Below are 43,666 nucleotides of genomic sequence, written 5' to 3' on the forward strand. Positions count from 1 at the left end.
CCCGCACCTGCGGGCTGTTTGAAAAACGACGACGAACACAAATCGATGTCTCCAAACGCCGCGTGCGGCCTGCTCATGAAGCGGGCTGGGCGCGGCGTTTGTGCGTGCACGCTCTTGCCGTCCGCGGCGACTCACACCGACCGATGGTATGTTTTGGATCCTGACAAGGGTCGTCGGGCTTGAGGCTGAGCCTTGCCTGGCGTAGTTCAAGATGCGCACGCTAGAGTGGCCACCAGCAGCGATTCTGATTGGTGAGCGAGGGAGACAAAGCATGATGCATCGAAAAAAGAGGTTGCCAGTTATAACGGCTCTGATCTTCTCGCTGGGTATATTGCAGGCTTGCTCGGGGAGTTCCGCCGACAACGGGGAGAGCTTCCAGCCCTCCTCGCTCACCGTCAATCCCATGGCGCGGCCCGAAGGCGGGCCGGATGAGGCCTCTATTTTACGATTTCGAGTCACTCTGACCGAACCCCAACCCCGAGCGGTCACCGTGCGCTACGCCACGAGTGCGATCACGGCAATACCCGGCGAGGACTACCTCGACACCTCCGGCGAATTGATCATCCCTCCGGGCGCGTTGGACGGCTCCATCGAGGTCGAGTTGATCGGTGATACCGAGGAAGAACCGAACGAGAGCTTTCTCCTCTCCTTCGAGACCAGCAAGAATGCCACACCCACCGCGGAATCGGCCCGGGCGACTATCGGCAACGACGACAGCAGATGCGATGCAGCCTTCGACAAGCTCCCCAATCCATGGCTGGTCAACGGCGGCGATCCGCTGAACTTCGCTCACCGCGGCGGCGTGACGGACTTCCCCGAAAACACACTCTACGCCTACACAGAGGCTGCACTTGCCGGAGCCGATGTGCTCGAGATGGATGTCTTTCAGACAAGCGACAACCATTTGGTTGTCCTGCATGATGCCGCGGGCGTCGGGCGAACGACCAACGGAGACGGGGCGATCGTCGACATGACGCTTGCCGAGGTGCAGGCGCTCGACGCCGCCTATTGGTTTATCCCCGGCGAAGGCACCCGACGGGACCGGGATCCCGACGACTATATTTTCCGCGGGATCGCCACGGGCGAAAAGGCACCGCCACCGGGCTACAGCGCCACAGACTTTCGCATCCCGACGCTGCCGGAAGCCCTCTCCCGCTTTGCCGATCACCGGATCAATGTGGAACTGAAGGAAGACGATGGCGAGGGTGCCTACGAGCAACAGATGGCCGACCTGTTGCTGAGCTTCGGGCGGCGCACCGACCTGATCGTCGCCACCTTCGATGACGAAGTGAGTGCGAAGTTCAAGGCCGTAGCTCCTTGTATCTATACGTCCCTGCCCCTGGGCGTCGGCTTGGATATTTTCGCGGTCTTTCTCGGCACTGGCGTCCTCCCGGAGGTGCCGCAACATATCGCCGCCCAGATCCCCCCCGACGCCAATCAGATCGGTGACGAGATCCCCGGCGACGACTCCCTGCCCATCGTTACGCCGGAACTCGTAGCCGCAGCCCACGCCGTCAACATGCCCGTTCAGGTGTGGACCATCAATGCGTGCGAAGACATGCTGTGGCTGATCGAGCTCGGAGTGGATGGCATCATGACCGATCGGCCATTACTCCTGGAATCCCTGCTGCAACAACCGCCCGGCGAACGCCGTTGCGAGCAAGCCGCCACCTGAGACCCGCATGGCGAGACGTCAACGCAAGGAAGCGTTGATTTTCCGGAGTTGCTCGTTTCCCGGGCAGAGGTCGGCTTCGCCCAGCTGGTTGAGCGCGCGCTCGGAGGTCTCCAAAGTATCGTGAAGGTCTCTGGAGGATTCATCCATATAGATCAGACCGGTCAAAATATTTCCGGACTCCCGGTAATCCTCGATCGTGTTGATCGCCGACCGGCGATTCAGCGGATCATGGGTCTCTGCCAACTTATGCAACTGAAGCGAGGAGCCATCATGTAGCGTCACCTCGTGGCTGGAACCCGCCGCGTACTCCGCCGTGATCTCTTTGCCCATGGGGACAAAATCAATCGTACCCGTCGCCTCGGCATGGTCACGAACGAACTCGTAGCTCTTGGTCGAAGCCGGATTATTGTTGAACGTCACGCACGGAGACACGACATCGATAAAGGCGAAGCCCCGATGGCTGATGGCCGCCTTGATCAGCGGCACCAGTTGGTCCTTGTCACCCGAGAAGCTGCGCGCGACCAGAGTGGCACCCATCTGCAAAGCCGTGGCGCAGAGGTCGATCGAATTAAACGGATTCGGGTCGCCTTTCTTGCTCGCCGACCCCTCATCGGCCGTCGCCGAATCCTGCCCCTTCGTGAGTCCGTAGCAGCCGTTATTCATCACGATATAGACCATGTTCAGGTTGCGCCGAGCGATATGCGCGAACTGGCCCATTCCGATGGAAGCTGTATCGCCATCCCCGGAAACACCCATATAAAGGAGATCGCGATTGGCCAACGCCGCCCCGGTCACCACCGACGGCATCCGTCCGTGGACCGAGTTGAACCCGTGCGAATTCCCGAGAAAGTAGGTCGGAGTTTTCGACGAGCATCCAATCCCCGAGAGCTTCGCAATCTTGTGCGGTTCAATCGACAGCTCGTGCGCCGCACGCACGATCGAACCGGAAATCGAATCGTGCCCACAACCAGCGCATAAGGTCGAGAGGGCGCCCTCGTAGTCCGCCTTGGTGTACCCAAGATTATTGACCGGCAGGTCTGGGTGACGAAACGTAGGTGTCAGGTAACTCATGCGGAATCTCCGGCGCCACGGATAGCGATGTTCTCACGATGAAAAGGCGTAATATCCCCGCCCTCCTGGTATCTCCTGATTTGCTTGCGGATATTGCGAGCACTGATCGGGTTTCCATCAAAGCTCAGAACCGGCTTGAGTTGATCGGGGGCCAGTCCGAGCTCGGTCATCAGCAATGTCCGCAATTGTGCATCCCGATTTTGCTCGATCACATACACTCGCTCGTGCTTTTCGATGAACTCGCGCACAATATGACTGAACGGGAACGCGCGCACCCGCATGGCATCCAGGTAAATGCCGTCATCTGCGAGATAGTCGAGGGCCTCGCGGGAGGAAGCCTCGCTGGTGCCGTAATAGAGCACGGCCGCGTCGGTATCCTGATCGGATTCGATAATCTCCGGAGCCGGAAGATGCTCGGGAATCGTATCCCATTTGCGCATCAGGCGAAGCATATTCTTCTCGTACTCCTCGCCCTTTTCCGTGTAGATGGCGAACTCGTCGCGAGAGGTACCCCGGGTAAAGAAGGACCCTCGCGTCGCGTGCGTCCCGGGGTAGGTCCGATAGCAGATCCCGTCGCCGTCGACGTCGAGGTACCGGCCGAACTCCTTGCCCGCTTCGAGCTCCTCGGCCGTCATCACCTTGCCCCGGTCAAACTCGCGGGCATCATCCCATTCCAGAGGACTCGAGATATGATCGTTCATGCCGAGATCGAGATCCGTCATCAGAATAATCGGCGTCTGCAAGCGCTCCGCAAGATCGAGCGATTTCGCCCCGAGGTCAAAGCATTCGCGCGGCGTCGACGGAAAGAGCAGGACCTGCTTGGTATCGCCATGGGAAGCATAAGCACAGGACAGGACATCCGACTGTTGGGTCCGCGTCGGCATGCCCGTGGACGGCCCGGCACGTTGCACGTTGAAAAGCACCGTGGGAATCTCCGCGAAGTAGGCAAGCCCCAGAAATTCGCTCATCAATGAAATTCCGGGACCGGAGGTCGCGGTGAACGCGCGGGCGCCGTTCCAACTGGCGCCGATCACCATACCGATAGCGGCAAGTTCATCCTCTGCCTGAACAATGGCGTAGTTGCGACGGCCGGTTTCCGGATCGACGCGCAGACGCTTGCAATATTTCTCGAAGGCATCGACGACCGACGTCGACGGTGTGATCGGGTACCACGCGGCCACCGTAGCGCCACCATAAATAGCGCCCAGGCCCAGCGCCGTATTCCCATCGAGAAGAATGGAATCCCGGGGCCCTTCGCGGGCTTCAACGCGGACACCCAGAGGGCACTCGAGATGGTTACGCGCCCAATCATGACCCAATTCCAGTGCGTGAATATTCGGCTGGATCAGCCTGTCTTTTCCCTTGAACTGATCCTCGACCAGACCGGTGAGCACCTCGAAGTCCATATCCAGCAGCGCCGCGAGCGCACCGACATAGATGACGTTTTTGAACAGCTGGCGCTGGCGAGGGTCTTTATACTCCTCGTTGCAGATCCGCGTCAGAGGAATACCGATAATCGAGACATCATCGCGCAGCAGGCGGAGATCCAGTGGCTTCGTGTTGTCGTACACGAAGTAGCCACCCGGCTCGACCTCCTGGATGTCCTGCGCCATGCTCTGCGGATTCACGGAAAGCGCGATATCCACGCCGCCCCGCCGACCCAGATAGCCCTTCTCCGACACCCGGACTTCGTACCAGGTAGGCAGACCCTGAATATTGGATGGAAAGATATTCTTCGGAGCTACCGGCAGACCCATGCGGAACAGAGCCTTGGCAAACATATTGTTGGCGCTGGCAGAACCTGTTCCGTTCACATTGGCGAATTTGATGACGAGGTCATTCACCGAAGCAAGGGGCTTCATGCCGGCTGTCCTGCCTTGCTCACCTGGTAGAGGAATTTCTGCATATCCCACGCCGCCGTGGGGCAGCGCTCCGCGCATAGCCCACAGTGCAGACAGACGTCCTCGTCCTTCACCATGATCCGAGCCGTCGGCAGCAGCTCGGATACGTATAGATCCTGCGTTGCATTGGCCGCCGGCGCCGACAGGCGGGTGCGGAGGTCGTCTTCCTCACCGTCTCCGGTGAAGGTAATACAATCCGTAGGACAGACATCCACACAGGCATCGCATTCGATACAGAGAGGCGTATCGAAGACCGTCTGCACATCGCAGTTCAAGCAGCGCTGGGTTTCCTGATAACCCGTCGCCTGATCGAAGCCGAGTTCCACCTCCATCTTGCGATCAGCGAGGGTTTCCGCAAGCGGCGCCATCGGCACCACATAGCGATCGTCGTCTGCGATGCCGTTATCGTAGCTCCACTCGTGGACGCCCATTTTTTGGCTGACCAGGTTCACCATCGGGTGCAACCGATCGGTGACGCTCTTGCCATTGAGGAAAAGGTCGATGCTGACGGCAGCCTGATGCCCATGGGCCACCGCGGTGATCACATTTTCCGGGCCGAATGCCGCATCGCCGCCGAAGAAGACTTTTTCATTAGTCGACTGGAAGGTGACCTTGTCCACGACCGGCATATCCCATTTGCCAAACTCGATGCCGATATCTCGCTCGATCCAGGGGAACGAGTTTTCCTGACCAATGGCCATCAGCACCGCATCGGCTTCCATGAACACCAGGTCCTCATCGGTGGGAATCAGACGGCGTCTGCCGTCGGCGTCGTATTCGGCGCGGACCTTCTCGAAATGCATGCCCTTCAGACGGCCCTCTTCCACCACGAAATCCTTGGGGACGTGATTGTCGAAAATCGGGATCCCCTCATGCTGAGCATCTTCCTTTTCCCAAGGTGACGCCTTCATATCCGCATAGGGCGAGCGCACGACCACACGCACATCGTCGCCGCCGAGTCGCTTGGACGTCCGGCAGCAATCCATTGCAGTGTTCCCACCGCCCAGTACCAACACTCGCTTGCCAATCTCGTGAGTGTGCTCAAAGGCAACCGACGACAACCAGTCGATACCGAGATGAACATTCGCGGTCACGTCCTCGAGGCCCGGTAGTTCCAGTCCCTTGCCGCGCGGAGCACCCGTGCCGACGAATACCGCATCGTAGTCTTGGTCAAGAATTGACTTGAGGCTCTCCACTTCGACATCGAATGTCGCGTTGACCCCACGATCGAGGATATAATTCACTTCCTCGTCCAGAACCCCCACCGGCAATCTAAAAGCAGGGATCTGACTGCGCATCATCCCGCCACCGGCGAATTGGTTATCGAAGATATCGATAATATAGCCGAGCGGCGCCAGATCACGCGCCACCGTCAGGGAAGCAGGCCCGGCGCCGATCAGGGCGATGCGCTTCCCATTTTTCTTTTCCGGGATCACCGGGAGTCGGCTTTCGACCGTTGCCGCATCCTTGTTGTCGGCAGCGACACGTTTGAGCCGGCAAATGGCGACGGGCTCTTCTTCGATCCGACCACGCCGGCACGCTGGTTCGCAGGGGCGATCGCAGGTCCGACCCAATATCCCGGGAAATACATTCGACTCCCAATTCACCATATAAGCGTCGCTGTAGCGGCCCTCAGCAATGAGTCGAATATATTCGGGCACCGGCGTATGAGCCGGGCAGGCGTATTGGCAATCCACTACCTTGTGGAAGTACTCCGGGTTCTTCGTATCAGTTGCTTTCACGGTTACCGCTCGCTCGGATTCAGGGCCATGGACGACCCATCCGGGCCGACCAAAATCATACTGTCATAGTCAACCGGGTTTTTCATTACCCGCAGCGAGCAGTTCTGATTCTTTTCCGTAAAGGATGCTTATGCGCAAGATAAGCCAACCTTGCCGAGGGCCGGAAGGCCATGCCGCCGAATCAGCAACCCTTGCGTGACGATATGCACCGCAGGGGGCTGCGCGAATCAATCATCGGAGGTTTCGGGAGGCGGATCGGCGTAACCCAATGTCTCGAGACGCTCGAGATGAGACTCTCGCGTAATCGTGTACTTCGAAACCAGATAGGTCGAGATCGCGGGCAACGACACCCCAAGGATCAGGTGGAAGACGGCCAGACGGTGCATGGGTTCGCGCATCGATTCCACTGTGGGCTCGACAGCATCGAAACCGAAAACCGACAAGAGGATCCCGGTAATCCAGACTCCGCCTGCACTCATGGTCTTTTGAACCAGCGCCGGCCCGGCCGACAGCAGCCCTTCGCTGCGGCGCCCCGTGACTTCCTGGCTTTGCTCCACGATGTCGGCCACCATCGAGCCGATCAGAATGAAGCCCCCAACCGACAGTGCGCCCATCAAGCTCACGTGAGCCAGCAAAATCCACCAGAGGAGATCGGTACCGTTCGGAGGAAAGAAAAGCGTGCCGGTGGCTTCACTGAGAAGGCGCAGCGCCAGAGGGAGCGGGCCCAAAACGACCGTTGTCGAGAAGAGCCCGACCGCAAGGCGCTTCTTGTCGCGCCCCACCGCCAAACGTGATGTCAAAAGAGCCGCCGCAATCACGGCGAGCCCCTGCACGATCGGAATGGGCGTCAACTGCGCCGGAACCCACTGCCAGAAGTAGATATTATAATACTGATCGGTCCCCGACTGGAGACCGATGAAGAGTGCGAACACCAACCCCGCGAGAAAGATCACCACCCATGATCGATTGGCGAGGGTTTCCCGAGCCTCACGAAGAAAATCTCCGAAGCGGAGCCTCCCGGTTTCGGGGGGCACGTAGAGGTGGTCGATTTTTCCCTGCAGGCCGACGGTCGAGAACACGCAGGAAATGAAGACAGCTACGGCTGCCGCCAGCGCCATCGACTCATAACCTTCCGGATTGAGAAGCGCCTTCGAGCCGGTGTAGACACCGGTCTCGGGAAAGAAGAACGCGTAGATGCAGGCGACCATCCCGGCGCCCCCCAGCCACGCGAACGCCGTAGCCACTCCCACCAATGCTGTCCGCTGCTCGTAGTCTTTGGTCAATTCCGGGCCCAGAGCTTGCCTCGGCACTTCGTAGAACGTCATCGAGAGCCGCACCGCCATCGACATCAGGAGCAGATAGAGAAAGAGATCGTCCGACGCGACCCAAACCGGCGGTTGCAGAATGAAATAGATCGAGCACGAAAAGGGGAGGATGCTGGCATACATGAACGGATGCCGGCGGCCGAGCCGGGACTTCACCCGATCCGACCAGGCGCCGATCAGCGGGTCCGAGACCGCGTCGAGGACCAATGCAAGAGCGAGTGCCGAACTGGCCAGGAACGGATCCATTCCCAGAACCTGATTGTAGTAAAGCAGGACAAACGAAGCGAAAAGAATGTTTTTGATGCCGACCGCAACCGCACCCGAGCCGTAGTAGAACATCGTGGCGCCGGTGGCCTTCTGCATTTTGGTTGGTGTCGCCTCGGTTGTTTTCTTGAAGGAATCGGACATAAGCCTGCGTTCGAACGTTGCCTACTATGGCACGCGACGCATCGCTTGGGGAGGGGCCGAGCAACACCGCCCTCTCGACGGTGAAAGACACAGACCGCGGCAACGCTCATCCCGCCCACGCGACGCTGTGCCCTTCGCTTGCGTTCCCCGCACGTGCGCGACACCTATGGACCCATGGAACTCAGCGATAAAGTAGCAATCATAACCGGAGCGGCCCGCGGTGTCGGCGCCGCGATCGCGCACCGGATAGCAAAGGCAGGTGCCCAAGTGATCCTCGCCGACGTCCGGGATGACGAGGGCGCAAGGATCGCCGCCGAGATCGGCCCGAACGCGAGCTTCGCCCACCTCGACGTCACCGATGAGACCCAATGGAACCAACTGGTCGAGACGGTTGTCCGCGACAAAGGCCGACTCGACATCCTGGTGAACAATGCGGCCGTCCTCGACATTGGTCGGATCAGCAACACGTCGGCGGCAACTTTTCGGCGCGTCCTCGATGTAAATACGACCGGACCTTTTCTCGGTACCCAGGCGGCCTACGTCCCGATGGCGGCGCAGGGCAAGGGCGCGGTGATCAATATTGGCTCGATTGACGGGATGTTCGGCACCAATGGGCTGAGCGCCTACGTCACCTCCAAATTCGGCTTGCGGGGTCTCACCAAAGCCGCCGCCCTCGAATTCGGGCGCGACGGGATTCGCGTCAATTATATCGCCAGCGGCGGCGGCAACCCCCAGATGTACGAGCCCTGGATGGAGAAGATCCTGCCATTTCTCGACGACACGGTAGCCTTCCAGAACGACCGCGCCATTCCCGGAGGAGCCCCCGCCGAGGCGATCGCGGATGCCGTCGTCTTTCTGGCCTCGGACGCCGCCACCCACATCACCGGGGCCGAGTTACCGGTCGACAACGGAGCGACTGCCGGCCATTTCATTGCCGGGTTCAACAGTCTCTGAAGACGGGCCTGCATCCCGCGACACCTCGGCCGGAGCGCTGCCGGGGAGCAATTGGTCGGATTCCGCCCCCCGGAGCGATAAAAGATTTCCGTGCGTGAATCAGCGGTTTTTCTTGTATACAACAATGCCCCGCTGTATACATGGGCGACCCGAAGTCCCGGCCGGATCGAGCCCGCAGCACCGGGAAATGAGAATCCATGAGCACAGAACCCTCCCGCAGCGCCCGTCATCAGGGCGGCCATCTGACTCAGGCCGAAACTGTTCGGATCGGTCTGGAATCCGATATTCTGACCGGGCGACTCAGCCCCGGCAGCGTCATCGATGAAACCGAGACCTCCAAACAATTTGGTGTGTCCCGGACCCCGGTTCGCGAAGCCATCTTCCTGTTGGTTCAGGCGGGTCTGATTAAAAAAGAGGCCCGCAAGAGAGCCATTGTCGCCGAATTCAATGTCGACGACTTCTTCGGACTGTTTGAAACTCTGGCCGAACTCGAGGGCCTCTCCGCCAGGTTCGCGACATCGCGCATGAGTCGCGCCGAGCGTTTTGAATTATCGAAAATCCACTCGCTGGCCGCCGAAAAGCTGCTCGTTGGAGAAATCGACAATTACGCCGCCTTGGGTCGCGCTTTCCATTCCCTGATTCTGGAGGGAAGCAAAAACACGACTCTGGTGAAGATCACCTCCGAGCTCGCCGCCAGGCTGGTGCCCTACCGACGCTTTCAGGTGTCGCTGGAAGGCGGCCTGCAGCGCAACCAGGACGACCACGAAATCATCCTCGCCGCGATTCGAGCCAATGACGCTGATGCCGCCTATGAGGCAATGCGCAAACATACTCTGGAACAGAGCGAATCCGTGATTGAAAATATCCCGGCATTTTCCGAGCTGGCACCACCACAGGAGAATCGGGGAAATCTACTGCAATTGAAGGCCGGGAGTGACTTTTCATGACACCATCAATTCCGACAGACGAACAAAACGCCGGGCAAGACCTCGAAGGCGCTGAGGAACTGCGCGGTCTCGCCAAGCGCGCCCACCACCATTTCAAAAACAAGACAACCGATCAGGCCGGATCCCCGCTGCAACTTCCGGTAGGAGCCTATCTCGACGAAGAGCGATTCAAGCGAGAGTTCGAAAGAGTTTTCACGAAATTGCCGTTGGGACTCGCACTTTCGATCGAGCTTCCGGAACCCGGCACCTACCTGGCCAAGACCGTGTGCAGGAAACCGGTCCTGCTGACGCGGGACAAGCACGGCAAGGCCCGTGCGTTTCTGAATGTCTGCCGACACCGTGGGGCCACCGTCTGTGCCGAAGGCGCCGGCAAAAAGTCTCGCTTCGCCTGCCCGTATCACTCCTGGACGTATGCGGCCGATGGTGAACTCGTCTACCTCAATGCCGCAGATACTTTTGGCGAAGTGGACAAATCGACATTGGGACTGACCGAACTGCCGTCTGCCGAAAAGTCCGGGGTGATCTGGGTCGCGCTGGATCCGCTCGCGACGTTCAATGTCGATGACTGGCTTGGCGATTTCGCAGAGAAGCTGGACTCACTCGATCTCGGCAACTGGTATTTATACAAGCAACGTGACCTGCCCGGCCCGGGCTGGAAAGCTACCATCGATGGCTATCTCGAGGTGTATCACCACGACACCGTGCACGGAAAAACCGTCGGAAAACACACGGTCGGTAATCTCCTCGTTCACGATACCTACGGCCCTCACCAGCGGTTGACCTTTGGCCGAAAAAACCTCAACGAGCTGGATCAGATGGAAGATCCTGATTGGGATGGCAATCAGTATATCCGCATCATTCATTCCGCGTTTCCCAATTTATCGATTTCCGGAATCGTCGGGGGCCATTGCCTCGTCAGTCAGGTTTTCCCGGGCGACACGCCTTTCTCGACGACAACCAGGCAAACCCTGCTCTGCTCCCGCAAGCCCGATTCGGATGCCGAGGAATTGGCGGCCAAGGAATTCTCAGCGATGACGCTGCAGGCCGTGCAAGATGAGGATTACGTCGTCGTCGACAGCATCCAGCGCGCATTGCCCGCTGGCGCCAATAGCCATTTTCTTATCGGCAGAAACGAACCCGGCGTGCAGCACTACCACCAATGGGTGGCGCGCTTCATGCAAGAGACCGGCAACCAACAAAAGACATAGGATGAATCGATGACAGCAATTGAAAAACTGGAGGCTCGGGTTGATCGGCTCGAAACAAGAACAGCCATCGAGGAATTGGCCACGAACTATGCTGTGGCCTGCGACGAGCACGATATCTCCAAATTACAGAATCTCTTCACTGAGGATGCCGTCTTCAAATCTCCGAGCAGCTTCCTCCATTCCACGGGCCGGGAAGCGATCACCACGATGTTCATCGAGGTGCTGAAAACGCGCGGCCCCGGCTACCATTGGACGCATGACTTGATCGTGGAGTTCGACGACGATCCCGACACGGCCCGAGGAACCGTCTACAGCCACGCGGAAACAACGCCTGCCGGGGTCGTGAGCATCGCCGCGATGAAATACAAGGACAAGTACCGACGCGAATCGGGAGTCTGGTATTTCAGTGAGCGTGAACTCCACTTTTTCTACTACGTACCCATCAACGAGTACGTCGATACGCTCAATCAGGAAGATCGCCTCACCGTTGGCGGGGATAAACGCCCTGCGGATTTCCCGGAGTCCTCCCCAAGCTGGAAAGACTTCGACAAGACTTACAAATGAACCCTGCCGGGGTTGTTTTCCGGACAAACAAGGCGGCCTTCCGGATGCCGCGATCCATGACCCGCGACGCGGAAGCGCGCACCTGGAAAACGAACGCGAGAACAGGAACCTCATGACAAACACACCAAGCAACATTCGACTCAATCAGACCATGCTGCGGATCAAGGACCCGAAGCTCTCCCTGCCCTTTTATTGCGACGTGATCGGCATGGAACTTCTGGAGAGATTCGACTTCGAGAAAATGAATTTTTCCCTGTACTTTCTCGGCTTCAAGGGAGCACTCGAAGGCGAGCGCCCGGACGACCGGGGGGACCGCGTGGAATGGCTCTTTCGTCAGAACGCCTTGTTGGAACTCACTCATAATTGGGGAACCGAGAGCGACGCAGATTTCGCCGGCTACCATCATGGCAATGATGAACCGCAGGGGTTCGGCCATATCGGAATTACCGTTCCCGATGTCCATGCCATATGCGAGCGATTCGAGAAGCTGCAGGTACCGTTCGTCAAGCGGCCCAACGACGGCTCGATGAAAGGATTGGCCTTTATTCAGGACCCGGATGGCTACTGGATCGAAGTCCTCTCCCCACACGGCTTGCGAGATATTATCGCCGAGCATAGCTCCGAAGCCTCCGACGCTTCGTCCCGCGCTTAACAGGAGGGATCGATTATGGACCTGGGAATACAGGGAAAAACCGCTCTTGTAGCCGCGGCCAGCGATGGCCTCGGCAAAGCCGTGGCGCTACGCCTGGCCGCGGAGGGCGCCCATATCGTAATCTGTGCGCGGAATGCCGAACGCCTGCAATCCGCCACCGCCGAGATCCAATCCGCCAACCCCGAGGTGCGGGTCAACGGTTTCGAAACCGATCTGAGCCTCGCCGACGATATCGAACAACTCGGCACGCAGTTGGAGCATCATGATCTGAACATCGATATCCTCGTCAACAACGCGGGCGGCCCTCCTCCCGGGTCCTGCGACGACGTCGCGGATGAACAATGGCGGCAGGCTTTCGACCTGACCATGATGTCAACAGTGCGGTTGACCCGTTTGGCTTTGGGACAGATGCGCGCACAGCGGTGGGGACGGATCATCAACATCACGTCCTACTCCGTCAAGCAGCCGATGCCCCAGATGGTCCTCTCGAACAGCATCCGCATGGGCGTCATCGGTTGGGCCAAAACGCTCAGCAACGAGGTGGCCAGCGATGGCATCACCGTGAACAACGTTTGTCCCGGATGGACGCGGACGGGTCGCGTCGATCAACTACTACGCGCACGGTCAAAAGAGACGGGCATCGCGCCCGAGGAGATCCAGAAGGCCCTGATTGCCGATATTCCAAGCAAACGCATGGGCGAAGTAGCCGAATTCGCTGATGTCGTCGCCTTCCTCGCCTCGGCAAGAGCCTCCTACGTCACCGGGACGACGCTACCCGTGGATGGTGGTGCTGTGCGCGCGGCCATGTAGTCCCGATGAAGATGCAATCAGCTCGCTCTATTGATGTTCACGCGCACGCGGTCCTGCCCGGTACGATGGGTAGCGCCGGTCGCTATGGGCCGGAAATCGGCTCGGACGGTGCGGACCAACCATGGTTTCGTGTCGGAGAATATCGTCTCGAGGGAGTACGTTATCGCGGAAGTGCGTTTATGGACGTGGATGTCCGTCTGGCGAAGATGGCCGAGGCCGAGATCGAATTCCAGATCCTGTCTCCGAACCCGCTGACCTATTTTCACCATATCGAGCCCGACCTCGCGATCAGCTATTGCCGCCAGCACAACGACGAACTCGCGGCCGTCGTCGCCAAGCAACCGCAGCGACTGGCCGCGCTCGCGGCCCTGCCGATGCAGAGCCCTGATGCGGCGTGCGAAGAGCTGAAACGAGCCGTGCAAGAACTCGGCATGTTGGGGGCCTGCATCGGCTCGGAGCTTCCCCTGCCGCTGGACAGTGCCGAACTCGACGATTTTTATACAGCACTCTGCGACCTGGATGTGCCCTTGTTCATCCACCCCGCCCCGTCCGGCATCGATGGTCCATCGGGCGACCCGCGGCTGCAACGATTCGAACTGGAAATCATGCTCGGTTTCGCAGCACAGGAAGCATTGACGATCGCGACCCTGATCCTGGGCGGCGTCATGACGCGCCACCCCAAGCTCGACGTCTGCCTCAGCCACGGCGGCGGCGCGATCGCCGTCGTCGCAGAGCGACTGGCGGACGCGACCCGGCGCAGGCCCTGGAGCCCTGACGCCCTGCGCCCCGACGGGGCGTTTGAAGCACTGCTTTCGCGTTTTTGGCTGGACAACCATGTTCACGACGATAGTTTGTTGCCGCGTCTGGAAGGTTTCGTAGGCGCAGAGCATATCGTATTGGGAACGAACTTTTCGGGATGGGATCAACCTCAGAGAATTCAGCTCGATGCGCCCCGAACACAGCAAATGGCCGACAACGCGCGGCGTTTATTAAGAGCCACCTCATGAGCAGGCATCCGGGAGGAACCGTGGATGAGTGATTCCAAAGCCGATTTTCTACTCGACAATGGCCGTATCATCGATGGCCTCGGCAACGAGGCTTTCGACGGCAGCGTACGGATCGAGTCCGGCCATATCAGCCGCGTCCATACCGCGGCCGAAACCATTGAATTGCCGGAATCGACCCGCCGCATCGATGTGGGCGGCATGACGATCATGCCGGGCCTGATCGATGCCCATTGCCACATCAGCTTTGACGAGCCGAGCTCCAATGACGAGCTCTTTTTCCATCGGCGCGAAGGACTGTCAGCGATTATTGCGGCTCGAAACGTCCAGAAGTTGGTGCGCGCCGGCGTCACCGGTTTCATGGACCCGGACTCGTTATACGAGACCAGCATCGACCTCCGCGATGCCATCGAAGCGGGGATCATCTACGGCCCGCGCATGGCGGTCGGGGGCAACGCCTTGCTGACATCCGTCGGTGGGACAGCCGGACGCCTCCTCCCCGATGAGGGCCGCCGCGGTTACGGAAAAATCGTCGCGAGTCGCGACGAAATCGTTGCCGAGGTCCGGCGACAAGTGAAGATCGGGGTCGACTGGATCAAGGTACACGTCACCGGCCTCTCACCACGGATGCAATGTGAAGGTGAGTTGCAGGTTTGGAACTATAGCGAGTTGCAACTGGTCGCGGACACAGCTCACGAACTCGACACGCCCGTCGTCGGCCATTGCCGGGGTGCCAGCAGTATCCGGGACTCGGCCCGGGCCGGCTTTGACCTGATCCTGCACGCAACGCATATGGACGAAGAAGCCCTCGAAGCGGTCGTCGCGACGCGCACACCCATCGCGCCCACCTTCACCTTTCAGGCCAACCTCGCGGAATACGGCGCGGGTGTCGGCGCGTCCCCTTCCTTGCAGGAATTGTTCAAACGGGAGATATCGGCGAGTTCCGTCATGCTGAAGCGGGCCTTCGACGCGGGTGTCCCGCTTCTCTGTGGCACCGAGAGCGGGTTTTCGATCACACCCTACGGAGACTGGCACTACCGGGAGCTGGAAGTCTTCATCGAGAGCATCGGCTTGACCCCCCTCGAGACCATCAAGGCAGCTACCAGCGACAATGCCTTTGCCTTGCGCCTCGAAGGCAAGACCGGAGCGATCGAAGCCGGACGCCTTGCCGATGTGATTGTGGTGGACGGAGATCCGCTCGCCGACGTGACCGTCCTCGGCGAGCTTGAAAGAATCAAGCAGGTCTATATCGGCGGCGTGGCACAATCTACGGAGCCCCTCCGGCCCGTTCGCAAGGACCCCCCCGGTTGGCGGGTCGGTCATTATGGCAACCGAATCCTGAATTATGAGTTTGTACAGAACGAGAAAAAATAGTCTGCTTTCGCGAGGTTTGATCGCTTCTGACTGACCCCCGCGGCAACAACAGAAACCTTAGGAGTTCATATGCCTTCCATGATCGTGACCGGAGCCGCCCACGGCCTCGGCAAATGTATCGCAGAACATGCAGCGCGAGCAGGTTATCAGGTCGGCGTGCTCGACCTCGTCCTCGAAGAAGCACAGGAAGTTGCCCACGATATCGGCGGCACCGCCATGGTCGCCGACGTAAGCGATGCCACATCCGTGGAAGAAGCATTCGAGAAGTTTGGAGAAACGCCCGATGTGCTGATCAACAACGCCGGTATTTTGCGCACCGGGTCTCTGCTCGAGCATGGAGTCGAGGATTTCCGGCGGGTCATCGATGTGAATCTGACAAGCGTCTTCATCGCGTCTCAGGTCGCCGCCCGGCGGATGAAAGAAGCGGCCGGTGGTTGCATCATCAACATGTCCTCGGTCAACGGCATCAACCCGTCGACCAATTGTGGTGCCTATGCAACCGCAAAAACCGGCGTCATCGCCTTGACCAAACAAATGTCGATGGAATGGGGCGAGCACAATATCCGGGTCAATTCGATCGCACCCGGATTCATTGACGCGGGCATGCAAAGCCCGTTTTTCGAAAATCCGACCGTACGCCAGCTGCGCTCGAACGCCGTCCCGCTCAAGCGGCTCGGCCACGCCGATGATGTCGCCGAAGCCGCGCTGTTTCTCGCCTCGGACAAAGCAGGGTACATCAGTGGCGAGAACATCACGATTGATGGCGGCGTGATTCACAGTGTCTTGATGCAATTACCGCGCAGTTGAAGCAGTTATTTCAGATCGATCAGATAATCAGGGGGGAACCGACAGATGAACGCAGGCTATAATCCAGAATTTAACCCGACCGGGATCGAGGGTGGGATCGACACCAATGCCCTTCCCTGGATCGATTTGACCCAAGCCCCGGGCATGGCCATCAAACCTCTCCGCGCCAGTGTCGAAACCGGTATCTTCACAGTGGTCGTCAAACTCAACCGGGGCACCGAGTTGTCAGGATTGGTCTACCTTGGCGCGATGGATATGATGATGCTTTCGGGCACCTTGTCCTACCCGGAAGGCCCCATGAGTGGAGATCTGGAGCCCGGCACCTGGGGGTACGTACCGGCAAATGCCCGCATCGACCGCCTGGTCGCCGTCGAGGATGTCGAATTTCTGGCGAATTTCCATGGACCTGTCGCGTTTCTTGAGCAAGACGGCAAAGCCATCGCCGGCGTTCTGACGAGTCTCGATATCATTGCAGCCGCACGCGAGCGCGGCGTGACTCTCGTGCCCAATACCCTGGCGGAATGCATGAAGGAGCGGCCCCCGGCCTATGAGGGAATCGCTCAACCGTTGGCCATGAACACGGCCGGTGGCACGCCGCTGGTGGTTGCGGCCGAGGGCATTGCCGCCGATGTCGGGCGCTCCGTGCACCCACATTTTATCGATACGCGAGCGGTGCCCTGGGTCATCGACCCCAACGTCCCCGATGTAGGACTCAAGGTGCTCCGCGTGAGCGAGGAAACCGGAATCACATCGCTGATCGTCCAGCATAATGGCGTCGCAGGCCCGCATTACCATCTCGGAGCGTCTGACTTCATGGTGCTCAATGGCCGCATCGGCTACCGCGCCGGCCCCCCCGAAGGTTATGGGCCCGGAGTCTGGTTCTATGAGCCGGCGGGCGCCCGTCACGAATCAACCCAGCGAGTGGGTGACGAGAACCTGATTTATAGCGCGAACCTCTACGGCCCGATCCAGTTCGATGAAGGCGTCGGAACCCCGATCGCTGCCGTCATGTCATGGATGCAATACAAGGAGGTCGCGGACGCCGCAGGGATCGAGTTGGTCAAGAGCACATTTGCTGGTGACGCATCTCTGTTGGCATGGGCACCCATCGGCAATGCGGGTCCTGTCCTGGCGGCTCAGGAGTAGATCGGATTCAGCCGCCCCACCCCGCCGGCTTGAAGGCGACGATCTTCAAGTCCGAACAATGCATCTTCAGTGAGGGCTCGAATGCCCAGCTCTTGAGCAACCCACCAAAATAATCTTCCTCATCGTAAATGGTGATCGAATCCGTAGCCTCATCCCAAGGCGAGAAATTCATGGTTGCCGCAAAGGCCTGTCCGTAGCGCGTTTGCTTCGCCACAAACGTTGCTTTCGAGGGATGTTGGCGCGGGGTGATGCAGGTATCCTCACCCGTTCGTACATCAAGAGGAACCGTAATATGGCCCTCGACACTCTCCGGCCGCTTGATTTTGAGAGCGACCGCCTTGTGCCCCTGATGAGCGCCCTCGAAAACAACGGTCTCGTCATCCGGGTAGACAAATCGGAGCGTGGCGGGATCCGGGTGCTTGGGGAAGCCCCAAACCTCGCGGCCGCCGGCAATCGCCGCGATCGCGCCAAGCGCATAGCCATCGCTCGCCGGAGCGCATAACACCCGGTGACACCAAACCAGAGCTTCGGGCGCGTCTACGTTGTAGGAAAATGGACTTTCATAAGGCAGATCCAATGGCGCCGATTTAGGCGTGACCGGAAACGAGTACCATGTCTCGACGTAAGGATTTATTTGGTCGGCAGGTCCACAATCCGTGTCGACAAAATTATTGCACCACAACTGCACGGGGACATCGCCGCCGACGGTGACCGGTCGATGGTCCTCATGCTCGAACTCCTTGAGCACTTCCGATAATTTCGCCTTGCCATAAAGCACGACGTTGGTGCTGGCCAAACGCAATGGAATTCGATTGCTATGGCCGTCAGAGGCCATATAAGAATCCGTTTTCGCCCATTGCTCAAACCATTTATCGGACAGCTTTCTCTCTGGATGACTCATCGTTTTTCCTTGTCTCAAAAAATTATCAGGGAACCTTCATGTTCCGACCGCGTCATTGATTCCGTCCCTGCGAATATGGGCTAAACCGCATCCAATGCTCGCGAAGACGCCACCCCCCGAGGGTGCCTGCCTCGTTTATGACGGATTTTCGCAGGACAGTACACACGATACGAACGGGCTGGAAAGCCGAGCGCCCCCGCCGCAGAAAAGATCGATCACAAGATCATTTACCAGCGCGCAGCCAAGGGCCAATCAGTCGAAGATCCGTCCCCGGTTGAGAAGCCCCTTGGGATCGATGGCGGCTTTCAGGGTCTTCATCAGAGCGATTTCCGGGGCGCTTCGGCTGAGGGAGAGATAGTCGCGCTTGAGGACACCGACGCCATGCTCGGCGGTAATGGCGCCGGAGTAATCGCCGATCAGGTGCATGATATCGTGGCTGATCTTCGTCTTGTCCTCTTCCCGCCCGGTATAGGCGCAGACATGCATATTATTGTCCCCGATATGACCAAATAGCAGCACTTCGATATCCGGGTATTTCGCCTTCAATTGCTGATCGAGGTCAGTGGCAAAGACTCCGATATCCGCAATCGGCAGACTGACATCCTGGTTGGATACTGGACCGAGAACTCGAAATAGTTCACTGATCCCATCGCGTATCTCCCAAAACCGCTCCGCATCCTGATGCGATTTGGCGATCACGGCGTCCTTGAGAAGGCCACACTCGAGTTGTCGCGACAAAACCGAGGCAAAGCGATCCGCGCCCAACGCCTGATCGTTGTCGAGATATTCCACCAGCAGATAGAAAGGCGACGAATCACCCAGCGGGCTGGACAGTTTGGGGAGCACCTCGAGGACCTTGTCAAAATAGCTCGACCACATCAGCTCGAACCCGGTGAGTCCCGATCCGAGGCTGCGTTTCAGCTCGACCAACAACTCGACAATGGACCCATAGTCCTCCACCGCACAGAGCGCGGTATGCGTGCTGCGCGCCTTGGGCTGCAATTGCAGAACCACCCGCGTGATGATCCCGAGGGTTCCTTCCGATCCGATAAAGAGGTGCTTGAGATCATAGCCCGAATTGTTTTTGACCAGAGTGTTCAGGGCATTGACCACCGTTCCGTCCGCGAGAACGGCCTCCAGCCCCAAAACGAGCGCCCGAGTCATTCCATAGCGTATGACTTCCGTCCCCCCGGCATTGGTCGAAACATTGCCGCCGATCTGGCAGCTTCCACGCGCTCCCAAATCCAGAGGCAAGGACAGCTCATGATCGTCCGCTGCTTGCTGCAGCACCTGCAACGGGGTCCCCGCAAGAGCCGTCATCGTCATCCCGGAAGGATCGATGGATTCAATCCCCTGCATTCGTTCCAGCGAAATCGCCAATTCTCCAGAAAGTGGTGTCGCGCCGCCAGCAAGCCCGGTAAGTCCGCCCTGGATCACGACAGGCTGATCATGCGCGAAACATAGGGCCATGATGCCGGACAGGTCCGCGGTTGTTTTGGGTTTCAATAAAACCGGCGGAGCACAGGGATCGGCTCCACTCCAATCCGCGTGATATTTATCACTGATATCGGCACCCACACATAGCGTGGCGGCATCCAGAGTCGCCGAGAGCTTTTCAATGAGTTCACGCATCAGGCGTCCACCGAAAATGAATCGAAGATGGCGCAGAGCCCACTCGACTCACAAAACCGGAGAACTACAATACGATCGGGCATGCGATCGGTTCAGGACTCGTAATCCAGCGCCATCAGGTCCGCATTTTGGGCCAACTTGCCACCCACGACCTTATGCGCCGGGTGGCTGAGGTAACCCTGTAATGCGTCGGGGCCGGTGAGCGTGACAATGATCCCATGCGTAAAGCCATTGGCCCGATCGGTGATATTCGCCCCGCAACTGATGCTCTCGATCTCGGGAATCACATCCACCAAAGCGAGGAGTTCTTGGAGCAGGTTCTCGAGATCGGGATCGCTGCAATGATCTTTTTTCTTTAGCCAGACGATATGTTGAAGGGGCATAGTTTATCTCACAAATACTCGGTCACGGGTGACTCGAACTGCAATTGGTTTACCGAAAACTGCCGAAACTTTCGAGCCAAAAGCACCGTGCAAGTCATGGCCTGAGTTTGCGCTTGCGGAGAAGAGCCGAACCCTCAGTCCTCGAACTCGTAGATCATCGAGGCCCCCGGAAAGGCGTCGGCAATACCCGGCCCCAGACCAACGGGTTGCCGGTCGAGGCCAAAGGCATCGCGCATATGCGCGACAGTAAAATGACCCGTGATCCTCCAGAATTCTTCGGGGTCCAGATTTTCGGGCAAGCAACCATCGATGGCCAGAGACAAGAGGTTCTCGGGGATGGGGAATCCGGCCGCGACCAGGTCTTCGAGAAAATTATTGCCATTCCAGAGGATATCGCATTGATCGGTGAAACTATTATGGCCCGCGTTATCGACCGAGACAAAGCGCTTCGGGCCGGCAAGTTCCTCATAGGACTCCTCAAGCCTCGCGGCTCCTCGGTCCTCGGCGCCCACCAAAAGCAGGACGGGCTTGTCGGTAATCAAACCGCGCGCACTGCCAGTCGCAAACCCGATCATTGCTCGAACCTCCGGACGTTCGGGCAAGGCAAAAGCCGCGCGGCCTCCCGCCGAGTGGCCCGAGGTCACAACGAGTGTCGTATCGACGCCACCGAAAAGCGGTGATCCCGCATCAGCATCCGCATCCCCCAAGGCACCGATTGTTGCCAGAACGACATCTTCGGCGGTTCGGTCCGGTACCTCCCCGCGCAACCCTACCTGCTGAAGGAGTCCCCACTCCGTGTGGTCGATCGAGGCGACGACGATTCCGTGCGAAGCCACCTCCGTGAGGAGGGCCGAGTACGCGTAGCGAAAGCCGCCGGCACCGTGGCTGAAGGTGAGAATCGGGAACGGCCCATCCGCACTCGCGGCGAGATCGCGATAGGCATCGACCGAGATTTCGATATTGAGTTCCGGCGGAAGAATATCGACGATCGCCTGCGGCAGGACTTCAAAGGACACGTAACTTGTCGTGTCGTGACCTGCGGTGGCGTCCGGATCAACCGGATACCAGACCTCCACCTCGCGGTCACCGAGCCCCAGCGTCGTAATACCGACCGCATAAGAACCCTTCCCTGCATATTTTGGCGTACTGCTTTGGTCGGCGCTGCTACCGCTGCAACTGGCGAGCGCCAGCGCCGCCGTGAAACAGACCGATGCCATCAGACAGGTTTTCCCCAAGGTTCCGGTTCGCGTCATCTCGTTCTCCAATCCAACAGAGGTCCGTGGGCGGAGGATTCGCCCGCGCAGGCTGTTCGCTACTGATTTTCGTACACGGCCAAGCCACCGATCAGCACAAACATCTCATCATCGGTGGTGACACCGGGCGTAATGGCACAAGCATCACAAAACCCGTCCCCGGCCCCCGGTTCCGAATCACAGGTCGCATCATCCCCGACGCCACCGCAGGGTTCCGCGATACGCCCTTCGGCGCAATGTGTTGGCACGCAGGTTGTTCCGGCAGGCCTCTCGGATCGCCGTGTGACTGTATAGGGATCCGGACTACCGTCCCGCGCGACGCCATTATTATAGATCGCGCAGAACTCCAGAGTCCGCTCGGCCGAATCTTCAGAATCGAAGACCCAGGGCTCGTCGAAGGTGAGATAGAACGGATCATCATAGAACGGGCTTTCGTAGAACCTCTCGCCGCTCGGATCGTTCACCCAGAAAAGCTCGCCGCGCTTGTGGGTATGCGAAGAGAGCATCAACAGTCCCGCCCCCTGCTCGAACGTATGCTCGCGACATACGGTCTGACGCTCGAAGGCAGGCGTGCCAGCCCCGGCACCGATGTAACGGAAATCGTGCCACTGCCACATCGTGACCTCGCGCTCCTCGGCGAAAAGAAAGTTTCGCCACGCCCTGTGCATCGTATCCTTCTCGGTCAGGTTGTATGCGTGCGAGTTCCAATAGACCAGGCCGCGCAGGGGCACCTTGATATAGAACCCGGGAATCGAGGTCTCCGGAATCAGGAAGGTTTCGTTGAAATCCGTGCCGCCATTGGGGCGTCCCTCGTCCGGTCCGAAGCCGAAGCAGGCAACATTATCGCCGATACGACTACGGCAGATACTTTCGCCACAGCTATTCGTATCGAGAGGGTCGCAAGGTGCTCCCGCTTCTGTCCCGCTCGCGCATACCCAATCGCCATACGACGGATCGTCGATCAGGGAGATCGGCGTTGTCGGCTTCATCACGATCAGGTGGTGGGTATTCGCATCCTCACGACTCACCTCCTTGCGAGCGAAGAAATAATCGCCGCTCTCATCCAGATATCGGTCCGGCACCTGTCCGCTGAAGTCGTAGTAGGAAGCATAGCAAATTTCGATCTCCGACCCCGCCGCGATCCGATGCGCCGGCATGACCAACTGCACACCATCTCCCTCGGCCGGCGGCTGCAGGGCTATTGCCTGGACAGGATCGGCCGCGGGCAGACAGACTCCCAACTTCTCGGCGATGGTGTCGGAATTCCCCGACTCATTATCGCCAACGACTCCGGCGGCAGCCGCGCCCTTCTCGATCCAGACACGCACGACATCGAGCTGATCGTGCGTGAGCTGATTACCGCCAAACGGCATCGGGCTCCCGGCAACGGTCTGGCCTGCCATCAGGTCCGGCGCGGTGGCCGCCGCCAACTTCAAATAAAGAAGGCTCTTCAACGGCTCCCGTGGCAACACCAGCGCCATCGTCGAACCGAAAGATTCTCGGTCCACGAGATTTCCATGACTCAGCCCCTCCCGCAGATCGAGACCACCAATGGCGGCGTCGCCATGACAGGCAGAGTTCGTGCAATCCATGCCGTCCCAAAGCACCGTCTGGATGGCATCGTAGGTATTCTCGAACTCCACCTCGCAGTCCGGCTCCGCCGGGGGAGCTGGATCAGGCGTTGGTTCCGGCACCGGCAAAGGGGTCGGGTCCGCGGGATCCACTGGGGGCCCCGCGATCGGTTCCGGCGAGTTCGGCCCCGGTGCACTCGAACTACCGCAACCCGAAACCACCAACGCAGCAACCACAAATAACGCCCGACAAGAATTTCCCTTCGACAGCCTCACGCCTACCCCCCCCAAACGTAACCTCAAAATCTCTCCCGGAGGTATCATAGGCCGGCTAAGGTTGCGAAGCTTATTCCGGCAAGAGTGATCCCGAGCACCCGCCCTGACACCGCAGCGCACAGGTTGTCGCGCAGCTGAACGAGACCGAACGACGGGGCTCAACGCAGAGTTTTTTGGCGGAAAATTTGTTTTGTGCCCGAATGTGAGTCGACAAGCCGAAATGAACGAGATATCCCAAGCACTCACGACGATTCCCGAACGATGATTGCGCGAGAATAGAGTTCCCATGGCAACCAAACGCAGTCTCTACTTCGAAATCTTCCTGATCGCACTGGCCGTCATCGTTCTGGAGGTCAGCTACACGCGGGTCTTCTCCTACAAACTGGTTTATTACTTCACCTATCTGGTCATCGGCGTCTCCCTGCTGGGGCTCGGGGCCGGTGGCGTTTTCGTGACGCTGTTCGAGAGCCTGCGACAGATCCCGCCCCGGCGCCTGATTCTCGTGTGCTCGCTCGTCGCCTCGCTCAGCGTGACCATCGGGTATTTCATCACCGCGCTGCTGCCGATGAACCTCTTCCAGATGGTGATCCATCTCGGCCAGGGCCGGTGGGATACCGTCTTTCTGGAAGTAGTGAAACTCGGCGCTCTCCTGATCACGCTCTTCGTGCCTTTTGCTGCCGCCGGCATCGCTCTTGCGATTATCTTCGCGACACGAACCGAAAACATCAGCCGCCTCTATTTTGCCGACCTCAGCGGTGCGGCTCTGGGCTGCACCATGATCATTCCCATCATGGTCTACCTCTCGCCTCCCGGTGGTGTCCTTCTGGCAGGATTCTTTTTTGCGATCTCGGGCTGGAATCTGGCTCGCGACGAGGGCGGTCGGTGGCCGGCCGGCGTCATCATCAGTGCGGTTCTTTCGCTGATCTTCGTCATCTCCCCCGCGCTCCTGCCCGACCCCGTCAAGGATAATATCAAGGGCGAGGGAGAGTCCAAGGCGATCTTCACGCGGTGGAGTCCGGTGTTCCGGGTGGATGTTGTGCCAATTCCCCTGCCGGATGCAGAGCCTTCGAACTTTCTGGTCCATGACGGAACTCTGGGTTCCGTTCTCTACTCCTGGGACGGCGAGATGGACTCTCTGGCGCGGTACGACACGATGGATCGGCAATACCCGTTCCGCTTGCTCGGCCCTGGCGCCAACGTCGCCATCGTCGGTTCGGCCGGCGGCAACGAAATCATGGCCTCATTGCATTTCGAGGCCAATCACGTCACCGGCATCGAACTGAATCCGGTGACGGTCGACCTGCTCCACGAGGACTTTGCCGACTTCACCGGCAGATTGGCAGAGCACCCGAAAGTCCGGATCGTCAATGCCGAGGGGCGAGCCTTCCTGGAGGGCTCCGGCGACAACTTCGACCTGATCTGGCTGGTGGCCCCCGACAGCTATGCGGCCATGAACGCAGCTTCGTCGGGCGCTTTCGTACTCTCGGAAAGCTATCTCTACACGCGCGAGATGATCCAGACCTCGCTCACACACCTCACCCCGGATGGTATCCTCTGCGCCCAATTCGGCGAGATCGGCTTCGGCGAGAAGCCCAATCGCACGCTTCGCTACCTCGCGACCGCCCGGGAAGCTTTCCGGAAGCTGGGCATCGAGGATTTCCCGGCCCATGTAATGGTTACGGCCGCACCCGGATTTGCCGATATGGCAACCGTCACCATCCTGCTGAAGAAGTCGCCCTTTACCGAAAAAGAAATCGCAACCCTGAACACCACAGCCGCGAGCCTCGAGAAAAACGAGGTGATTTATACGCCGACCGGGATGGCCCAGGATCACCCGGCCTTCACCGTCATCACGGCCAACGGCGATGAACGCGAAGCCTTCTATGATCGCTACCCCTATCAGATCGGTCCGATCACGGATGATTCACCCTTTTTCTGGCATTTCGTTTCCTTCCCCGATGCGTTGACGGGCCGGACACAATCCAGCGAACTGAACATCGAAGAAGGAGTGGGCGAAAAAGCACAGATCGCACTCCTGTTCGCAGCCATTCTGCTCGCGGCTGTCTTCCTTCTGGCCCCTCTGGTTTTCCTGCGCGACGTCTGGCGCAAGATCGAATGGAAGGCGTCGGCAGGAACCTACTTCATGTGTCTCGGCCTCGGCTTCATGTTCATCGAAGTTTGTCTGATTCAGCAACTCACGCTCTTCCTCGGCTACCCGACGTACTCGCTTACGGTCACTCTCTTCTCCCTGCTGCTTTCCACAGGGGTCGGCAGCCTGCTCAGCGAACGCTTCCGAAACAAGCGGAATCAGGCCTTCGGGATTCTGGCGGTCAGCCTGATCGTGCTGGTGACGTTCTACCAGATGGCTCTCACGCCGATCATCGAGGCCGCCGTGGCATCACCTCTGGGCCTCCGGGTCCTGATTTCCGTTGCCCTGCTGGCACCCTTGGGGCTCTGCCTCGGAATGTTCATGCCGCTGGGTCTCGCAACGGTTTCCCGCCTGGGCGCACACGGTGAGGAATACGTCGCATGGTGCTGGGCGGTGAACGGGTTTTTCTCCGTGGTCGCATCGGTCCTCGCGACGATCCTGTCGATGACGATCGGTTTTCAAGCCGTGATGCTGGTGGGCCTCGTCATCTATCTCTTGGGCATCGGCGTCTTCTCCCGAGTGCCACAGCCCGGCGCCTGAGCACCGCAGCGATCGAGGAGGCGACCGAGAGCGGCGGCCCGGTTCCTCCTAGTGCTGCCGGAAACGAAGCCGCATATGCTTTTGCCGAGCGGCGATCTCGAGGCGTCGCGCGACGGGGTCGAACGACGGCACCGAATCGTCTCCAATAACCCCGAAGAGATCCGCGAACAGGACTTTTTCGGCACGAATCTTCGGAAAGTCGGCCGGCGATGGCTCCTCTCGGTACCAAAACCGAAACGTCATCTGTGCTGTCGCGAGACCCGTGGTATCGATCCAGTTGCGCACCCCGGGGTCCTCGTGAGCGACCACGAGGTAGCTGCTGCCATCGGCGTCAAAATCCAGCTGGCTCTGGTTCCGACTCGTGACGTAATTGGCCTGATCCAGCGACTGCATCCAGCTGTCGCTCAGCTGGAAGCCCAGATAATCCGGCGTCTTGGGAACGGTAACCCACAGGACGAGGGCCTCGTTCGGCTCCAGCGCAAACATGCCACTGGCATATAATTGATTCGACCCGGCGGTCCCCCCGGCCAGAAAGGGAGGTGATGCTTCATTCACCTCGTTCACCGGCAAGCGACGTTCTCCATCAAAGTTTCGATCGCCCCACGCTTCCAGACCAATCTGCATGACCCAGTTCCAGAAGTTGATCTGGTTGGGGAGCTTCTCCCCGATCGCCCGCATCTGCTCGGCCCGCGCAGCGGCATCCATCACCGGAGGAGGCAGCCCCTCATAGCCGAGACGAACGATATCCAGGTCCAGAGGGTGCTCGGTCTCCCAATCCACGAAAATCTCCCGCACAACGAAATTGCTCGCGACCTTGTCGGCATACGTCGTCTGGCCCTCCTGATCCTCGCAGGCCAGGTTTCCTCGCGTCGCCATCCAATTGCCGCTGTAGCCGTCGGGCTTCTCGCCGGATAACAGGATTTCAAAATGCCCGTCCGGATCGACCTGCAGGTTATGACTATTGAGATCCGCAAATGTCTGATTTCGACACGAGACCAACTCTTCGAGCGAACCCGTATCGCCGATCAACTCGGTAATTGTCTGAAACAGGACTAATCCGGGGGCCTCCGGAATCTCGGCCAGCGTGGTTGCACCCCGCTCCCGGTAGTAAGGGACCTGACCCGTCACAAGGTAGTCGAACTCGCCATCGATCGGCGCAATCAGGTAGGCGTTGTCGGGGTTGTCTCCCGTCCATTTGCTGAGAAAGGTAATCGCTCGCTCGAAATGCGGATTGTAGGGGTTGTTATCCAATTCACGGTTCGTGATCCGCACGAGGTGGCCGAGGAGGTAGACGTAGCCATCGGCCAAGGATCGCTCGCCTCGGGGCGGAGCCATCGCGAGCCATCCCGTCAGGTTCCCTTCAGCTTCCTCGATGCCCGAAACCAGATCACCGAAACCACTTTCCAGTTCCGATTCGTAGGCAGGCTCGAGCACTTCAGCCGCGATTGTCCAGAGAAGGAACGCTGCCAGAATCCCCAGAATCGATCGAAAGAAAAATTTCTTCATAGCCGGAGATCCGTTTTGTCACGAACCTCCAAAATCGCAAAAGAATCCTGCCTAGGCCGAAGGCTTGCAACTCGGGCGCAAACTCGACCTGAATTCTCCCCATCAAAGCCAGCCCCGGCGAAAGCCGAGAACCGCTGGAAACAAGGGAGTTGCCTGCAAACCACCGGCGAGTACCACCACCGCGAGCACCGCGTCCGAGAACGGGTCGACACCGCCGGCCGCCGCAGGAAATAGCGACGCCTTGAGAAGCAACGCCAGATTGGTATTGCGCAAAGTCGTTTCAATTCCGATAGCCATACGCTCGGGCCGAGCCAGCCGGGCCAACCAGGCGACCGCAAGGCTGATCCCCAACCCGAGGGTCGAGAAGAGCACCAGCCATGGAGGAAGGAACGCAAGTGAGGCGCCATCAATACGTCCGCTCCCGCTGGAGCCGACCACCATCAAAAAAACCAGTACCAGACTCAGGCGGATGCAGACCTTCGTAAAACGCTGATCCGCCGGTGGCGTCAGACGCGTCCGCACCAGCATCCCGAGAGCCAGGGGCAAAAGGAGGCCGAGGCCGATATCAAATAGAATCCCGGCCACCGGCATCGCAAATGCCGAGGGAAGCAGGTCCGCGGCAAAGAGCTGCAAAATCAGAGGCGTGGTCACCAGACAACCAATCGTCGAGAGTGCCGTCAGCGCGATGGAGAGCGCGTAATTCGCGCCGGTCAAATAACAGACCACGTTGGACAAGGTGCCGCCCGGGACAGCGGCGACCAGAATCAGACCGATCGTCTGCCCCGGAGAAAACCCGGCCCATGCAGCAACCGAGGCGCCCAAAACCGGCATCACCAGCAACTGGGCACCCATCCCCGCAAGCAAACCTCGAGGTGCCAGAAAGACCGCGGAGAGATCGCGAGGATGAAGGGTCGCCCCCATTCCCAACATCGCCAGAAACAGCTGCGAAAATGCCAACGGGTACTCGGCCTGCGTGTACCAATCCATCAACGACACCTCCCCCACCCGTAGCTCTGTTTATTCACTCCTCGGCCAGCAGCCTGACCACCCAACCTTGCACGACCGAATGGTCACGCGTTGCCACCGAGTCGCTTTGGGTCGATCGTTTTATGGCACGCGTCGGACTTGCAGGGAAAGCTCGGGGCGCTCCGGGGCTGGCCCGGTCCGCACCGGCACACCCACCCATACAAAGCCGATGATGGTTTCCTCTTTGGGGGATATGCCAAGGGCGTCGTAGGTCCGCGCATCCCGGATCACAGCCCCTGTCGACCATTTGCTGTGATAGCCGTCCGCAAAGACCGATAGCGTCAGATTCTGGATCGCCGAAGCGCAGGCCGCGTAATCCTCCTGCGATTGCATCGCATCCTCCGAAACAATCTGGCTCACGACCACCAGCGCCGGATGAAGCATTTTTCCGGCCATGCGCTCGCGCAGGGCCTCGCTGATCTCGGTTCCGGTCTTCGCGGCCTTGAGCTCGACTCCCAGTTCAAAAAGCGACTCGCGAGCTGTGGGACCGGGCAAGGTAAACCTCCAGGGCCAGGTCATCCGATGGCAAGGGGCCATCTGCGCAGCTTCCAACCCCTTCAGAATCACGTCCTCCGGGACAGGTGAATCCTGCCACAAATGAGCTGTCCTGCGAGAATGAATGGCTTCCTGAATGTGCATCACGTCCCTCGTTTCGTTTCTACCATAAGGGGAGAACGCCGGTCTCGTCCAGTCGGGTCGCCAAGTTGTGCCGAGGTGGTGCTGTCGGCTATTCAGTGGGGGCGCACCAGAGGAGTCAAGATGGCAGAGGGTTCGATTGGAGTACTGCTGGGTTCGGATCTCGACCTGAAGCTGCAACTGCGGTGGGCGATACAGCTGGCCCAATCTCGCCGGAAGGACCTTCTGGTCTACCAGCAGGTGGCCCGGCAGGACGGCGATCCCGTCGAGCGCAACCTGACAGAGGAAGCCGACGGCGAAGGCGCGGATTCCATTCGAGAGATTATCGATCTCATCGCCTCGTCAGAGTCCCTTTGCGCGGGCGATCGCGAAAACGATACGGACCAGGAAGACACCGCCAACCCCGACCCGGCGGCCGCGCACATCGTTCATCTCCGCCTCAAGCAACTCCCGCTCAAAAGCCTCACATCGTTTCGACAACTGCTGCTGGCGGATGTCAAAAAGGAAAAACTTTCGCTGGTCACGGCAGCACGCCAGGAACTGAACACCACCGACCCGGACTTCATCAAGGAGCGCCGGATTTTCCTGCGGTTCGCCCCATGCGAGGTGGTTTTCTGCTTCGGACTCGAAGAGGATAATCCGTTTTCCAGAATACTGGTTGGCACATCGACCGGCCCCCACGGCGTCTCTGCCTTGCGACTGGGAAAGGATCTCGCGGCGGACACCCCCCAACCCCTGACCGCTGTGCGGGTGAACCCCGGGATTGGCCCCGACTCCGAGCAGGTCGGCGAGCGACGACTCGACGCCCTCCTGAAAAAAGCGCTTGGCAAGGACCAGAAGGACGTCGACCGCCGGGTCGTCGTCGACGACCAGGCGGCACGGGGCATTCGTCAGGCATGGGAAAGTGGTTCCTTCGATCTGGTCATTCTGGGCGCATCGCGCCTCGGCCTTTTCGGCAGCCATATCGGAGGCGGGGTCGGCGCGCGCCTCTCTCGCGGGGAGACGCGCCCCACAGTCGCGATTGTCAGCTCCGGCTCACCGATTCGGAATCGTTTCCTCGGGATCACCGAAGGCTTTGTGGAGCGCATGGTCCCTCAAATCGACCGCGAAAATCGCGTCTCTCTGGTCGACCGGATCCAATCCTCTTCGCAATGGGATTTCGATTTTTTTGCCTTGATGTTCCTCTCGACGTTCATGGCGGCGATCGGACTGATTCAGGACTCCGCCGCGATTGTGATCGGCGCCATGCTGGTCGCGCCATTGATGACTCCGCTTCTCGGCCTGGGATTGGCATTGGTTCAGGGCAACCCGGTATTATCGCGCATTTCCCTGCGCTCGATCGGTTTTGGCGTCGTTGTCTCCTTGATCGTCGGCGTGCTTGTCGGCTTGGCCACGCCGGGATTCCAGGAACCAACGCGAGAGATGCTGGGGCGCGGCGGACCCGGGTTGCTGGATCTCTTTGTGGCGTTTGCCGCAGGCCTGGCGGCCGCCTACGCTTCTTCCCGGCCTGGCCTTGTCGCCGCGCTTCCGGGCGTCGCGATCGCGGCAGCTCTGGTGCCCCCCATTGCCACTTCCGGACTCGCTCTGTCGCTGGGCAATTTCGAGCTCGCTCTCAACTCCCTGCTGCTCTTCGCAATCAATATGTTCACCATCGTGCTGGCCTCCATGGCCAGCCTCTGGGCCGTCGGGCTGCGAAACATCAAGAAGGCCTCTCGCTGGCGGCTGCTGCTTGTCAATATTCTGATGCTCTCGGTTCTGGTCCTCGGAGCCTTTCTGAGCATCAAGCCCGATTCACGGGCGACCCCGAATCAACTTCCAACGGAACTGATCCCTGCCCTCCGAGAAACCCTGGGTTCCGACTACCAATTAGAGAGCATCGCCGTGGCCTACGACGAGATCGGCATTCAGCTCAACGTTCGCGTGACGGGCACCCAATTAGCACCCGCTGGACTCGCCGCGGCAATTCGCTCGACGGCTCGCAGCTATGTCGGAACACCCGTCCGGGTTCGACTCGTGACCCAACTGCTTACGGTACAGCCCCCTGCAAAAGCGGAAGTGCCACCAAACCCGGATGTCCCGCGCAACGAGGCGCCTTGAGGTCAGGGATCGCCCGGGCACCCGACCCCCAAAGGCCGACGAAAGACCGGAATCGCCATCGCCTTGTATCCCCGAGGGCTAAAGGACACTATAACTCTGTCCACTCGGACCCGGCTTCAAGCCTCTCTCACCGCAGCAAACGATGCTGCTCCAAACAGGGTTAAGAAAATTGAATTGGTACAGAATCAAGACCTCGTTCATCGGACTCAAACGGCTCGCGACCCTGCCCGAGGAGGACAAGCAGGCCTGCGTCGATGCCTATAAATTCTTCCAACGCATGCAGGCCGGGGAGGAAACTGAGACCGCAGACGAGACCAAAGCTGTCGCGGACTACTACAAAGTCCTCAACAATATGCTGTCGATCTTCGATCTGGAAAAACTCTATATCCCACCACAGCTCGATGAAAAGCTGGGGCTATACGGCAACCAGCTGCTGGTCGAAAAAGACATCCTTTCCGAGATGAACCTCAAAGACCCGACGAACTCTCACCTCCTCGATATGGGCTGTGGGCGCGGGCGAATTGCGCATCATTTTGCGACCATGACCGGGGGGCAGGTCTCCGGATACAATATTGATCCGAACCAGGTTGAAAACGGGATCGACTGGGCCGCCGAGTGCGATATGAGCGATCGCCTTCACTTCAAATTCGGCGATCACCACCAGCCGCTCGAATACGAGTCCGAAAGTTTTGACGGATGTTTTTCTTTTCAGGCGGTATGGCCCTTCTTCAAAAAAGAAGAACTCGATGCGCACGCTCGCGAGATGTACCGCGTCCTGAAACCGGGGTCCCGCTACGCATGCTCCGAGTATCTGCTCACCCCCTATTTCGACTGGGACAATCCCGAGCACGCGAGGCTTCATAAACTCTTCTTGCCGACGCTGGCGGCCACGCAGTCGATGTATCCCGCTCACGTTTGCGAGGCTCTCGAACGAGCCGGCTTCCGGGTAATCCTCTCCGCTCCCTCCAAAAGCGAAGCATGGCCCTTATGCGAACAGAAGCGCGACCTGATCATGATGGGCCGACGGTTGATCCGGGGCCTCGAAGCAATTCGCATACTCCCGCCATGGGTTGAAGAATCGCTGGACCTGCTGCAAACCGGAGGGCAAGCGTGGACCGACGCAGAGAAAGCCAAGATCGCCGACTTGAACTGGCGAATCGTGGCCGAGAAGCCCTGACCTACCAAATCTGCCCGCCAGACAAAGCCCGCCAGACAAAGCCCGCGACGAACCATGCCGCCGCGGGAGGGAGTCCTCGTCCTCCAGTCTTTCAGCCTGCAGGTGCTTGCCTCGCTTCCAACTCCATGCGCGCCGCCGCGATCGCCGCCGCGTAGCTCTTGCGAGCATCAGGGTCCCACGACCGCGTCACCAGAAGCATGTCGGACTCGGGAGCTGAACTCGAGCCGTCGGGACCTTCCTTCTTGCTCAGAACTCTGAAAAACCCATGGGGATCAATTGCTCCTGACTCGGGGGCAAAAACACCCCGTTGGACCAACGAGCCGTTGAGCAACAGTTCGAGCCCGCAGGCCAATGGCACTCCGGTCACAAAACCCATTCCGACCTCCCCGATATCCCCCATAGTGACGGCTGCCGATGCGGGCATCCCTTCCCTGGTTCCCACCGCAAGGCCAAAGACAGCGGGGAGTCGATCGGCGCTCAGCACGGGCTCAGCGCTCCCGCCACCTGCGAGGCCTTCCAGCCAGCCGAGCAGGGCTGCCCCTCGAGATATCGAGAGCCATCCGCGTTCCACAAGACCTCGCAGGCCCTTGAGGACCAACAAATGGCCCTCCACGCCATGGGTAAGGTTCAGTGAAGTTCGGATCTCCGGATAGTGATGGGGAAAAGTGACAGCCTCCGGGTGACCGAAAATATAGGCCACCCGGCGACCAATCCCGGGGTAATCGATCTCGACGGTATCCAACGGTCGCGCCATCTCTACCGCACCTTCGCGTTGCACGCGGACAACGCCAGTCAATTGCTGGATTCCGTGGACCATCGCGGCATTCACGCCATCCTGCGAACTTTCGTCCTCTGGTACCGCACCAGACATATCCCAACCGGTGTAAAGCTCCTCGACCGAATCCAGTTCGCGCATGGCAGCGAGGCCCAACAGGTTACTGAGTCCGGGGCTGGCGCCCAGACCGATCACGGCCGTAATCCCCGCTTCCCGAGCAGCGGCATCCAGCGCAAACATCTCGAGAGTTGGTTCCCAATCATCGCAAATATCCAGATAATGACAGCCCGATTCGATCGCGGCCTGCAGGATGGGAACAGCGAGCCTGAAAAAGGGGCCCGTCGTGTTGAGAACGACATCGACTTCGCGCATCGCCGCGCGCAGCGCACCCGGATCCATCACATCCAGACCAATCCCCGTGGCCTTCCCCGACAAGGTCGCCGCAAAAGCCTGCGCAGAAGATGCCTGCAGGTCAGCCACCACAATTGAATCAACACCCGGAATTGTAACTGCCGCGCGGACCGCGAAACGCCCCATCCCGCCGCTCCCGCCCAGTGCCAAAACTCTCATTTTCGAACCCTCCGGGGGTCAGCTAGCATGGGCGATGTTGCGGTTACAGCGCCCGGACGTCTGCAGGACGGATTTGCAGGAGAACCCGGACGATCAGAAGCCCGGCCGTGACGAGAGGCGCAAAAGTTGAAACAACCACGGGCCGCCGGCAGCCAGAAAGCTGCCGAGAATCGTCAGCTCGAGAGCAACGACCGGCATCCCCATCCAACCCTCGGGAATGCCCGCCTGGCCGACCAAAACGAGGAAGAGGAGAAGCACCGGAATCCCGATCAGAAAACGCGCGCCGCGCTGCCACACGGGACCGTCCCCGCGAAAGCCTAATAGATGCAGGCCGAGGACAGCGCCGAACCCACCACCCAGAACAAACCCCGCAGCTCCTGCCCCTAGAACATTAAGCTCCCGGGCCACGACCTGCGTTGCCAAAAAGGCCCCTGCACTCGCCAACGTCACCAAACCCAATTGCCGGCCTCGAGAAAGAGCACCCAGCCACGCCTCACCCTCCGCTCGGTAGAGTCGATAAAGCCAAAGAGTCACCCCGCCAAGGAACCAGCCTGCCAAGACATCGGTCGGAAAATGAACGCCCAGAACCAGACGCGACAATCCCATCAGGAACATCATCGCAAAAGCAAGGATCCAGAAGGACTTCCGGTCGATCCAATCGGCAAGCACACCCCAAAAAACGACCGCGAGTTGGGCATGGCCGCTGGGCAACCCGTAACCGATCTCTCCGGACGAAACGATTCGGGCATCCAACTCGAATGGACGAGGTGCCGCAAAGGCCTCTTTCAAAATAGAATTCAGAATCAGTGTTGCCGTGAGCAACAGCAAAAGACGCAGCCCCATCCGGTAGTCGACGCTCCAGAGCAACGCCGGCACCATATATAGGTAGTAAGATCCCCCGAAGTTCGTAAAGACGTCCCAGAAGAAATAAGATCTGTCCGTCTGGAACTGCTGCAACCAGAGAATATTCTCGATACCCGCTTCTAGAATTCCATTCAAAATCAGCGCCCTGCCTTTGTCGTTCGTAAATCAGAAACTGGGTCTGGCGGCAAAAGCCAACGGAGGCGGGGCCGAAACCAAAAGCCCGTAAAAAAGAAAAGCTCTGGATTGCCCCAAAAGAGTCTTTCGGACTATTCTCGTTTGCCCAACCCGGAAGCCTATGCGAAATAGCTGCCTCAAGATCCCCGCAACACTCACCTGCCTCGCACTCATCGAGATCGGGGCAGGGATGGCCCATGCGCAGCCGGGGCCCGACCAATGTTCGACGGCGCAAGAAGCCAAGGCCGCTGTTCACGCGGTCATCAATCACCTCAGCCACGCCACAACGCCCAAGCCGGCGATCGAGGATTCGCTCTCCGGTCTGGCCTGCGCGCAATCTCGGGGTGCGGAGCTACTGGCGCTGCTGGAACCCTTCCCGCCCGATGCGTCGCTGTCACCACAATTGCTTCGTTGCTCGGGGGAAACCAACCGAGCCGCAACCAGGTATCTAAAGGTGCGGCAAAGCGAGCGAGCCCGAGGCGTTCGACGCGCCCGCGGCGGGCGCTTGTTTCGGCGGCCAGCCCGGGCGTGCCAATCCGTGGCAGCTGACGACCCCGGCCTGCAACAGGGTTCTCCGTGGGGCGAGTGCCTGAACTTTCAGAACGACCGCTTGGACAGCATTTTTTTGGCCCGATGCCTGCGTGCACATACCGAGAGTTTTGTCGCTGACATCTGGCCCACGGCGCTGGCGCCCAACGTCGTCCTGGTGATCGCGGACGATATGCGCAAAGACTCGCTCCCCTGGATGCCCAAGACCCTGTCCGCAATCGCGCAAAATGGCGTTAATTTCACCAACGCATTTTCAACGCACCCGATCTGCGGCCCAGCTCGAGCCAGCATGCTCAGCGGTATGAGCAATCGACAAAGCGGGGTCATGGGGCACGGAACCGGGCACCTTCTGAAAGGGTCCGATGTCGTGGGGGCGTGGATGCAGGAGGGAGGCTACCGAACGGGTCTTTTCGGCAAATATCTGCACCAGTCCTCGGCACCTCCCGTGCCACCCGAGGGGTGGGACGAGTGGCAGGAGCTACTGACCTTCCGCTACCTGGGCTTCGATCTGAACATCAATGGCAAGGTGACGAAATTCCCCCAATCTGCCTATTCGACCGACGTCCTTGCAAAGTCTCTAAGTCGTTTTATCCGGAAAAACCGCAACGAGCCTTTTTTCGCTGTCTATGCGCCTTATGCCGGGCACGCCCCCTTCACACCGAGCCCGCGCCACGAGGACGCGCTCATGAATATCGACCCACCCAGAGGGCCCAACTTCCGCGAACCGGACCTGTCGGGCAAACCGTCATGGGTCCGCCTCTTCCGAAATGCCAGCGACGCAACAGACGCTGCCGTCATCGAGAATCATCGACAGCAATTGCGTTCCCTGCTCGCACTCGACGATGCCGTAGGGCATGTGGATCACCTGCTCGAGCGATTGGGGCTGACCGACAACACAGTGGTGATCTTCGTATCCGACCAGGGGATCCTTAGGGGCGAACATTGGTCCAACTTCAAGTTTGCGGCCTACGAAGAAGTGATTCGAATTCCCCTGAGCCTGCGATACCCTCGTCGATACCCATCCCCCCGCTCCTCGGATGCCATGGTGATTACGGCGGATATTGCAGCGACCATCGCCAGTCTCGCCGGAGTTACGATGCCTCAAGGGCGCCAGGGAGTGGACCTCGATGCGGTCCTGTCCGGGCGGACGACACCGCGCGACCATATCCTGATCGAAAGTCCGGGAGGTTATATCACTTACCCGAATCGGGCGATCCGCAACGATCGCTGGAAGCTGATCGCAAGCCACCCGCACCGCTCCTCCGAGAATCTGCATTACGAGCTCTACGATATGGAGGCCGACCGCTTCGAGTTGACCAACTTGTACGGGGATCCGACGCACGCCACGGTCGCTAATCAATTACGCGAAGCCCTCGACAGCGCACTGCCCCTGAACTGAGCGCGGACGAGCCTCGTGAAACGGACGCAGAGGACAGCCGAGTTCAAGTGCGCCCGCCTGAGCAGAACAAAAAAACCCGCTGGTGCCGTGAGGGCGCCAGCGGGTTTTTGCAAGACGGCTCTTCGCCGAACCGTCGACGTATCGCTTTTCGTTTTTTAGATACGAGTGTTGTAGTATTCGATGACTTGCTGGACATCGATCAGGAAAGGCACTGATTCCGCAGTCGGAGCCGAGGTCACGGAAGCCTGCTTTTTTTCCATGTCGAGGGTGATCCAATCCGGCAGATAGAGCGAGGGCTGCGCCAACGACTCCGTGAGAACGGCGAGATTGAAACTGCGTTGGCGCACCTGGATCGAATCGCCCGCCTTCACCTGCGCGGAAGGAACGTCGGTCTTGCGGCCGTTAAGCATGAAGTGACCGTGATTGACCAACTGACGCGCAGCCGGAATGGACGAAGCGAATCCGGCACGAAAAACGGCGTTGTCCAGCCGAGATTCCAGCAATTCGAGCACACGCACACCGGCTGCGATCTTGGACTTACGGGCTTGCTTCACGAGCCGACGCATCTGGCTCTCGGTCACACCGTAGTTCATCTTCAGCTTCTGCTTTTCTTTCAGCTGGACGCCATAGACAGAATCCGCTCGGCGACGCTTGGCTCCGTGCTCTCCCGGCGGGTACGGCTTCCGATACGGGGATTTGCGCGAGAGGCCCGGCAGCTCGACGTTGAGCGCTCGCATGACACGAAGTCTGGGTCCGGTATAGCGTGACATTCTAATCTTTCTCCTTGAATTCTGTAGAACAGAATTTTTACTGGTGCTGATTTGCAGGCTTTTGGTTCTGGTTAAATCCCGAGAGCAAGCCGCGACAGTCTGTCGACTTGGCATCACCAAGCCTCAATTCCCCCCCTACGAGAATACGCAATCGGGGAAAACAGCTTCCGAACCGCAAAGTCCGGTAAAGCCTTTAGATATTGCCAATTTGCAAGTCAACATGGGGCGATACCGGTCGTCCCCGGAGGATCGCGGCAGGAGCTACATCCATCCCCGCCAGAGACCACAGAAGACCACTCGAAACCTGAGTGAAATTAGTATCCTGTGCGGATTACCACGACGTCCGCGCAGTCTTCAGGCCTCGGCGGCAGCGATGCGGTCCTGCACGTCGGTCAACTTGGCCCGGTCCGCCTTCACCTTGGCCATCGAAACCTCCGGCAGGATATCTCCGGGCAATTTGGGTTGCCGAAAGCCGGTGTAGACCACCTTCCGCGGGCGCTTTTTCGGGCTATAGGCACGATGGAAAGTATCACTGCAATGCACCGTGACGTCACCGGTTTCGGTCGATAGTTTCCGAGACGGCAGGTCAAACGTCGGATCCAGCCCCGCGGCCTGCAAACTCGCGCGATGCGATCCGGGAAGCACGCCCAGAGCCCCACTCTCCTCATCTGCACCCGTGACTGAAATTCCGACCGTCATCGCATTGCACATATAGGAATGCGAGCCCTGCCCGCAGTCCTTATGCCAGGGAAGATCCGAGAGGCCCGTCTGAATATCGAGCGGCTTGATCAGCCCCTCGGCCCCGGATGGCGGCACGTGCTTGTCGCCGGTGATCTCGCCCAGCCACACCAATCGATCATCCCGAAGAAGCTCCTGCAGGATGTCCGACTTTTCATGGAACGAGAGCACGCGTACCGGGAGTTTCTCGCCCGTCGAGGTACCCGCCCACCACGACATACCGTCACCCGGTTCGGCGGCCTGCAATGCAACATCCAGATCCGCTGCGACAGCATCCATCTCTTCTTCCCGGAACACACCACCGATATGCAGAAAGCCCGCTTCTTGCAGGAAGTGAGCAATCTCGTCCCGGTCGTCCGCAAGGGTAAAACGCCGGCTCAGATCCAGAGGCTCTCCTCCGCGATCGCGCAACGTCAGCCCACCGGCCTCGTACACGGGTCGAGCATCCAGAAGTGCTCGGAAAACCGATTCCCAGCCAATAAAATCGGCAAAGTCGCCACGGGTCATCTTGACCTGCGCCATCATCGCCAGCCCCATGGTCGTGCGTTGGTCCTGCACCAATTCCGAGAGCGCGCCGGGTTGCAGGCTGGCGATCGAAGCGTCAGGCGAAGCACCTTCAATCAGGACCATATCGCCATTGCGCTCGGCCAACGACACGGTACGTCCCGCATCTTCGAGGGCGATCGACGGCAGTTTCTTGTGTCGCAGTCCACGACCGGCAAGGCCTGCGTTTTGCGCGAGAGACGAGGGCAATAATCCGTCAAAAATCTCATCCCGTTCAATCGCCCGAATATCTTTATATAGTCGCGTCCGCTGGTCGATGCTCATCGGCGTGCCTCCGTCCGTTCCGCCCTCTTCACTATCGTGTTTCCGACCCACCCATCAAGCTCAAACCATCCCCCGGGATATCGTGTTGCGAATCTGGTCGTCCTCCCCCCGAGCACGTTGCGAGCCCTGCCCCCCTTGCGCGCGGTACAGTTCCTTTGGTCTAAGAAGATTGACTCGCCCGTCGGCGTGGACGGAGACGCAGGAGGCGCCAAGACTCAATGAAAACCGATCATTATCTGGGCATGCGCCCGGGCGACCTCGACGGCAAGAGGTACGCCCCCTTTTGGAATCCCATGATGCGTCCCCTGCAGCCGCAGGTCGCACAGGCCGTGCAGCACGGGGGCGAGGCTGGGGCGCTGGGCTTTCCGATGAGCGATGCCGATCAGCTTCTCAATCCGGGCTATCTCCCTCTGGAAAACGGCTTCACGAAACTGCCCGGCGGCAAGATCTTTGTGGCCGTCCGCACCAATATGCCCGGCGTCACCGGCGCCATGTTCGAATGGTGGATGGGCTGGCATTATATGGAGCACCAGCGCTACAAGCTCTGGCACCCGCGCGCTCATATCGCGAACGGAACCAGCGCGATGCAGGGAGACAACCCGCAACTCAGCGACCGCGAAAAGTACATGACGACGCACTTGGTCACCGAGTACGTGGGCGACCGGCGCGAGGATCTCACCATCACCTTCAACGATCCGGGCACAGTATTCTCGCGGCCCGAAGAATTTACCGACTGCGGAACCACCGCAATGATCTGCGGCCGCGTCGGCCTGCAGCGCGCTCCGATCACCATCGGGCACCTCATCCATCAAATCCGCGCCACCGCCGACGGCTCCGAAATGCGTAGCCGCTTCTGGCTCGGCAAACCGCAGCTCGATGCTTTCGGACCCGGCAACCCGATCAACCGCGTCATCGGCTCGGATGCTGTGTCGACGCGGCTGGTCGGCGCGCACCTCGGACGCGATATGCTCGTCCACTGCGGCATGGAGATGCATCATCTGGCCGGGTTCCTTCCCGAGCTCTACGCCGAATACCATCAGGGCTGAGCGAGCGTGCCCCTTCTCTTGCCCTTGCCCCAAAGGAGACTTCCTTGAGCGACTACAAATTTCATCCCGATCTGGAACCAATGCTGCCCCTGCTGCCGGGGGTCACCGATTTCTCCACCCCCGAGAAAGTATCGGAGATTCGCAAACTCCACGCGCAGATGATCCCGGCGCTCGAAGATCGGACCGACGTGACGACCGAAGACCGACGGATCCCCGGCCCCGAGGGTGCACCCGAGGTACCCATCCGGATCTATCACCCTGGCGCTGCCGCCCCCGGCCTCGCGGGCACCAGCAGCAGCGCTTCCCTGCCCGGCATCCTGGAGATCCACGGCGGCGGATTCATGACCGGCAGCATCCAAATGATGGATGCCTGGTGCCAGAAGGCCGCTGCCGAGGTCGGTGCCGTGGTCGTCTCTGTCGACTACCGACTCGCTCCCGAAAACCCCTTCCCCGCCGGTGTCGAGGATTGCTACACCGCGCTTTGCTGGTTGGCGGCGAATGCAGGCAGCCTCGGCGTCGATCCGCTCCGAATCGCCGTCAGCGGTCAGAGCGCCGGCGGCGGATTGTCGGCAGGAACCGCACTGATGGCGCGCGATCGCGGTGGCCCCGCCCTTGCTCTGCAATTGCTCGAGATCCCCGAACTGGATGATCGGCTCGACACGCCCTCGATGGTGGCCTTCGAGGACACGCCGGTGTGGAACCGGCCCAATGCTGTCTGGAGCTGGAAGCATTATCTCGGCCCCGATCATCAGTCCGGCGACTCCGTCTCGCCCTACGCGGCACCGGCGCGTGCCGAGGACCTGAGCGGACTGCCGACGACCTATATCTCCACCATGCAATACGACCCCCTGCGCGACGAGGGCCTGCGCTACGGCATGCGCCTGATGGAAGCCGGGGTGACCGTCGAGATGCATTCCTATGCAGGCACCTTTCACGGCTCGGCCATGGTCACGGAGGCCGAGCCCTCCGTGCGGAACCTCGCCGAGGTGGTCACGATCCTGCGGCAAGTGCTGCGCGGCGCCTAGGCATCGCACGGCCAGCTGGTGCGATCGCCCCTCTCATCGGCTGCCCCCACAGCGCCAGGAACACCCATCCAGCCGAAATTTCGGGAAACGACCGGCAATCCTTTTTTGTATTCGATGCCATGATATCGTCCTGCACAGCTACCCCGATCGCGGTAGTGCAAGGAGATACCGAGATGCCTGAAGTACCGGAGACCAAATTCACATTCTGTCGTATTTGCGAGGCATCCTGCGGGCTCGAGGTGGACGTCGCCGACGACCGGATCGTCGATATCCGGCCCGACAAGGCACATGAGGCCACCGAGGGGTATGCCTGCATCAAGGGGCTCCACCAGCATCAGATGTATGATTCGCCCGATCGGCTCGAATACCCGATGAAGCGCACCGGCACCCGCTGGGATCGCATCTCCTGGGAACAGGCCATGTCCGAGATCGGTCAGAAGGTAGGCCGACTGGCGGCCGACGACCCTGACTCGATCGCCATGTATGTGGGTACGGCGGCCGGGTTCTCCGTCCTGCACCCGATCTTTGCGCAAGGCTTCATGCAGGGCATCGGCTCGCGCAGCATGTATGCCTCGGCCACTCAGGATTGCGCGAATAAATTCGCCATGGCCACCCAGGTCTACGGCTTTCCGTTCACCCAGCCCTTTGTCGATCTGGAAAACACCGAGTGTCTGATCCTGGTCGGCACCAATCCGGCGGTCTCCAAATGGACGTTCCTGCAGGTCCCAAATCCGGGGAAACGACTCAAGGAAATTCGGGCACGCGGTGGACACGTTTTCATCGTGGACCCGCGCCGCACCGAATCTGCCAAGGTCGCCGGCGAGCATGTCTTTGTCCGCCCAAACACCGATATCTTTTTCTATCTGGCGTTCCTGCGCGAGTTGATCGAGATCGGCGGCGTCGATGAAAGCCATGTCCGTCAATATATGTCCGGCTTCGACGAGCTTCGCGCCGTCGTGCAACCCTGGACGGCCGAGCGCGCCGCCGAAGTCACCAAGATCCCCGCCGACGTTCTGCGTCGCATGGTGCGCGCCTACCACGAGGCCGACGGGGCGTGTCTGGCCAGCGGGACCGGGATCGGCCAGGGCACCGAAGGGACTCTATGTGTCTGGCTGCAGGAGGCCATCAACGCCGTCTCGGGCAATCTCGATCGCAAGGGCGGTTCGCTGGTCGGCGAAGGCGTCTTCGATTTCGCAAAGTTCGGCGTGCGCACGGGCATGTTCGTCAAGAAAAACTACTCGCGCGTCGGAGAATTCGAGTCGGTAAACGATGCTCTTCCGGGGGGTGTGCTGGCCGATGAGATCCTCACGCCGGGCGAGCGCCAGGTGCGCGCCCTCTTTGTCACCGGCGGCAACCCGCTACTGACCATGGCCAATGCCGGGCGCCTGCGCGATGCGTTCGCGAAGCTCGAACTACTGGTCACGCTGGACATCTACCGCAACGAAACAGGCGCGCTCGCCCATTACGTGCTGCCCGCGACGTCCCCCATGCAACGCCCCGACCTGCCCTTTGCCTTCCCGCTTTTTCTCGGCATGCAGACGCGTCCCTACATCGCAGCGACCGAAGCCGTCGTGCCGCCCACCGGCGAACAACGTGACGAGGCGAGCATCTACGTCGACCTCTGCCGGGCCTCCGGCATTCCGATGTTCGGCTCGCGTATCGCGCAGAGATCGCTGGAGATGGCGATGGCCTTCCATTCCCGTCGCCACCCCGACCAACTTCCGGCCCTGCCCCAGCGTGGCCTTCTCTCGATGCTGCTGCGCATTACCGGCCAAGGTGGCTTCGATGCTCTGGCGCGGGAACCTCAGGGCCGCCTGCGGCCTGCCGGACAAGGCGGCGATTTCCTCGGCAAACGGGTGGTTACCGCAGACGGGTTGGTGCATCTGGCGCCCGAACGCTTTCTGGCCGCCGCAGAGCGGCTGGAAGGAAAATGGCAGGCCGAGCGCGAGGCCAAGCCGACTTTCCGCCTGATCTCGAAACGCGATCACAAGACACACAACTCATGGACGCATAATATCGAGTCGTTTATCACCGAGGGCTTCCAGACCAACTACCTGCATATGCACCCCCAGGATGCAGCGCAGGTCGGAATCGCCGAGGGGGCCCTCGCCGATGTCATTTCGCCAGTCGCCACCGTGCGCGTGCCCGTGCGTATCATCGAGGATCTGATGCCCGGATCGGTTGCCCTGCCGC

At 59.6% G+C, this 43,666-nt stretch carries 34 protein-coding genes; 18 read left to right on the forward strand and 16 right to left on the reverse strand.

The window, feature by feature from the left end:
• Positions 1 to 271: 271 nt before the first annotated feature.
• Positions 272 to 1,675, forward strand: coding sequence for a glycerophosphodiester phosphodiesterase family protein (locus P8K07_05440; GenBank protein ID MDG1957967.1), 1,404 nt, complete (start codon positions 272 to 274; stop codon positions 1,673 to 1,675).
• A gap of 18 nt (positions 1,676 to 1,693) precedes the next feature.
• Here the strand turns inward: P8K07_05440 and P8K07_05445 are convergent, their stop codons facing one another.
• From P8K07_05445 to P8K07_05460, 4 genes are all read right to left on the reverse strand, one after another.
• The gene (locus tag P8K07_05445) at positions 1,694 to 2,746 is read right to left on the reverse strand and encodes a 2-oxoacid:ferredoxin oxidoreductase subunit beta (GenBank protein MDG1957968.1); all 1,053 of its coding nucleotides are present in this window, start codon (positions 2,744 to 2,746) and stop codon (positions 1,694 to 1,696) included.
• The gene (locus P8K07_05450) at positions 2,743 to 4,608 is read right to left on the reverse strand and encodes a 2-oxoacid:acceptor oxidoreductase subunit alpha (GenBank protein MDG1957969.1); all 1,866 of its coding nucleotides are present in this window, start codon (positions 4,606 to 4,608) and stop codon (positions 2,743 to 2,745) included. The genes P8K07_05445 and P8K07_05450 overlap by 4 nt, the downstream gene beginning before the upstream one ends.
• Complete coding sequence (locus tag P8K07_05455; protein ID MDG1957970.1) at positions 4,605 to 6,389, reverse strand: FAD-dependent oxidoreductase; 1,785 nt, start codon at positions 6,387 to 6,389, stop codon at positions 4,605 to 4,607. Before P8K07_05455 ends, P8K07_05450 begins: the two co-directional genes overlap by 4 nt.
• 227 nt (positions 6,390 to 6,616) lie before the next feature.
• Positions 6,617 to 8,077 (reverse strand): MFS transporter, encoded by a 1,461-nt coding sequence (locus P8K07_05460; protein ID MDG1957971.1) that lies wholly within the window; start codon positions 8,075 to 8,077, stop codon positions 6,617 to 6,619.
• Between the two features lie 219 nt (positions 8,078 to 8,296).
• Here P8K07_05460 and P8K07_05465 point away from each other — a divergent pair, with 219 nt between their 5' ends.
• The 10 genes from P8K07_05465 to P8K07_05510 all read left to right on the forward strand — a co-directional run bounded on the left by P8K07_05465 (position 8,297) and on the right by P8K07_05510 (position 17,588).
• Positions 8,297 to 9,076, forward strand: coding sequence for an SDR family oxidoreductase (locus P8K07_05465; GenBank protein MDG1957972.1), 780 nt, complete (start codon positions 8,297 to 8,299; stop codon positions 9,074 to 9,076).
• A gap of 197 nt (positions 9,077 to 9,273) precedes the next feature.
• Positions 9,274 to 10,023 carry a GntR family transcriptional regulator gene (locus P8K07_05470; GenBank protein ID MDG1957973.1) on the forward strand — a complete coding sequence of 250 codons (750 nt, stop codon included), beginning with the start codon at positions 9,274 to 9,276 and terminating at the stop codon, positions 10,021 to 10,023.
• The gene (locus tag P8K07_05475; protein ID MDG1957974.1) at positions 10,020 to 11,231 is read left to right on the forward strand and encodes an aromatic ring-hydroxylating dioxygenase subunit alpha; all 1,212 of its coding nucleotides are present in this window, start codon (positions 10,020 to 10,022) and stop codon (positions 11,229 to 11,231) included. Before P8K07_05470 ends, P8K07_05475 begins: the two co-directional genes overlap by 4 nt.
• Positions 11,232 to 11,240: 9 nt before the next feature.
• Positions 11,241 to 11,795: a nuclear transport factor 2 family protein gene (locus P8K07_05480; protein ID MDG1957975.1), complete on the forward strand. Its 555-nt coding sequence runs from the start codon at positions 11,241 to 11,243 to the stop codon at positions 11,793 to 11,795.
• Positions 11,796 to 11,907: 112 nt separating this feature from the next.
• Complete coding sequence (gene gloA / locus P8K07_05485; protein ID MDG1957976.1) at positions 11,908 to 12,447, forward strand: lactoylglutathione lyase; 540 nt, start codon at positions 11,908 to 11,910, stop codon at positions 12,445 to 12,447.
• Between the two features lie 15 nt (positions 12,448 to 12,462).
• Positions 12,463 to 13,257 carry an SDR family oxidoreductase gene (locus P8K07_05490; protein MDG1957977.1) on the forward strand — a complete coding sequence of 265 codons (795 nt, stop codon included), beginning with the start codon at positions 12,463 to 12,465 and terminating at the stop codon, positions 13,255 to 13,257.
• Positions 13,258 to 13,262: 5 nt separating this feature from the next.
• Positions 13,263 to 14,264: an amidohydrolase family protein gene (locus P8K07_05495; protein MDG1957978.1), complete on the forward strand. Its 1,002-nt coding sequence runs from the start codon at positions 13,263 to 13,265 to the stop codon at positions 14,262 to 14,264.
• Between the two features lie 24 nt (positions 14,265 to 14,288).
• A complete protein-coding gene (locus P8K07_05500; GenBank protein MDG1957979.1) occupies positions 14,289 to 15,635 on the forward strand; it encodes an amidohydrolase family protein in 1,347 nt (448 codons plus the stop codon).
• Positions 15,636 to 15,704: 69 nt separating this feature from the next.
• On the forward strand, positions 15,705 to 16,442 hold the full coding sequence (locus P8K07_05505) for an SDR family NAD(P)-dependent oxidoreductase (protein MDG1957980.1): 738 nt from the start codon (positions 15,705 to 15,707) through the stop codon (positions 16,440 to 16,442).
• A gap of 45 nt (positions 16,443 to 16,487) precedes the next feature.
• Positions 16,488 to 17,588 (forward strand): hypothetical protein, encoded by a 1,101-nt coding sequence (locus P8K07_05510; GenBank protein MDG1957981.1) that lies wholly within the window; start codon positions 16,488 to 16,490, stop codon positions 17,586 to 17,588.
• Positions 17,589 to 17,595: 7 nt separating this feature from the next.
• Here P8K07_05510 and P8K07_05515 read toward each other — a convergent pair whose 3' ends face one another.
• From P8K07_05515 to P8K07_05535, 5 genes are all read right to left on the reverse strand, one after another.
• Entirely contained in the window at positions 17,596 to 18,489 is an 894-nt protein-coding gene (locus tag P8K07_05515) for a hypothetical protein (protein ID MDG1957982.1), read from the reverse strand.
• Between the two features lie 252 nt (positions 18,490 to 18,741).
• Positions 18,742 to 20,121, reverse strand: a complete 1,380-nt coding sequence (locus P8K07_05520) for an FAD-binding oxidoreductase (protein ID MDG1957983.1) — start codon at positions 20,119 to 20,121, stop codon at positions 18,742 to 18,744.
• Positions 20,122 to 20,213: 92 nt separating this feature from the next.
• Positions 20,214 to 20,504, reverse strand: a complete 291-nt coding sequence (locus P8K07_05525; GenBank protein ID MDG1957984.1) for a Dabb family protein — start codon at positions 20,502 to 20,504, stop codon at positions 20,214 to 20,216.
• A gap of 134 nt (positions 20,505 to 20,638) precedes the next feature.
• Positions 20,639 to 21,757, reverse strand: a complete 1,119-nt coding sequence (locus tag P8K07_05530; GenBank protein ID MDG1957985.1) for a hypothetical protein — start codon at positions 21,755 to 21,757, stop codon at positions 20,639 to 20,641.
• A 59-nt stretch (positions 21,758 to 21,816) separates the two neighbouring features.
• Complete coding sequence (locus P8K07_05535) at positions 21,817 to 23,400, reverse strand: hypothetical protein (GenBank protein MDG1957986.1); 1,584 nt, start codon at positions 23,398 to 23,400, stop codon at positions 21,817 to 21,819.
• Positions 23,401 to 23,890: 490 nt separating this feature from the next.
• Between P8K07_05535 and P8K07_05540 the strand changes: the two genes are divergently transcribed.
• Positions 23,891 to 26,293: a hypothetical protein gene (locus P8K07_05540; GenBank protein ID MDG1957987.1), complete on the forward strand. Its 2,403-nt coding sequence runs from the start codon at positions 23,891 to 23,893 to the stop codon at positions 26,291 to 26,293.
• A 48-nt stretch (positions 26,294 to 26,341) separates the two neighbouring features.
• On the opposite strand, the gene P8K07_05545 is transcribed toward P8K07_05540, so the two are convergent.
• The 3 genes from P8K07_05545 to P8K07_05555 form a co-directional block, all read right to left on the reverse strand.
• Positions 26,342 to 27,799 carry a hypothetical protein gene (locus P8K07_05545; GenBank protein ID MDG1957988.1) on the reverse strand — a complete coding sequence of 486 codons (1,458 nt, stop codon included), beginning with the start codon at positions 27,797 to 27,799 and terminating at the stop codon, positions 26,342 to 26,344.
• A 102-nt stretch (positions 27,800 to 27,901) separates the two neighbouring features.
• Complete coding sequence (locus P8K07_05550; GenBank protein MDG1957989.1) at positions 27,902 to 28,786, reverse strand: bile acid:sodium symporter; 885 nt, start codon at positions 28,784 to 28,786, stop codon at positions 27,902 to 27,904.
• 120 nt (positions 28,787 to 28,906) lie between these two features.
• The gene (locus tag P8K07_05555; GenBank protein ID MDG1957990.1) at positions 28,907 to 29,464 is read right to left on the reverse strand and encodes a nitroreductase family protein; all 558 of its coding nucleotides are present in this window, start codon (positions 29,462 to 29,464) and stop codon (positions 28,907 to 28,909) included.
• Positions 29,465 to 29,584: 120 nt separating this feature from the next.
• Here P8K07_05555 and P8K07_05560 point away from each other — a divergent pair, with 120 nt between their 5' ends.
• Positions 29,585 to 31,558: a DUF389 domain-containing protein gene (locus P8K07_05560; GenBank protein MDG1957991.1), complete on the forward strand. Its 1,974-nt coding sequence runs from the start codon at positions 29,585 to 29,587 to the stop codon at positions 31,556 to 31,558.
• A gap of 169 nt (positions 31,559 to 31,727) precedes the next feature.
• Positions 31,728 to 32,735 (forward strand): class I SAM-dependent methyltransferase, encoded by a 1,008-nt coding sequence (locus tag P8K07_05565; protein MDG1957992.1) that lies wholly within the window; start codon positions 31,728 to 31,730, stop codon positions 32,733 to 32,735.
• Between the two features lie 91 nt (positions 32,736 to 32,826).
• Here the strand turns inward: P8K07_05565 and P8K07_05570 are convergent, their stop codons facing one another.
• Positions 32,827 to 34,080: a saccharopine dehydrogenase NADP-binding domain-containing protein gene (locus P8K07_05570; GenBank protein MDG1957993.1), complete on the reverse strand. Its 1,254-nt coding sequence runs from the start codon at positions 34,078 to 34,080 to the stop codon at positions 32,827 to 32,829.
• 93 nt (positions 34,081 to 34,173) lie between these two features.
• The gene (locus tag P8K07_05575; GenBank protein ID MDG1957994.1) at positions 34,174 to 35,079 is read right to left on the reverse strand and encodes a phosphatase PAP2 family protein; all 906 of its coding nucleotides are present in this window, start codon (positions 35,077 to 35,079) and stop codon (positions 34,174 to 34,176) included.
• A gap of 160 nt (positions 35,080 to 35,239) precedes the next feature.
• Here P8K07_05575 and P8K07_05580 point away from each other — a divergent pair, with 160 nt between their 5' ends.
• The gene (locus P8K07_05580) at positions 35,240 to 37,066 is read left to right on the forward strand and encodes a sulfatase-like hydrolase/transferase (GenBank protein MDG1957995.1); all 1,827 of its coding nucleotides are present in this window, start codon (positions 35,240 to 35,242) and stop codon (positions 37,064 to 37,066) included.
• Positions 37,067 to 37,221: 155 nt separating this feature from the next.
• On the opposite strand, the gene rpsD is transcribed toward P8K07_05580, so the two are convergent.
• The gene (rpsD, locus tag P8K07_05585) at positions 37,222 to 37,836 is read right to left on the reverse strand and encodes a 30S ribosomal protein S4 (GenBank protein ID MDG1957996.1); all 615 of its coding nucleotides are present in this window, start codon (positions 37,834 to 37,836) and stop codon (positions 37,222 to 37,224) included.
• A 354-nt stretch (positions 37,837 to 38,190) separates the two neighbouring features.
• Positions 38,191 to 39,402: a phytanoyl-CoA dioxygenase family protein gene (locus tag P8K07_05590; protein MDG1957997.1), complete on the reverse strand. Its 1,212-nt coding sequence runs from the start codon at positions 39,400 to 39,402 to the stop codon at positions 38,191 to 38,193.
• 218 nt (positions 39,403 to 39,620) lie between these two features.
• On the opposite strand from P8K07_05590, the gene P8K07_05595 reads away from it, so the two are divergent.
• From P8K07_05595 to P8K07_05605, 3 genes are all read left to right on the forward strand, one after another.
• Positions 39,621 to 40,448, forward strand: a complete 828-nt coding sequence (locus tag P8K07_05595) for a hypothetical protein (GenBank protein MDG1957998.1) — start codon at positions 39,621 to 39,623, stop codon at positions 40,446 to 40,448.
• Positions 40,449 to 40,492: 44 nt separating this feature from the next.
• Positions 40,493 to 41,473, forward strand: a complete 981-nt coding sequence (locus tag P8K07_05600; GenBank protein ID MDG1957999.1) for an alpha/beta hydrolase — start codon at positions 40,493 to 40,495, stop codon at positions 41,471 to 41,473.
• Positions 41,474 to 41,646: 173 nt separating this feature from the next.
• A partial coding sequence (locus tag P8K07_05605) for a molybdopterin-dependent oxidoreductase (GenBank protein ID MDG1958000.1) occupies positions 41,647 to 43,666 on the forward strand: 2,020 nt, incomplete at its 3' end.

Source organism: Candidatus Binatia bacterium, assembly GCA_029248525.1.
Taxonomy (GTDB): domain Bacteria; phylum Desulfobacterota; class Binatia; order UBA12015; family UBA12015; genus UBA12015.

What these genes read in the sequence shown, in the direction of transcription:
- P8K07_05440 (MDG1957967.1), top strand. Translation starts at nt 272, where the DNA reads ATGATGCATCGAAAAAAGAGGTTGCCAGTTATAACGGCTCTGATCTTC.
- P8K07_05445 (MDG1957968.1), bottom strand. Translation starts at nt 2,746, where the DNA reads ATGAGTTACCTGACACCTACGTTTCGTCACCCAGACCTGCCGGTCAAT.
- P8K07_05450 (MDG1957969.1), bottom strand. Translation starts at nt 4,608, where the DNA reads ATGAAGCCCCTTGCTTCGGTGAATGACCTCGTCATCAAATTCGCCAAT.
- P8K07_05460 (MDG1957971.1), bottom strand. Translation starts at nt 8,077, where the DNA reads ATGCAGAAGGCCACCGGCGCCACGATGTTCTACTACGGCTCGGGTGCG.
- P8K07_05465 (MDG1957972.1), top strand. Translation starts at nt 8,297, where the DNA reads ATGGAACTCAGCGATAAAGTAGCAATCATAACCGGAGCGGCCCGCGGT.
- P8K07_05470 (MDG1957973.1), top strand. Translation starts at nt 9,274, where the DNA reads ATGAGCACAGAACCCTCCCGCAGCGCCCGTCATCAGGGCGGCCATCTG.
- P8K07_05475 (MDG1957974.1), top strand. Translation starts at nt 10,020, where the DNA reads ATGACACCATCAATTCCGACAGACGAACAAAACGCCGGGCAAGACCTC.
- P8K07_05480 (MDG1957975.1), top strand. Translation starts at nt 11,241, where the DNA reads ATGACAGCAATTGAAAAACTGGAGGCTCGGGTTGATCGGCTCGAAACA.
- gloA (MDG1957976.1), top strand. Translation starts at nt 11,908, where the DNA reads ATGACAAACACACCAAGCAACATTCGACTCAATCAGACCATGCTGCGG.
- P8K07_05490 (MDG1957977.1), top strand. Translation starts at nt 12,463, where the DNA reads ATGGACCTGGGAATACAGGGAAAAACCGCTCTTGTAGCCGCGGCCAGC.
- P8K07_05495 (MDG1957978.1), top strand. Translation starts at nt 13,263, where the DNA reads ATGAAGATGCAATCAGCTCGCTCTATTGATGTTCACGCGCACGCGGTC.
- P8K07_05500 (MDG1957979.1), top strand. Translation starts at nt 14,289, where the DNA reads ATGAGTGATTCCAAAGCCGATTTTCTACTCGACAATGGCCGTATCATC.
- P8K07_05505 (MDG1957980.1), top strand. Translation starts at nt 15,705, where the DNA reads ATGCCTTCCATGATCGTGACCGGAGCCGCCCACGGCCTCGGCAAATGT.
- P8K07_05510 (MDG1957981.1), top strand. Translation starts at nt 16,488, where the DNA reads ATGAACGCAGGCTATAATCCAGAATTTAACCCGACCGGGATCGAGGGT.
- P8K07_05515 (MDG1957982.1), bottom strand. Translation starts at nt 18,489, where the DNA reads ATGAGTCATCCAGAGAGAAAGCTGTCCGATAAATGGTTTGAGCAATGG.
- P8K07_05520 (MDG1957983.1), bottom strand. Translation starts at nt 20,121, where the DNA reads ATGCGTGAACTCATTGAAAAGCTCTCGGCGACTCTGGATGCCGCCACG.
- P8K07_05525 (MDG1957984.1), bottom strand. Translation starts at nt 20,504, where the DNA reads ATGCCCCTTCAACATATCGTCTGGCTAAAGAAAAAAGATCATTGCAGC.
- P8K07_05530 (MDG1957985.1), bottom strand. Translation starts at nt 21,757, where the DNA reads ATGACGCGAACCGGAACCTTGGGGAAAACCTGTCTGATGGCATCGGTC.
- P8K07_05540 (MDG1957987.1), top strand. Translation starts at nt 23,891, where the DNA reads ATGGCAACCAAACGCAGTCTCTACTTCGAAATCTTCCTGATCGCACTG.
- P8K07_05545 (MDG1957988.1), bottom strand. Translation starts at nt 27,799, where the DNA reads ATGAAGAAATTTTTCTTTCGATCGATTCTGGGGATTCTGGCAGCGTTC.
- P8K07_05550 (MDG1957989.1), bottom strand. Translation starts at nt 28,786, where the DNA reads ATGGATTGGTACACGCAGGCCGAGTACCCGTTGGCATTTTCGCAGCTG.
- P8K07_05555 (MDG1957990.1), bottom strand. Translation starts at nt 29,464, where the DNA reads ATGCACATTCAGGAAGCCATTCATTCTCGCAGGACAGCTCATTTGTGG.
- P8K07_05560 (MDG1957991.1), top strand. Translation starts at nt 29,585, where the DNA reads ATGGCAGAGGGTTCGATTGGAGTACTGCTGGGTTCGGATCTCGACCTG.
- P8K07_05570 (MDG1957993.1), bottom strand. Translation starts at nt 34,080, where the DNA reads ATGAGAGTTTTGGCACTGGGCGGGAGCGGCGGGATGGGGCGTTTCGCG.
- P8K07_05580 (MDG1957995.1), top strand. Translation starts at nt 35,240, where the DNA reads ATGCGAAATAGCTGCCTCAAGATCCCCGCAACACTCACCTGCCTCGCA.
- rpsD (MDG1957996.1), bottom strand. Translation starts at nt 37,836, where the DNA reads ATGTCACGCTATACCGGACCCAGACTTCGTGTCATGCGAGCGCTCAAC.
- P8K07_05590 (MDG1957997.1), bottom strand. Translation starts at nt 39,402, where the DNA reads ATGAGCATCGACCAGCGGACGCGACTATATAAAGATATTCGGGCGATT.
- P8K07_05595 (MDG1957998.1), top strand. Translation starts at nt 39,621, where the DNA reads ATGAAAACCGATCATTATCTGGGCATGCGCCCGGGCGACCTCGACGGC.